This window comes from Acidaminococcus sp. AM33-14BH (genome assembly GCF_003603525.1).
GTDB classification, from domain to species: domain Bacteria; phylum Bacillota; class Negativicutes; order Acidaminococcales; family Acidaminococcaceae; genus Acidaminococcus; species Acidaminococcus intestini.
Genome location: NZ_QTNG01000001.1, coordinates 171,606 through 229,276 on the forward strand (window position 1 = coordinate 171,606; position 57,671 = coordinate 229,276).

At 49.3% G+C, this 57,671-nt stretch carries 51 protein-coding genes and 1 other RNA gene (2 of these 52 cut by a window edge); 47 read left to right on the top strand and 5 right to left on the bottom strand.

Translation table 11 applies throughout. The features are described 5' to 3' along the window. Window positions 1-45 carry the 3' end of a lactate oxidase gene (locus DW817_RS00855; protein ID WP_021736451.1) on the top strand. 1,062 nt of this gene lie to the left of the window's left edge, so the window shows 45 of its 1,107 coding nt (coding positions 1,063-1,107); the start codon falls outside the window, past its left edge; it ends in the stop codon at window positions 43-45. Between the two features lie 14 nt (window positions 46-59). After that, window positions 60-653 carry a DUF6803 family protein gene (locus tag DW817_RS00860; RefSeq protein ID WP_120110405.1) on the top strand — a complete coding sequence of 198 codons (594 nt, stop codon included), beginning with the start codon at window positions 60-62 and terminating at the stop codon, window positions 651-653. A 78-nt stretch (window positions 654-731) separates the two neighbouring features. Here the strand turns inward: DW817_RS00860 and DW817_RS00865 are convergent, their stop codons facing one another. Both DW817_RS00865 and DW817_RS00870 read right to left on the bottom strand, forming a co-directional pair. Further along, on the bottom strand, window positions 732-1,991 hold the full coding sequence (locus DW817_RS00865) for a YjiH family protein (protein ID WP_243634028.1): 1,260 nt from the start codon (window positions 1,989-1,991) through the stop codon (window positions 732-734). A 173-nt stretch (window positions 1,992-2,164) separates the two neighbouring features. Next, a complete protein-coding gene (locus DW817_RS00870; RefSeq protein WP_014128239.1) occupies window positions 2,165-2,956 on the bottom strand; it encodes an IclR family transcriptional regulator in 792 nt (263 codons plus the stop codon). A gap of 194 nt (window positions 2,957-3,150) precedes the next feature. Here DW817_RS00870 and DW817_RS00875 point away from each other — a divergent pair, with 194 nt between their 5' ends. The 8 genes from DW817_RS00875 to DW817_RS00910 all read left to right on the top strand — a co-directional run bounded on the left by DW817_RS00875 (window position 3,151) and on the right by DW817_RS00910 (window position 14,549). Next, on the top strand, window positions 3,151-4,479 hold the full coding sequence (locus tag DW817_RS00875; RefSeq protein WP_009015608.1) for a YjiH family protein: 1,329 nt from the start codon (window positions 3,151-3,153) through the stop codon (window positions 4,477-4,479). Window positions 4,480-4,502: 23 nt separating this feature from the next. Then, the gene (locus DW817_RS00880) at window positions 4,503-4,703 is read left to right on the top strand and encodes a ferredoxin family protein (protein ID WP_016459687.1); all 201 of its coding nucleotides are present in this window, start codon (window positions 4,503-4,505) and stop codon (window positions 4,701-4,703) included. Between the two features lie 16 nt (window positions 4,704-4,719). Continuing rightward, window positions 4,720-5,775 (top strand): 3-methyl-2-oxobutanoate dehydrogenase subunit VorB, encoded by a 1,056-nt coding sequence (gene vorB / locus DW817_RS00885; RefSeq protein WP_009015606.1) that lies wholly within the window; start codon window positions 4,720-4,722, stop codon window positions 5,773-5,775. A gap of 12 nt (window positions 5,776-5,787) precedes the next feature. Then, entirely contained in the window at window positions 5,788-6,528 is a 741-nt protein-coding gene (locus tag DW817_RS00890; protein WP_009015605.1) for a thiamine pyrophosphate-dependent enzyme, read from the top strand. Then, on the top strand, window positions 6,528-7,073 hold the full coding sequence (locus DW817_RS00895; protein ID WP_009015604.1) for a 2-oxoacid:acceptor oxidoreductase family protein: 546 nt from the start codon (window positions 6,528-6,530) through the stop codon (window positions 7,071-7,073). Before DW817_RS00890 ends, DW817_RS00895 begins: the two co-directional genes overlap by 1 nt. 74 nt (window positions 7,074-7,147) lie before the next feature. Then, the gene (locus DW817_RS00900) at window positions 7,148-8,374 is read left to right on the top strand and encodes a CaiB/BaiF CoA-transferase family protein (RefSeq protein ID WP_009015603.1); all 1,227 of its coding nucleotides are present in this window, start codon (window positions 7,148-7,150) and stop codon (window positions 8,372-8,374) included. A gap of 801 nt (window positions 8,375-9,175) precedes the next feature. Continuing rightward, complete coding sequence (locus tag DW817_RS00905; RefSeq protein ID WP_120110413.1) at window positions 9,176-11,188, top strand: Eco57I restriction-modification methylase domain-containing protein; 2,013 nt, start codon at window positions 9,176-9,178, stop codon at window positions 11,186-11,188. A 40-nt stretch (window positions 11,189-11,228) separates the two neighbouring features. Continuing rightward, on the top strand, window positions 11,229-14,549 hold the full coding sequence (locus tag DW817_RS00910; protein ID WP_120110657.1) for a DEAD/DEAH box helicase family protein: 3,321 nt from the start codon (window positions 11,229-11,231) through the stop codon (window positions 14,547-14,549). 453 nt (window positions 14,550-15,002) lie between these two features. Here the strand turns inward: DW817_RS00910 and DW817_RS00915 are convergent, their stop codons facing one another. The 3 genes from DW817_RS00915 to DW817_RS10995 all read right to left on the bottom strand — a co-directional run bounded on the left by DW817_RS00915 (window position 15,003) and on the right by DW817_RS10995 (window position 17,237). Continuing rightward, on the bottom strand, window positions 15,003-16,379 hold the full coding sequence (locus tag DW817_RS00915) for a phage replisome organizer N-terminal domain-containing protein (RefSeq protein ID WP_021736433.1): 1,377 nt from the start codon (window positions 16,377-16,379) through the stop codon (window positions 15,003-15,005). Window positions 16,380-16,461: 82 nt separating this feature from the next. Then, window positions 16,462-17,004, bottom strand: coding sequence for a sigma-70 family RNA polymerase sigma factor (locus DW817_RS00920; RefSeq protein ID WP_035224079.1), 543 nt, complete (start codon window positions 17,002-17,004; stop codon window positions 16,462-16,464). Continuing rightward, window positions 17,001-17,237, bottom strand: a complete 237-nt coding sequence (locus DW817_RS10995) for a helix-turn-helix transcriptional regulator (protein WP_035224076.1) — start codon at window positions 17,235-17,237, stop codon at window positions 17,001-17,003. The genes DW817_RS00920 and DW817_RS10995 overlap by 4 nt, the downstream gene beginning before the upstream one ends. Window positions 17,238-17,662: 425 nt before the next feature. Between DW817_RS10995 and DW817_RS00935 the strand changes: the two genes are divergently transcribed. The 37 genes from DW817_RS00935 to DW817_RS10745 all read left to right on the top strand — a co-directional run. Then, window positions 17,663-18,232, top strand: coding sequence for an N-acetylmuramoyl-L-alanine amidase (locus tag DW817_RS00935; RefSeq protein ID WP_120110417.1), 570 nt, complete (start codon window positions 17,663-17,665; stop codon window positions 18,230-18,232). Window positions 18,233-18,310: 78 nt separating this feature from the next. Further along, window positions 18,311-18,517 (top strand): hypothetical protein, encoded by a 207-nt coding sequence (locus DW817_RS00940; RefSeq protein ID WP_021736447.1) that lies wholly within the window; start codon window positions 18,311-18,313, stop codon window positions 18,515-18,517. Between the two features lie 98 nt (window positions 18,518-18,615). Continuing rightward, window positions 18,616-18,861 carry a DUF2922 domain-containing protein gene (locus tag DW817_RS00945; RefSeq protein ID WP_021736452.1) on the top strand — a complete coding sequence of 82 codons (246 nt, stop codon included), beginning with the start codon at window positions 18,616-18,618 and terminating at the stop codon, window positions 18,859-18,861. A gap of 8 nt (window positions 18,862-18,869) precedes the next feature. Next, on the top strand, window positions 18,870-19,016 hold the full coding sequence (locus DW817_RS00950) for a YvrJ family protein (RefSeq protein WP_081690358.1): 147 nt from the start codon (window positions 18,870-18,872) through the stop codon (window positions 19,014-19,016). Between the two features lie 900 nt (window positions 19,017-19,916). Beyond that, window positions 19,917-21,050, top strand: coding sequence for a lipid-A-disaccharide synthase (gene lpxB / locus DW817_RS00960; RefSeq protein WP_009015602.1), 1,134 nt, complete (start codon window positions 19,917-19,919; stop codon window positions 21,048-21,050). Then, on the top strand, window positions 21,047-22,816 hold the full coding sequence (locus tag DW817_RS00965; protein WP_009015601.1) for an ABC transporter ATP-binding protein: 1,770 nt from the start codon (window positions 21,047-21,049) through the stop codon (window positions 22,814-22,816). Before lpxB ends, DW817_RS00965 begins: the two co-directional genes overlap by 4 nt. A 47-nt stretch (window positions 22,817-22,863) precedes the next feature. Next, the gene (lpxK, locus tag DW817_RS00970) at window positions 22,864-25,395 is read left to right on the top strand and encodes a tetraacyldisaccharide 4'-kinase (RefSeq protein WP_021736443.1); all 2,532 of its coding nucleotides are present in this window, start codon (window positions 22,864-22,866) and stop codon (window positions 25,393-25,395) included. Then, window positions 25,392-26,171 (top strand): 3-deoxy-manno-octulosonate cytidylyltransferase, encoded by a 780-nt coding sequence (gene kdsB / locus DW817_RS00975; RefSeq protein WP_009015599.1) that lies wholly within the window; start codon window positions 25,392-25,394, stop codon window positions 26,169-26,171. Before lpxK ends, kdsB begins: the two co-directional genes overlap by 4 nt. A 1-nt stretch (window position 26,172) precedes the next feature. Next, on the top strand, window positions 26,173-26,994 hold the full coding sequence (kdsA, locus tag DW817_RS00980) for a 3-deoxy-8-phosphooctulonate synthase (RefSeq protein ID WP_009015598.1): 822 nt from the start codon (window positions 26,173-26,175) through the stop codon (window positions 26,992-26,994). Between the two features lie 4 nt (window positions 26,995-26,998). Beyond that, the gene (locus tag DW817_RS00985) at window positions 26,999-27,964 is read left to right on the top strand and encodes an SIS domain-containing protein (protein ID WP_021736439.1); all 966 of its coding nucleotides are present in this window, start codon (window positions 26,999-27,001) and stop codon (window positions 27,962-27,964) included. Beyond that, window positions 27,965-28,507 carry an HAD family hydrolase gene (locus DW817_RS00990; RefSeq protein WP_009015596.1) on the top strand — a complete coding sequence of 181 codons (543 nt, stop codon included), beginning with the start codon at window positions 27,965-27,967 and terminating at the stop codon, window positions 28,505-28,507. It begins immediately after the preceding gene. Then, window positions 28,507-29,376: a lysophospholipid acyltransferase family protein gene (locus DW817_RS00995; protein WP_009015595.1), complete on the top strand. Its 870-nt coding sequence runs from the start codon at window positions 28,507-28,509 to the stop codon at window positions 29,374-29,376. The genes DW817_RS00990 and DW817_RS00995 overlap by 1 nt, the downstream gene beginning before the upstream one ends. 16 nt (window positions 29,377-29,392) lie before the next feature. Next, on the top strand, window positions 29,393-29,941 hold the full coding sequence (gene lptC / locus DW817_RS01000) for an LPS export ABC transporter periplasmic protein LptC (protein ID WP_014128243.1): 549 nt from the start codon (window positions 29,393-29,395) through the stop codon (window positions 29,939-29,941). After that, the gene (locus tag DW817_RS01005; protein ID WP_014128244.1) at window positions 29,942-30,790 is read left to right on the top strand and encodes an LptA/OstA family protein; all 849 of its coding nucleotides are present in this window, start codon (window positions 29,942-29,944) and stop codon (window positions 30,788-30,790) included. A gap of 14 nt (window positions 30,791-30,804) precedes the next feature. After that, entirely contained in the window at window positions 30,805-31,524 is a 720-nt protein-coding gene (gene lptB / locus DW817_RS01010; protein ID WP_009015592.1) for an LPS export ABC transporter ATP-binding protein, read from the top strand. An 8-nt stretch (window positions 31,525-31,532) separates the two neighbouring features. Further along, a complete protein-coding gene (locus DW817_RS01015) occupies window positions 31,533-32,621 on the top strand; it encodes an LptF/LptG family permease (protein WP_009015591.1) in 1,089 nt (362 codons plus the stop codon). A gap of 400 nt (window positions 32,622-33,021) precedes the next feature. Next, complete coding sequence (locus DW817_RS01025) at window positions 33,022-33,294, top strand: YdbC family protein (protein WP_120110424.1); 273 nt, start codon at window positions 33,022-33,024, stop codon at window positions 33,292-33,294. A 359-nt stretch (window positions 33,295-33,653) separates the two neighbouring features. After that, on the top strand, window positions 33,654-34,595 hold the full coding sequence (locus DW817_RS01030) for a D-2-hydroxyacid dehydrogenase (RefSeq protein ID WP_120110428.1): 942 nt from the start codon (window positions 33,654-33,656) through the stop codon (window positions 34,593-34,595). A 91-nt stretch (window positions 34,596-34,686) separates the two neighbouring features. After that, complete coding sequence (locus DW817_RS01035; protein ID WP_009015588.1) at window positions 34,687-35,049, top strand: lipopolysaccharide assembly LapA domain-containing protein; 363 nt, start codon at window positions 34,687-34,689, stop codon at window positions 35,047-35,049. 11 nt (window positions 35,050-35,060) lie between these two features. After that, entirely contained in the window at window positions 35,061-37,397 is a 2,337-nt protein-coding gene (recJ, locus tag DW817_RS01040) for a single-stranded-DNA-specific exonuclease RecJ (RefSeq protein ID WP_120110431.1), read from the top strand. Between the two features lie 13 nt (window positions 37,398-37,410). Further along, window positions 37,411-39,633: a bifunctional (p)ppGpp synthetase/guanosine-3',5'-bis(diphosphate) 3'-pyrophosphohydrolase gene (locus DW817_RS01045; protein ID WP_016459683.1), complete on the top strand. Its 2,223-nt coding sequence runs from the start codon at window positions 37,411-37,413 to the stop codon at window positions 39,631-39,633. 9 nt (window positions 39,634-39,642) lie between these two features. After that, window positions 39,643-40,092 (top strand): D-aminoacyl-tRNA deacylase, encoded by a 450-nt coding sequence (gene dtd / locus DW817_RS01050; RefSeq protein ID WP_120110435.1) that lies wholly within the window; start codon window positions 39,643-39,645, stop codon window positions 40,090-40,092. 13 nt (window positions 40,093-40,105) lie between these two features. Beyond that, on the top strand, window positions 40,106-40,729 hold the full coding sequence (locus DW817_RS01055) for an MBL fold metallo-hydrolase (RefSeq protein WP_021736455.1): 624 nt from the start codon (window positions 40,106-40,108) through the stop codon (window positions 40,727-40,729). A gap of 11 nt (window positions 40,730-40,740) precedes the next feature. Then, a complete protein-coding gene (locus DW817_RS01060) occupies window positions 40,741-41,811 on the top strand; it encodes an AI-2E family transporter (protein WP_021736425.1) in 1,071 nt (356 codons plus the stop codon). 90 nt (window positions 41,812-41,901) lie between these two features. Then, entirely contained in the window at window positions 41,902-43,164 is a 1,263-nt protein-coding gene (hisS, locus tag DW817_RS01065; protein WP_035224067.1) for a histidine--tRNA ligase, read from the top strand. A 6-nt stretch (window positions 43,165-43,170) separates the two neighbouring features. Next, window positions 43,171-44,961, top strand: a complete 1,791-nt coding sequence (aspS, locus tag DW817_RS01070) for an aspartate--tRNA ligase (RefSeq protein ID WP_009015581.1) — start codon at window positions 43,171-43,173, stop codon at window positions 44,959-44,961. Between the two features lie 310 nt (window positions 44,962-45,271). After that, window positions 45,272-45,453, top strand: a non-coding RNA gene (gene ssrS, locus DW817_RS01075) — 6S RNA. Between the two features lie 46 nt (window positions 45,454-45,499). Further along, window positions 45,500-45,955 (top strand): signal peptidase II, encoded by a 456-nt coding sequence (gene lspA / locus DW817_RS01080; RefSeq protein ID WP_009015580.1) that lies wholly within the window; start codon window positions 45,500-45,502, stop codon window positions 45,953-45,955. Beyond that, the gene (locus DW817_RS01085) at window positions 45,907-46,863 is read left to right on the top strand and encodes an RluA family pseudouridine synthase (RefSeq protein ID WP_120110439.1); all 957 of its coding nucleotides are present in this window, start codon (window positions 45,907-45,909) and stop codon (window positions 46,861-46,863) included. The genes lspA and DW817_RS01085 overlap by 49 nt, the downstream gene beginning before the upstream one ends. Before the next feature lie 12 nt (window positions 46,864-46,875). Next, entirely contained in the window at window positions 46,876-47,430 is a 555-nt protein-coding gene (gene pyrR / locus DW817_RS01090; protein ID WP_021736426.1) for a bifunctional pyr operon transcriptional regulator/uracil phosphoribosyltransferase PyrR, read from the top strand. Window positions 47,431-47,445: 15 nt separating this feature from the next. Further along, complete coding sequence (gene smc / locus DW817_RS01095; protein ID WP_120110443.1) at window positions 47,446-51,006, top strand: chromosome segregation protein SMC; 3,561 nt, start codon at window positions 47,446-47,448, stop codon at window positions 51,004-51,006. Continuing rightward, on the top strand, window positions 51,003-51,917 hold the full coding sequence (ftsY, locus tag DW817_RS01100) for a signal recognition particle-docking protein FtsY (protein ID WP_009015576.1): 915 nt from the start codon (window positions 51,003-51,005) through the stop codon (window positions 51,915-51,917). Before smc ends, ftsY begins: the two co-directional genes overlap by 4 nt. Window positions 51,918-52,318: 401 nt before the next feature. Further along, on the top strand, window positions 52,319-52,645 hold the full coding sequence (locus tag DW817_RS01110) for a co-chaperone YbbN (protein WP_009015575.1): 327 nt from the start codon (window positions 52,319-52,321) through the stop codon (window positions 52,643-52,645). Between the two features lie 91 nt (window positions 52,646-52,736). Then, window positions 52,737-53,237, top strand: a complete 501-nt coding sequence (locus DW817_RS01115; protein ID WP_021736450.1) for an Rrf2 family transcriptional regulator — start codon at window positions 52,737-52,739, stop codon at window positions 53,235-53,237. Window positions 53,238-53,466: 229 nt separating this feature from the next. After that, window positions 53,467-54,189, top strand: coding sequence for an SIMPL domain-containing protein (locus DW817_RS01120; RefSeq protein ID WP_009015573.1), 723 nt, complete (start codon window positions 53,467-53,469; stop codon window positions 54,187-54,189). Window positions 54,190-54,192: 3 nt separating this feature from the next. Further along, complete coding sequence (locus DW817_RS01125; RefSeq protein ID WP_120110449.1) at window positions 54,193-54,939, top strand: 5'-methylthioadenosine/S-adenosylhomocysteine nucleosidase; 747 nt, start codon at window positions 54,193-54,195, stop codon at window positions 54,937-54,939. A 646-nt stretch (window positions 54,940-55,585) separates the two neighbouring features. Next, on the top strand, window positions 55,586-57,671 hold the 5' portion of the coding sequence (locus DW817_RS10745) for an autotransporter outer membrane beta-barrel domain-containing protein (RefSeq protein ID WP_243634029.1). It continues 1,391 nt past the right edge of the window; the window shows 2,086 of its 3,477 coding nt (coding positions 1-2,086); the start codon lies at window positions 55,586-55,588; the stop codon falls past the right edge of the window.

The window sequence follows — 57,671 nt, forward strand, 5'->3', positions numbered from 1 at the left end:
ATCAAGCGTACCCCTTTGCTGCATAAAGCAGCGCCTCTTGTGTGAAAGGAGCCATTCTCATGGTCATGACCCATTACATGGAGCTTTTAAGTCTTCATTCCCCCTGGTTTTTGATTCTCTTTATGGCTGTCCCCGTGGTTTTCATCGAAACCATTTTTATGGCGGAAGCCTTCAGCCTTTTAGGAAGCGGCAAAGAAAGGGAAAAATGGCAGACCCTCTCCCATCGAGGCGGTCTCTTCTTTAGCCTCTATTTCATCGTGGCCGCCCTCTACCTAGTTACGCGCTACATCCCCACCATTGAGTGGCGGGGCCCCATCGACCTTATCGCGGTCTGGGCCTATGTCCTTGGCATCATCCCCGCCTTCCTGCTTCTTTTCACGGAGCTCGGCTTTATTGGTAACGGCCCGGACGCCAAGAAAAATGCCAAATGCCATATCTTCATCCTGCTGCTCTTTGTCTTTTTCACCCATGTTGCCATGGTCTTTGGCATGGTCGATCCCCGTCTTGGCGGCTATGAAGTTTCTGCTCCCATGCATCAAGACATGCAGATGAATCCCGCTTTCCAGCATGGCGCCATGATGGACGGCGCGCGGCAGGGCGGCCCCCAACAGGACCCCATGAACGGCTCTTACGGCTGCGGGCAAAATCCCTGACGGGTCAGCATAAAACCCCTTCCGGTCTAAGCGGAAGGGGTTTATTTAATATTTGACAAATTTTATCAAAAAAACTCATTATTCTTGAAATTTTACAAATAAATCAGTGAAGAAAACAATCATGGGAATGGCAATGATTGTTTTTTCAAGAAAAATGATAGCAAGATCCATGATGGTTATGGGCAACTTGGAATTTAGCATAATGGAACCGACTTCTGTCATATAAATGATTTGGACTAAAGAAAGGATACAGATGACAAACCGTGTCTTCATGGAAGTGATTCCTGCACAGATCATGGCAGGAATGAACATATCAACAAAACCGACAACAGCCCCGGGAGCTGCGGCTGCATATTCTTTCAGACCACAGAGTTTGAAATACCACTGAAACGGCAGGGCAATCCATTGGAAGAGTGGAGTATAGGATGACAGACAGCAGGCCAGTGTTCCGATGCACATGGTAACTGGTACCAGTGTGAAAATGATATTGAGGAATAGCTGTATTCCATTTGAAACCAGCTGGAAGAAGGTGGGCCCTTTTTCAGCTCTTTTTATAGCCTGATGAAGTGCCCAGCGGGAGCGGCTGATTCCCGCCGGATGAACTTCCTGGACTTTACGGCCGACAGGAGGATAGTACTCGTCCTTCCATTTCCCTTCAAGAGGCCAGATACGGCTCATGATCATAGCGGACAGGGTTCCAACCAAACTGAGAATAAAGTATAGTTGGATAAAGTATTGGTCAACGCCCATAATAGCCGCAATGACAAGGCAGAAGGGGAGGGAAGTCGCGGAAAAACAACTGGCAATCAAGATGGCTTCACGGTCTGTATAGTATCCAGATTCATATTGCTTTGTTGTGAGGACAACCCCTACGTTGCAGTTACCAACCCAAGAGGCTAGAAGATCGATGGCGGCTCGCCCTGGCAAGTGGAAAAGCGGCTTCAATATATTTCTCAGCAAGGTTCCAGTAAAATCCATGATTCCATATTCTGTAAGCAGAGGAATCAAAAAAGAGGCTGCTAAGAACCAGGCAATGAGAATCCCCATAAGCTGGATGATGGATCCGCCTGTTTCTTCAGAAATAAGCCAATCAGGACCGGTTTGGGTGGCCACGAGAATCGTGATGACAGCGCCTATCGTCCGAATAAAAAGATAAGGATGGGAAACGTAAAAAAGCTCATTCCATAGACTATTCGTGCGTGACCAATTAGGTCTCCAGATAGTGCAAATCCATGAAAAAATTGCAGAGATTCCTACGCAGATCATGAGAATTGCATTGGAAAAAGGATGAATCCATTGAGCGATGGCATTGGAAATGAGCCCAAGTGGAATGTTCATATTCCCATCAACCCAAACGGGAAACAGGAAGAGAAACAGCCCCATAAAGGATGGAACAAAAAATCGCAAGAAGGAAGATTTACGTAAATGGGAAGAATCTTTCTGAACAGAATCCACGATTATGCCACCTCTCTTTTATTCATCACGGTGATGAGCTGATAAGAACGCTGTTCTTAGCTAAGGTCGGGCAAAACAACCTTTTTGAGGGTTGCTTCCTTTGAAAGGGCTTCTGCTGTTGCTTTAAGTTCCTTTTCGAGGAAAGCATATCCCTTATATTGGAGTCGGCTGGTCGGACCGGAAAGACTGATTCCTGCGGCTAGATTTTCTCCGAGGAAGATAGGAGCAGCAATGCAGGAAAGCCCATAGTCATATTCCTCATGATCATGAGCAATGCCGTCACGGCGAATCTTCTCACTTTCCTGAAGGAGAGCTTCCTTTGTAGTTCGTGTATTGATTGTTCGTTTAATGGGGTGGTGAACTTTAAAATAGTGCTCCAATTCTTTATTTGTCTGATAGGCAAGGAAGATTTTTCCAACTGAGCAACAGTAAAGTGGTGTAACGGGAGGCAGGGAAGCCACTAGGGAGCGCTGCTCTGCAAGTTCCGTGTGGATAAAAAGTACATAATCCTGAAACATGATTCCAAGATTGACTGTTTCCTCACAAGTCTTTGATAATTTTTGGAGGTAAGGTTTGGCAACCAACATAAATTCATCATTATGTTTGGCTCCAGCGCCCAGCTCGATCATTTTACTTCCTAGAATGTAGCCGTCTTCTTTGGGACTGACAGCTTTTAATTCTTCCAGAGTCTTCATGATTCTAAATGTATTTGCTTTTGGAATGCCCGTTAAGCGTGCCAATTCGGAAACGCCGAGCGGCTTGTCACTTTTTAGGAGTTCCTCCATGATTGTGAAGGCTCGGCCAAGAATGGTGATGAAAGAGGGTTCTTTGGGTTCAGATGTATTCATAGTAGACTCCATTTCTTATGATGAACCGATTCTTTTCTCTTTTCGAAAAAAGGAAAGGGAACTTGACAAGGATAATTGAACATGCTATTTTAAAAAAAGAGAAACGCGTTTCATAATTTGATTCTAGTACAGTCATCTTTATTTGTCAAGCTGAATCCCCTTCCTAACAAGACGAGTAAGAAAGCAGGTGGAACATGGATACGGTATCGCTGAAAAATTTATTGAAGTTTGTGGTTGGTACACTGCTCGGTCTTTTCTTAGTTGTTATTCCGTTAAACTTTGGTAAAAATGTGGATACGTTCACTTTTTACTACTTGAAGAAGTTTGTTTCCTGGATGGGGCATCCGCTCGAGATTCTTATGACCACCATCATCGTACTAAGCGCCTTCATCGCTTGGATTGATGTGCTAGCCAAACCAAAGTGGATTGAGGATCATCCTATGTGCAGAAGCCTCTTTTCCTGCACAAAGTTTGAGGCTTTTGTAAGATTGCTGGGTGCTGTTTTTGCCGTGTGTTCGTGTTTTACGCTTGGCCCTGAATTTATGACATCCATCGATACCGGAGGAACGATGCTGCCGCTCGCAACGCAACTTTCCATCCTCATTCCACCTATGATTCTGTTTCAGACCTTCATCCTGGAATTTGGTCTTATGGAATTTTTGGGAACCATCATCGGTTTTATCATGAAACCCCTTTTCAAAGTTACGGAAATGGCCTCTGTTTCCATCATCAGTGCTTGGTTGGGACCTGTTTCAGCCGGTGCAATGGCAGCTAAGCAGTTTTTTGACGAGGGATATTTTACTGTGAAAGAAGCGGCTACGGTAGCAGCTTGCTTTGCTGTTTCCAGTATTGGGTGGTGTTCCCTCGTAGCAAACGTCTTAGGTGTAATGGATTATTTTTCCTACTTCTATCTGACCATCGTTGTGGTTGGCATTATCTTGGCGATTGCTACGGTTCGGATTCCTCCTTTGAGCCTGTATCCAGAAAGTTATAAACCAGGCGTCGAAAGAAAGGAATATCGGGCCATTGATGGATCTCGCCTGACAAGAGCTACGGTGCTGGCCTGTGAACGTGCAGAAACTGCGGGCATAAAAAACTTTACTGATAAAATTTCATCCATGGTCAGCTATGTTGTATCTCTTCAACCAATCGTCATGTGCTATGGGATGGTGGCTCTGATTTTATGCACTTATACGCCTATCCTGACTTATCTATCGTATCCGATTGGTTGGTTTATGGATCTGACAGGCGTTCCCGAAGCCTATACAGCGGCTCCAGCTATCATTTCCGGTTTTGCTGATAACTATCTTCCCATTATCCTGGGGAAAGCTGTTGCGTCACCTCAAACAAAGTTTATTGTCGGTACCATGAGTATCCTCGAATTGATCTACATGAGTGAAATCGGGGCCCTGCTTATTTCCACCAAACTTGTCAAGAACATGGGGCATGTCGCGCTGATCTTTATTGAACGAACCGTGATTGCACTCCCCTTTGTTGTCTTGATAAGTACAATAATTTTCTGAATAATATGAAAGAAGGGAAAAGAATGAGCAAAATAAGTGTGGATTATACGCGCTGCAAAGGCTGTTTCCTGTGTGTCAGCGTCTGTCCGAAGCAAGCGCTCACACCATCCACGGAACTGGGTGAGAAAGGCTATGAAATTGTTCATTTAGACGAAGAAAAATGTATTGGCTGCGGTTCCTGTTATAGGATGTGCCCCGATTATTGCATCGAAATCACGAATTAAAGAGGGGGAAGGAAATATGTCGAAAGTATTGATGAAAGGAAATGAAGCGTTTGCCGAATCCTGTTTGCGGGCTGGCTGCCGTTTCTTTAGCGGTTATCCAATTACCCCACAAACTGAAATCCTGGAATATTTATCTTGGCGTATGGAAGAAGTCGGTGGTCAGTTTATTCAAACCGAATCAGAAATTGCTGGAATCAATATGGTCTTTGGTGCAGCATCAGGGGGGGCTCGCGCCTTGACGACCTCTTCGGGTCCTGGTTTCTCACTGAAACAGGAAGGTATCTCTTATCTATGCAGTGGTGATATTCCCGCTGTCATTGCCGATGTGATGAGGATTGGCTCAGGATTGGGGGATATTTTCCAAGGGCAGGGGGATTACTGGCAGCTTACCCGTGGCGGTGGGCATGGAGATTACCATACCATTGTCCTTGCTCCATCGAGCGTACAAGAAAATGCTGACCTTGCTTATATCTCCTTTGATCTTGCTGAAAAATACCGCCATCCTGTTCTCGTGGCATCAGATGCGGCGATTGGACAGATGGTGGAACCAGTTGAACTCCCAGCTATGAAAGAACATGATATCAATCAGTATGATTGGGTCATCAGACCTCGCAGAAAGGGAGAAAAACAGCGGATTGTCTGGAATCGTTATTGGGATATCGGAGCAGAAGAATATGTAGATTATCTGTGCAGTAAATATGCCGAGATGGAAAAACATGAGCAGCGTTGGGAATCGGTCATGACAGACGATGCAGAGATTGTCCTTGTTGCTTATGGCATCAGTTCCCGTGTCGCTAAAGCAGCCGTTTATCAAGGCCGTGAGGAAGGTCTTCGCCTTGGTCTCATTCGACCCATCACGCTGTGGCCTTTCCCTAAAAAGGCATTTGAAGCACTGGGACCCCAAGTCAAAGCGTTCCTTGATATCGAAATGAGCATCTTGGGACAGATGAAGGACGATGTGATCCTTGCCTGCGGAAATAGCCGACCTGTGGAATATTATGGGGAGTTTTCGAATGTACCAGAAGAAAAGAAAATTCTTTCCAAAGTACGGGATATGCTGAAAAGATTGTAAGGAGGGATTTTCATGGAATGCAAAATTCCTAATGGAATCGATATGACGCAGCAGGCGAGCTGGTGCCCTGGATGTGGACATGGAATCATCGTACGGCTTTTGGCTGAAGCGGCGGAAGCACTGGGAATCGAAGACCGTATGCTTACCGTCGAGGACGTAGCCTGCGGTGAATTTGCTCAATTCGCACTGAAATATAATACCATCATGAGTGCTCATGGCCGACCCATCATTGCGGCGGCTGGATTGAAACGAGTTCGTCCCGATGCCATTGTTGTAGCTCATCCTGGTGACGGATCGGCCTATAGTATCGGGATTGAAAGCACCCTTCATTGCGCTCTTCGCAATGAAAACATCCTAGCCCTCGTGGTAAATAACAGTGTATTTGGAATGACAGGTGGGCAGATGTCGCCGACTTCCATTGTCAACATGAAGACAACTTCTTCTCCTCATGGCAGAACAGTAAAAAAAGATGGGAACCCTATTGATATCACAAAAATCCTTGGCGGACTTGATATCGCTTATATGGCTCGGGGCGCCTTGGATACGCCGGCTGATATCATGAAGACCGGAAAGATGATTAAGAAAGCTCTGCAAAAACAAATGAATGGAGAAGGGTTCTGCCTTGTCGAAGTGCTCAGCCCTTGTCCTACGAACTGGCATATGACACCTGTTGCCGCTATGGACTTCATCAAATCGAAACAGAGCGCAACGTATCCGACGGGTGAGTTCATCGATAAAGGAGGTGCAGTCTGATGGTAGAAATCATTTGCTCTGGATTTGGTGGTCAGGGCGTCCTCGTTGCAGGTATGATCCTTGCCGATGCCGGCATGGAAGAGGGAAAACATGTGACCTGGTATCCTTCCTATGGTTCAGAAATGCGTGGCGGTACAGCAAACTGCAACATCAAGATGGATGATAAAGAAATCCCCAGTCCCTACTGCCATGACATTGACATCTTATACACGCTGAACGACGCGGCCATTGATAAATTTGAAAGTCAGATCAAACCAGGCGGTATCCTTTTGGTCAACAGTAGTCTTGTGCGACCGGAACGGAAGTTCCGTCATGACGTGACTGTCATCAAAGTTCCCGCTAGTGATATTGCCAATGAATTGGACAATCCGAAGGGAACCAATATCGTTATGCTGGGTGCTTTGTCCTATGCATCACACCATTTTGATGTAGCGTATATGAGGGGGGCCGTCGATCATTTCTTTGCAAAGAAAGGGAAAAATAATCCTAAAAATGGGGTATGCTTTGACCGAGGCGTTGAAGCTGCTAAAAAACAAATGGAATGACCCGTAGAGGAGTGCCATATACCCAGCCCGGGCAGAGGGACTCCTCATCTTAAGGATGAATGGAGCTTACGCGTATGGAACCGAAAACTTTGCCACTATCAGGAATCAAGGTCGTAGAACTTGCAACTGTTGTAGCCGCTCCCACTTGTGCACGCATGCTTTGTGCCTATGGGGCTGAAGTTATTAAGGTGGAGGCCTTGCAGGGAGACGTGATGCGTTCGGGGGGCGTTCATGAATTTGTGCCTTACGAAGATGACTTGAATCCTCTTTTTACCATCCACAACAGCAATAAAAAATTTCTTTCCCTTGACCTGAAAAAAGAAAAGGGGAAGACCATCCTTCTGGATCTGCTTAGCCATGCAGATGTATTCATCACAAATATTCGAGAACAATCGCTCCGACGTAATGGATTGGATTATGAAACCTTGAAGGACATGTTTCCGGCCCTTATCTATGCCCATTTTTCAGGCTATGGTCCCAAAGGCCCGGCTGCCCAAAACCCAGGGTTTGACATCACGGCTTTTTGGCTTCGTGCCGGCGCTGTTGCTGATTGGCAGACCAAAGATTCATTTCCTTTTGTCCCCACGTATGCTTTCGGGGATATGGCAACAAGTTCTGTCTTTCTTTCAGGAATCTTGATGGCTCTATATGCAAAAGAAAAGACGGGAAAGGGAACAAAAGTCATGACATCCCTTTTTGCTAATGGAATCTGGTGCAACGCTATCGGTGTTGTCCAGACCCAATTTGAAAGAAAACACCTGAACCCAGATCCACTTCGCCCGTGTGACCCCTTTAGTCAGACCTATCGTTGTAAGGATGGCCGCTGGATTGGAATCTACTGCAATGAATATATAAAAGACAAAGAAAAATTTGCAAAACTTCTGGGACTGGAGGATATCATCGATGACCCGCGCTACAAGGATGTGGAGACCTTGCAGCGCACCGGTTCCATTGTAGAGATAACGGAACGCTGCAACCGGATTTTCTTGACGCGTACCAGTAAGCAGTGGCGTGAATATCTAAGTGAGCACAGCATTTCCTGTGAAATCATGATGGAATCGCAGGAAGTCAGCCAAGATAGGCAGGCGATAGAAAATCGCTATATGGTTCCTGTGGAGTTCCCGGATAAGGGACATACAACGGTCATGATGCCAACCCCGCCGTTGGCGTTTAGCCGATATGCATGCCGCACTTACAAACCGACTCGCGGAATTGGGGATAATACAGAGGAAATCCTGAAAGAGATGGGATATTCGAAAGAAGAAATCAAGGCATTGACCGAGGCGAACGTGGTCCGTTAGCGTGGCCTTGCCCTCGTCAGTACAAACGGAAAAAGTCTCCCGCAGCTATGTGATGGCTGCGGGATTTTTGTGTATTTAAGCGGTTAAGAGGACCCATCAGGAAGAGTTATGGCTAAACGACTAGGCATGGATGATGTGCGGAAGAAATGGGGCTGGACGCTCATAGTTTTCTTTAGTTTGGTCAACGGGGATAAGAACGAAATAGCTTAGTCTGTCACCCTCACGATAAATGGATTGCCGTGCGCAATCATCTTCCTTCCCTTCGTGATAAGAAATGTAAGCCTGACAACCCCCTTTGAGGTTTTTCCGTCAGGGTACCTGTCTCAAGGCGGCGAATGCCGCTCCGCCTTACCAAGGCGGGGGACCCTCAAGTGGGTCATTTTATGACCTCCTTGATGGTGGTGGATGAGGCCCCCCGTTTTTGGGGGCAACGTCTCCACACGAACGGGAGTGAGGAATATTCGCCCAGGTTTCGAAGGCCGCTTTTGGAGCGAAGCGGAAGTCCGAGAAACATGTTTTCGGGCGAATCAATTCGGCCCCCTCCCGTAGGGCGGTTTGGGGCCGGCCGCACAGTCTTTCCCCTGCTTATTTTTTATCTCAATCCTGTCCCATTTATTCTACTGCATATTGCTAAAGAAACATGTATAATAGAGACTGGTGTGAAGGGTGCATACAGTGGTTTTTACCTATTTTGGTGGTTCTTACGATCATGATTTTATGGCATCACCCTTGGATTGTGGTCCCCCGCACAATATGCAGAATCGGTATGCTATTTCCCTGTAGCTGAGGAGGATAAATTACGTGGAAAGACTGATTGATGTGGCAAGTTACCCTGTACTTCCCGTACTGGACAAACTGCTTCAAAATAAATCCACAAAAAAGAATATCATTTGGGCCACGGACACGTATGCGTCCTTTGGAAATGGCTTCCAGGATACGGACCAAATCGACCGGACCCTGCTGCTCCAGCATGCAGACGTCATTCGTCCCCGCATCCGAAAAAGTATGGAAGATCAGGCCCAGCGGACGCGCAAAAAGGCAGAGGTCTTTACGCCGGCTTGGGTCTGCAACGAAATGAATAACGTCTGTGATGAAGACTGGTTTCATCGCAAGAACGTTTTCAATACGCCTCAGGAGGACCATTCGTGGGTTCCTACGGAAGGAAAGATTGAGCTTCCCAAACGGAAACGGTGGCAGTGCTATGTTGATTCAAGACGGCTTGAAATCACTTGTGGGGAAGCCCCATATCTTTGCTCTCGTTATGATGCGTCGACGGGTGAAAGGATCGAACCCCTGAACCGCCGTATTGGCATTGTGGACCGGAAACTCCGCGTTGTGAATGAAAATACACAAACCCGCGAAGAATGGGTCAAATGGGCCGTGCGAGCCCTTGATGCATCTTATGGGTATGAATATCAAGGCGATAACGTCCTTATTGCCCGCGTCAATCTGTACCTTACGTTCATCGATTATTACAAGGAGCGGTGGGGCGAGATCCCGCCCGGAAAACTGCTTCGGAAAATCGCAAACCGCATTGCCTGGAACATCTGGCAAATGGATGGCCTTAAAGATATCGTGCCAACAGGAAAACCCTACGAAGAGTTTCACCAAATGACGTTCGGCGAGCTTTTCTCCTCTGATTGGGAGGAAGCAGAGCGAAAGATGGAAGAAGCCGTTGCGATACCGGCTGTTACATACAATTGGCGTTCCAAACTCTCAGTTCTATTCAGGAAGGTGAAGGAAAAGACCATGGGAAAGAAGTTGTTTGATTTTGTAATTGGAAATCCTCCGTATCAAGGACAACAAAATTCAGAAGACACTGCTGAATCGAAAAAGAATTTTGCTCCTCCAATCTATAACTTCTTTATGGATGAAACATACAAGATTTCAAGTAAAGTAGAACTTATTCATCCTGCCAGATTCTTGTTTAATGCTGGTAGCACTAAAAAGAATTGGAATGAAAAAATGCTTAATGATCCTCATCTAAAAGTCTTGCGGTATGAGGCCGAAAGCAGCAAAATATTTCCCGGTCTTTCAACACCTATCAAAGGTGGTATCGCAATAACTTATCATGATGAGACAAAAGATTTTGGCGCTATAAAAATTTTTGTGAAGTATGAGACCGTTAATTCAGTTGTGCATAAAGTTCTAAATTCTAAAGATTTTGTGTCTCTTATGGATATTGTCTATTCAAGAACCGCTTACAGAATGAATGACAAAATGCACCTTGATTTTCCAAATGCAATTGGGAAATTAAGTAAAGGTCATGCATATGATGTATCCTCCAACATATTTGACCGAATTCCTGAGGTCTTCTATGACGAGTGTCCTTCTGATGGCTCTAAGTATGTAAAGATTGTAGGGCGTTCTGAGAATAAGAGAATTTATAAATATATTAAGCGAGAATATCTAAATGATGTTGAAAATTTAGAGTCATACAAAATACTTATTTCCCAAGCTAACGGCGATGGATCTTTTGGAGAAACCCTTTCAAAACCTCTAGTTGAAGGGCCTTACTGTGGAAGTACTGAAACTTTTATAAGTATCGGGAACTTTAAAACTCAAAAAGAAGCTGAAAATTTGAGCAAATATATTTCTACCAAATTTTTAAGAACCTTATTGGGGATTTTAAAAGTTACGCAGAATGGAAACAAGCCTGTTTGGAAATATGTTCCCATGCAAGACTTTACTCCTTCTTCCGATATCGACTGGTCTCAGTCTATTCATGACATCGATTTGCAGCTTTATCAGAAATACGGACTTGACGAAACGGAGATCGAATTCATCGAAAGCCATGTAAAGGAGATGAAGTGACGTGACGCCTCAAATTAGATCCTTTGAACGAGTTGTTCCCATGATTTATGCCTATACGACGCCGACTGTCACGTCAAACGAGGGTTGGATCAAGATTGGTTACACGGAAAAGCAAACTGTAGAGCAACGAATCAATCAGCAGACGCACACGGCCTCCATCCCTTATACGGTAGAATGGCAGGATAATGCCCTATATAAAGATGGTTCAGGAAAATCCTTTACGGACCATGATTTCCATCAATATCTGGAAGTCCAGAAGAGCATTGAACGGCGTCCTAAGACGGAGTGGTTCCATACGGATGCGGCAACTTCCTATCTGTATTTTGGACAATTTGCAAGCCGCAAGGATGAGCCAACGCAGCAGGGCAGCACCTACGAACTGCGTCAGGAACAGCAGGATGCCGTAGCAAAGACCAAGGCCTATTTCGAAAAAGGGGGGACGGAATTCCTTTGGAATGCAAAACCTCGTTTTGGGAAGACTCTTACTTGCTATGATTTGATTCGGCAGATGGGATTCCAAAAGGTCCTCATCGTTACAAATCGGCCGGCCATTGCAAACTCCTGGGCAGAAGACTTTAATAAATTCATCGGTTGGCGCGGAAAGCTTCGCTTCGTTTCGGATACGGATGCTCTCAAAGGCAAGAAGGGAGTCTATACGCGGGAAGCTTATCTTGACGCGGAAAGCCGCCTTCCGGAAGGAAAATCCCATGGTATGGTTGCCTTTGAATCCCTCCAAGGGTTAAAAGGGTCCGTTTATTTTGGTGGTAACTACCAGAAGCTCGAATGGATGGCCAAATCCTATAATGACTTAAAGGGTATAACGCATCATGGCATCGATTTCGACCTTCTTGTCATTGACGAGGCACAGGAAGGCATTGATACAATCCGTACGGAACATGCCTTTGAAAATATCAGCCGAAAACATACGCTTTATCTATCAGGCACGCCGTTTAAGGCTCTTGCTTCCGGACAGTTTTCAGAAGAACAGATTTATAACTGGTCCTATGCGGATGAGCAGGAACGAAAAGCATCCTGGCAAAGCGATGACTATAATCCCTATGAAGTTTTGCCGCAGCTTTCCATGTACACGTACCAGATTTCTGGTATGATCCAGGAAAAACTTGAACGAGGCGTTGACCTTGAAAATGAGGATGGTGCCGTCGATTACGCCTTTGACCTCAATGAATTTTTCCTCACGAAAGGAACGGGGGAGAGTACACACTTTGTTCACGAAGAAGAGGTCAAGAAATTTCTTCGCTCTCTTACATCCAATGAAAAATATCCTTTCTCTACGACGACACTGCGCAAGGAACTGGCTCATACCCTTTGGATGCTGAACCGCGTCGACAGCTGCAAGGCTCTTGCCCGTATGATGAAGAGTGATGAGTTCAAGGATATCTTTGGCGAATATGAAATTATCGTCGCTGCCGGTGATGGCAAACTTTCAGAAGATGAGGAAACAGAAAAAGCCTTTGACCGCGTGAAAAAAGCCATTGCGGAGCACGAAAAGACGATTACCCTCTCTGTGGGGCAGCTTACGGTCGGCGTGACCATCCCGGAATGGTCAGGCGTTCTTATGCTGTGCAACCTGAAGAGCCCTTCAAGTTATATGCAGGCTGCGTTCCGCGCGCAAAATCCCTGCATGATTCGGGTGGGGGCAGAACAGTTCCGTAAGGAACGAGCTTATATCTTTGACTTTGATCCGGCTCGTACGCTTATCATTTTTGACGAATTTGCCAATAACCTTCTTTCCAGTACGACCAATGGGGGCGGAACGGCGGAAGAGCGCAAAGAAAATATTCAAAAACTTCTTAATTTCTTCCCTGTCCTTGGTGAAGATGCAGAAGGAAAGATGGTCGAACTTGACGCTGCTGCTGTCCTTACCATTCCGAGGCGGCTTAAGAGCCTCGAAGTTGTGCGCCGTGGTTTCATGTCTAACTTCCTTTTTCAAAATATCAGCAATGTCTTTGGTGCGCCGGGCACAGTTCGGGAAATCTTGGAAAAACTGACGCCGGCCAAAGAGGAAAATCCGAAAAAGGAAAGGGCCGCTCTGGATCCTGCCGAAGATATTTCTCTTGACGATACGGGAAATGTTGTTGTTCCGGAGGAAATTGTTATCGGAAAGAGCAATGAACTTTTTGGAAATAAGATCTATGCAGCTCCGGAAGCGGTGGAAGAAGTAACGAGCGGTCTCAGCAAAGATCCTTTCCACATCGAAAATACGTTCCATAAAGTGCAGGATGCGGTGCAAAAGCAGATCAAGAAGGAAGTCATCGATGTAGCAAACAAAAATTATCAGCTCAAACCGAGAGCGGCGAAACAGGTCGAAAAGGCGGTCAATGAGCATATTTCTCGAGAAATTGAGCGTATTAAAACGGATACTCATCAGAAAATTGCCATTGCAAACGCTGAGTTTGAAAAGCGCAAAGCAGAAAGCACAACGTCTGAAGAGATAGAATCAGCGAGTAATGACTACCATAATACGCTGGATGAACTTGTGGCCAGTGCTGGTGACTCCTTAAAGTCTGCAACAGAAACCATATTTAAAGAAAATCAGAAAAATGTGGTTGAACAGATGGAAAAATTAAAGGCCGAAGAGAAAAAATCTGATTCTGAAGATTGGTCAAGAGCTCGGCTGAGGGGATTCTGCCGCAGTATTCCAAGCTTTGTCATGGCTTACGGTGATGAAGACTTAACCCTTGCCAATTTTGATGATTACACGGAAGATGATGTATTTAAAGAAGTAACGGGCATGCCGGAAGAAGACTTCCGTTATCTCCGTGATGGCGGAGAGCGAATCAGTGAAGCTACCGGTAAATTAGAACACTTTGAAGGACATTTGTTTAACGAAGTCGTTTTCAATGACTCCATCCAGGAATTCCTGAAGAAGAAAAAGGAACTTGCCAACTACTTCGACGAAAGTAAGAATGAAGATATTTTTGATTACATTCCGCCACAAAAGACGAACCAGATCTTTACGCCCAAAAAGGTCGTGCAGGACATGGTAGACCGCCTGGAAAAAGAAAATCCCGGATGCTTTGATGATCCAAATAAAACTTTTGCGGATCTTTACATGAAGTCCGGTCTTTTCATTACAGAAATTGTAAAGCGACTTTTCCGGTCGCCGAAGATGAAGCAGCTCTATCCGGACGATAAAGCGCGCATCGAGCATATCCTACGCAAACAGGTCTATGGCATGGCGCCGACGCGCATCATCTATCTCATTGCAACCAACTATATCCTTGGGTTTGATGAAACGCTGAAATTGGAAACGAAGAATTTTGTCCAAGCCGATGCTGCGGAAGCATCGAAAGATGGCACGCTGGAAGAACTGTGCCGAGAGTCGTTTAATTTGAAGTAAAAGTATGTGTCCTCACCCAAAAGGGGTGAGGACATGTTTAATGTGGGGAAAATTTCCCGTTTTAAGCGTAATATGTTTCTTTGTAGGGTATAAATAATCCATGCAAAATAAAGGAAGGTCTCCCCTGAAATAGCGTGATCTGTCATCAAAATAATAAGGGAGGCTAAGAACGAATTCGAGATGAAAAAGGTCCTCTGGAGCTTTCTCCTTAAGGCGGCAGAACCTATTGTAGGAAACAATGGGTTCTGCCGCCTTAGCGGTTAGTTAAAGAGGAATTGGGACAGGCTAAAAGCCCCACGCCATGCATAAGGGGCTGGAAAAATCAGGGAGGTGCTATGGGACGGGCAAGAGCAGCCATAGGAAATGTAAGCTCCATTTTCCGCATGTAATGAGGCTGCAAGACAATCTTATGGGGGGACTTTCGAGAAAATGCCGACACATATGCGTGCCTCATCAACCGATTCGCTTTCTTTTTCCGTGGCATATACTGCATGGCGTTGCTCTGCCATTTTTTCTGTCTAGAATGTATCCGTCCTCGCAGCCATTGGGACAGGAGTATCTGGTTCCCTTTGGCGGTTCACCGACGCCTTTTTTCAAAAGCCCAATAAGATAGGCGGACTCATTACGAATTTGCCCATAAGGCATGTATTTACTCATGACGCGCATAGCGCCTTTGATTGTTTCCGTGTTCCACTTGCGCAAAACTGCATTGGCAATGGCGGCATTCATACCGAGCTCCTCAATGAGTGTTTTACGAAGGCCATCTTTTTGTGCTTTTTCTTCGGGAGAATCGACCTTTTTCGCTTTTCCATTAAGTCCCGTTTCTTTTACTTCTTCCCCGAACACAGCGAAGAGATGATCTGCCCTTTTCATATTTTTTTGGGAAGGTGTTGCTTCACAAATTTCCAGTTCAAGCGGCGGCACAAAAAAGTCATGATCACTCGTTTGCTTTTTCCCCTGTTCTACATTTACAGACGTTACTTGTTTAGAAAAACATGTTTTGTTGTTTTTATTATGTTTATGTAAATATAAAGATGAATAGTCTATATTCGCGCGCGAGGCTTCTTTTTGAGTGGATGTCACGGTTAACGCATTTTTATCCGAATCCGTTGTAACCCGCATAGAATCTGCATCTTCCTCATATGTCACGGTTATGTCACGGTCACTTTTATTGTGACATGTCACACCCTCATTTTCTTCAAAATCGTGACATGTCACGTTTACCTGCTGGAAATCCGTGACAAAAGATTCTTCTTTGCCTTGTATTTTTTCATTTATGTCACGGATATTTTTGTATCCTTGAGGGAGCACTTCTGTCCCTGATACATAAATTTCTTGAATTTCATTTTTGGTTTGAGAAGATTTCTTAGCTTCTTTTTTTGTTTTTTCCTCTTGCTCGCAGCGCAGTTTTTCTTCTCGTAGTTTTTTGTTTAAACGGCAACGACGCTGACGAATGGCGTCATTAGACAGGCCTTTTTCCTCTTTAGACGCGTTTTTAATGGTTCCGCCGATTGCAAGATAGTGTTTCCAATTTTTGATGCGAATAACGCCATGATTGCACTTTAGAAGACCGCAATGATCAAAGTAGCGGATGCCTTCCATGATTTTAAATGTTCCATCGGAAAGGTGCAGTTTCTGCAGGAGGATATCCTTATCAAAGGGCGCACCATTTGGGGCGGAAATTTCGCCGTTTTTATCGAGTTCGGCTGCAAGCGTAAGAAGACGCAGCCAAAGCATGTTGTATGTGTATTGTCTGTCCGCCATGAGGGGCGTAATCATTTTCATGCTGTCGTCGTTTAATAATTCAATCAGAGATTTTAGATTTGTCATGGTGAAAGTTCCCTTCTTTGATGACGTGATTTACTCATTTGGGCAAAAAATATAGGACCGCAGGAGCGGTCCTATATGCATGTTAAAGGCAGTTTACGCTGCCTTTTCGTAAGTTCCTCGTCTTTTGAAGGAGTCTATGGTACCGGCTGTAGAGTGTCTTTGGTGGAATATGATGTTTTTGGGCGAGCATTTTAAAAGAGCCATTCTTTGTTGCCGATTCAATCAGTAAGTTTCTTTCTTCGGTTGTAAGTTGATTGAGCACCTCTTTTACGGTCTTGATTTTTTCTTTCATGTCAAGATGATGATCCATTTCATAAGTATCTTCTTTAAAAATTTGGTCTAAGCTAACTTCTGACTGTCGGTATCTTGCTTCTTTGCGCTGATAATTACGGAGCGTGTTTAGAAGGAAAGTTTTGGCATAACCAGGAAATTTCTCTTCAGGTCCTTCGTAGCGAAGCGCTGCTTCTAGAAGGGCAATGGATAAAATGGAATGAAGATCTTCTCGTTTTAAAAGATTTCTTTCCTTTTTCTCGAAATGTTTCAAAAGAGGCTGAAATTTTTTTAGAAGGTTCACCATTTCGCACTTTCCTTCGTTTGTCCCCGCGAGTTTGCGCAGCTGATTCATGGTAGCTTTACCTCTACAAGCTTAATCAATTCATCAATACGGTGGCAATGGAGGCATTTGCACAGACGAACTAAAACCGTAAGCGTTGGACGATAGGAATCGTCATTTGCCTTATAACTTGCATAAATCCGATTTAAGGTGGCTCTGCTGATTCCTGCCATGCGTGCGACTTGGCCGATTGAGAGATGTCGTTGTTTGATAAGGGTAAACATTGGATTATACTCAATTCTCATTGTTATAATCTCCTTTTCTACTTGGAATTGGAATGATCCGGAGCAGATCGCAGTGCGTCATTGTGTTTCATCATTACAAAAAATAGTACAAATTCATGGCCATGTAGATGTGCATATTGCAATGATTCAAATAATAAGAATGCTAAAAAATAAGAAAATATCAAATTTTTCAACAAACACGACTTTTTTATAATATCATAAATAATCAAGATTACAATAAGCATTTTTATTATAATAGAGAGAAATGTATCACCCATGATACACTTTTAATCCTGAAATGCGCACCATTCCTTTATTCTTTAAAATTCAAAATATTTTTTAAAAATTTTGAAGAAATCCATAAAGTGCAGACACTTATATAGTGTAAGGCGAAATGGGGAAGATGAGCTTCCTACCGCCAAAAATGATGAGGAGTGTGGAAACATATGAAAAGACTATCGCGTTGGGACGTTTGCCGAAGGGCGGAAAAGGACTATGGGAAACTATCCCATATCTATCTTCACTGGACAGCCGGATTTTATGATCAGACCTTTCCTGATTATCATCTTAATGTCACGGGAACAGGGGATGTCCTCAGCGCATCGGATTGCTTTACCGAGCTTTTATCCCACACCTATCTCCGCAATAGCGGCGCCATCGGGATTGCCATGTGCTGCGCTAAGGACGCCGTCATGTACGCCGACCGATCTTTTGACTTGGGTGTTTTTCCGCCCTCCCCGGTGCAGGTGGAAGAAACGGCGGCCCTCGTGGCACTCCTGACCCTTACCCTTGATATTCCGCTTGACAAAGCGCATGTCATGACTCATGCGGAAGCAGCTGACCTCGACGGATACGGACCAGCCCTGGCGGGAACGAACCGATTCGAACGCTGGGATCTGTACGAAATCAAAGATGGAGATGGAAAGTGGAAATATGGGGGAGACGTCCTCCGCGGAAAAGCTCATTGGTACCGACATCATTTGGCATCGCTCTTACCCTTTCAGTTAGCTTACTGATTGAAATCGTAAGCGTCTGCCTCATGTTCCACATTCCTTTATCGCTCAATCGTCAAAATACTAAGGAGGAAACACAGAATGGAAAACATCAAAGAAGTCACTCTGCAGCTCGAAAACGTGAACGAAGTCAACGGTAAGATGAAGACGACCCGCGTCACTTATAAGGGTATGAACCCTGACGCCGAGGATGCAAAGCTGCTGGAAGCTGGAAAGGCCATTGGCAGCCTCATGGAAGACACGCCGGAAACCATCTATGCCGTTAAACGTGTCGAACTGAAGGCGTAAGCCTAAAACCCACCATCGACTAGGACGTCCCCTAAAAGCGCTCTCGCCGCTTTTTAGGGCCACTTAAGCGAGAACTTAGACCCCAAAGGAGAATCATTATGTCTCAATCTCTCGAAATGATCTTTAAACTTGGTGACAACAAAAGCAAGACCATCCGTATTGCAGCTCCTATTGCTGATATCAGCAGAGCCAATGTGGAACCGGTCATGCAGAAACTTATTGACCTCAACGTCATTGGCGACAGCGTAAGTAAGCAGCTTTCCGCCATTAAGGGCGCAACGCTGAAAGAAACCACAAAGGTTTTTGAAGTGCTGGAAGCAGCTGAAGACGAACCCGTTGCCTAAGCTTTATCATGGATAGCATGTCCGTTCTGCTCGGTCAGGCCGCCCAGTACGGCTTTCCCATGGTAATCAGCTGGTATCTGCTTGTTCGCATGGAAAGTAAACTTGACGCTCTGACCGTCAGCATCAATATGTTGCGTGAAATCGTGACGAAATAAGAAAATCCCGCAGCCCGAAAAGGCTGCGGGATTTTTGCATATTTGAATGTTCGATAGGCGATATCAGAATATAGTATAATAAGATATATAGACATAATATATATTTTTTGCTATAATTTACGCGCAATGGAAAACATTGTTTTCAAAAAGAGATCGTGAGAGATGGATTGGAGACCCATTTCTCACGGTCTTTTTTGTGTTTATCTATATGTAAAATGAGATAGCTGGAAGGAGTAAATCATTTCCCTCAAATGAAGCTAAAGAAGAATCATACTTTAGCAGAATTGTTGAAGAGAAGGAAATAATAATCCCAATTGAGTATAGATTTTATATTTAAATTTAAATTTAAATTTAAATATAAAATCAAAGATGCCTAAGTAAAAAATATTTCTTGGTAGGGAAAAATAGTCCTTGTAAAATAAAAGGGAGACCCCTATTGCTGAAATCGTGTTGTCTAGACAATGCCTATCAAAATAAGGGAAGGTCTCCCCTGAAATAGCGTGATCTGTCATCAAAATAATAAGGGAGGCTAAGAACGAATTTTAGATGAAAAAGGTCCTCTGGAGCTTTCTCCTTAAGGCGGCAGAACCTATTGTAGGAAACAATGGGTTCTGCCGCCTTAGCGGTTAGTTAAAGAGGAATTGGGACAGGCTAAAAGCCCCACGCCATGCATAAGGGGCTGGAAAAATCAGGGAGGTGCTATGGGACGGGCAAGAGCAGCCATAGGCCACGTAGGATCCATTTTCCGCATGTAATGAGGCTGCAGCACAATCTTATAGGGGGCTTTCAAGAACATGTCGACACATACCAGGAACCCAAAGCTACAGCAAAATTTCCTCCGATATGATATAATAAACTGTCAAACTGTCATTTAATCCTACGTGAGGAGGGTTCCATAGGATGCGTATCTTCATCTCGGCCGGTGAAGCTTCCGGCGACCTGCATGCCGCGGCCCTGACGAGGGAAATTCTTTCCCTTGCACCTGATGCCGAAGTGTTTGGCATGGGCGGCGACGCGCTCCGGTCTGCTGGCGGAGAGGTTATTTTTGATTATAAAGACAACAGCGTCATGGGCTTTGTTGAGGTCCTCCGGAAACTACCAGACCTGTTTCGGCTCCGGGATGCTTTTCGCCAGGTTATGGTGGAACGGAAACCGGATATTTTTGTGACTGTCGATTATCCAGATTTTAATATGCGTGTGGCCAAGGTCGCAAAGCAGTTAGGTATTCCCGTTTTTTCCTTCATTCCGCCTTCGGCGTGGGCCTGGCGGCGGGGGCGGGCCAAGATGGTAGCCCGTCTGGCAGCCCGTGTGGCCTGCATCTATCCTTTTGCTTATGAGGTCTATAAGGAAGCCGGCGCGCCTGTTGAATTTGTGGGCAATCCTCTTGTTGATATCGTAAAACCTACGATGAGCCAATTAGAAGCCCAAAAGGCGGTCGGTAAAAGGCCAGGCCATCCGCTCATCCTGTTGCTCCCAGGAAGCCGTCAGGGTGAACTTCGAGGCGTCCTTCCCGTGATGCTTGAAGCATTGCCGCTTATCAAAAAGGACCAGCCTGATGCGGATTTCATTCTCCAAAAGGCGCCCAATGTGGATCGTCGGGAGCTCGAAGCAGCCCTTGATACGTCCAAGATTCCCGTCCGCATTGTCGAAGGGCATCCCTATGACACTATGGGTGCCTGCGACGCGGCCCTTGCTACGAGCGGGACCGTCGTCCTGGAAGCGGCCCTCATGGATCTTCCCAGCGTCATCTGTTACAAGGCAAGTCCCATCAGCATGGCCATTGCTAAAGCCCTCGTCAAAGTGAAATATGCAGGCCTGCCCAATCTGTTAGCAGGCCGGGAAATCCTGCCCGAACTCATTCAGGAAAAGATGACGCCGGAAAATATGGCCCGTCATGTCCTGCGCTTTTTGGATCCTGCCGAAGGGGCCAAGGTCCATCAGGATCTTCGGGAGGCCATTTATAAGCTCGGAGCTCCGGGCGCCGTCAAGCGGACGGCTGCCCTTATACTTGAAACTGCCAAGGAGAAGAAATGAACCTATATCTTAGAATCCTCAAATTCATTCGTCCCTATTTGGGACGCCTCATTGCAGCCGGTTTCTGTACGGTCATGACGGCCGCTGCCAACCTTTATGTGCCGTGGATTGTCCGCGATGTCATTGATAAGGTCTTCCAGAACAAGGATAGTGATCTCCTTAATTTGATTTCCCTTGGAATCGTAGTCATTTTCTTTGCCCGCGGCATTTTCTACTATGGTCAGAGCTATCTCATGAACTATGTCGGCGAGAGCATTGTCATCGATGTACGAGGAATTGTCTACCGCAAGCTCATGACTCTGTCGACTCATTTTTTTGACACGAATAAGCTGGGTACCATCATGAGCTATGTCACAAACGATGTGGCAGCCCTCCAAGGCGCCATGGTGGCCAATTCCATTGAAATCATCACGGAAACGAGTGTCCTTATCGGGAGCGTCGGCGCCATGGTCTACCTTGACTGGAAGCTGACCCTTTTTACGTTCTGTACTTTCCCAGTGGTTCTTTTCTTCATGGATTTCTTTGGCAAGAAGATTCGCAAGAGCGGCCACCGTATCCAGCAGGCAACGGCGGATATTACGTCGATCCTGCAGGAAACCTTGGCTGCTACGCGTGTTGTGAAGAGTTTTGTCCGTGAACCCTATGAAATTGCCCGCTTCGATCAGCAGAACAAGGCCAATTTCTACGCCAATATGAAAAGTGCCAAGCTCATGGGAACCCTGTCTCCTGTCATTGAGTTCATTGCGGCCCTTGGGGTCACGGCCATCATTTGGTTTGGCGGCCGTTCCGTCATCGGCGGTGACATTACGGCGGGGTCCCTTGTGGCTTTCCTCGTCTATGCCATCAATATTTCCAATCCGATCAAGCGGATTGCCCGCGTATTGGGAAGCATCCAAAAGGCGCTTGCCGCGGCTGAACGTGTCTTTTACATCATGGACCTGACGGATACGATTCCGCAGAAGCCTGATGCCATCACGCTGCCCAGTGTTGAGGGAAATGTGGAATTCCGTCATGTATCCTTTGCCTACAATAAAGGGGAGACCATTCTTCACGATGTGAGTTTTTCTGCAAAGCCCGGTCAAGCCATTGCCCTTGTGGGGCCTTCCGGTGCCGGTAAGTCAACGGTGGCAAGCCTTTTGCCCCGTTTTTATGACGTGACGGAAGGGGCCATCTTTGTTGACGGCCACGATGTTCGGGATGTGACGCTTGCCAGCTTGCGCGAACAGGTCGGCATTGTGCCTCAGGAAACCAACCTCTTTAACGACACGGTCTATAACAACATCCTTTATGGACGGCTGGATGCAACGCGGGATGAGGTCATTGCAGCGGCTAAAGCCGCAAATGCCGATGAGTTTATCCAGCAGCTGCCTAAGGGCTATGATACACAGCTTGGTGACCGGGGCGTCAATATTTCCGGCGGCCAGCGCCAGCGCATTTCCATTGCCCGGGCCATCCTCAAGAACCCCCGTATCCTGATCCTTGACGAAGCAACAAGTGCCCTTGACACGGAAAGTGAACGTATCGTCCAGGAGGCCTTGGACCGCCTGATGGTGGGGCGCACGAGCTTTGTTATTGCTCACCGGCTGTCGACGATCCAAAACGCTGCCAAAATCATTGTCCTTGATAAGGGCTCCATCGTAGAAGAAGGTACCCATCAGCAGCTCATGGCAAAACATGGTCTTTATGCCCATCTGCACGATATCCAGTTCAAGGAGAACCAGACGGCATCCGGCACTTTTGGGGATGACGCAAGTGAAGACGCCTAAAAGGTACGGGAGATAGGCTTCCCGATAAAGTGAAACGAGGGTGACTCATGTATTATCTGTATAACTTCCTGGCAGTGATGCTGCTGATCTTTTTTGTACTGCCTTATTTCATCTGGCGCTATTTCCGGGAAAAAGGATTTCCCCGCCGCTTCCGCCAGAGCATGGGCTTTATTCGTGACGATGAAATCGCAGCTGTTGCACACCAGAATTGTATCTGGATCCACGGGGCCAGCGTAGGTGAAATTGTGGCCACAAGCCCCCTTGTGAAGGAAATCCGCAAGGCTATGCCTGATGCCAAGATCCTGGTTTCTGCCGTGACGACGGGGGGCTATAACATGGCCCACCAAATCATTCCCGAGGCGGACGCCATCATCTATTTCCCGCTTGATATGCCGTTTGTATCCGAATCCTTTGTCAAGCGCATCATGCCGCGTATCTTCATGCCTGTGGAAACGGAGCTGTGGCCGAATTTCCTGCGTGCCATCAAGCGCCGCCGCATTCCCGTCATGATGGTAAACGGCCGTATTTCCGATAAATCCGTCAAAAGTTACCGGTACCTTTACGGCATCCTTGATGATATGATGGGAAGCGTGACCCGTTTTTGCATGCAAAGTTCCATTGATGCCGAATACATTGAGCATCTGGGCGCGGAAAAGCGCCGCATCTATATAACGGGCAATACGAAATTTGATCAGACCTATGCAGAAGTGACGCCCGAAGACCTCAAGACCTACAAGGAAGAACTCGGTCTTTACGATGATTATCCAGTCATCGTCGCGGGGAGCACCCATCCGACGGAAGAAGAAAAGCTTTTTGAAGCCTTTACAGAAGTCCAAAAGGAATTTCCTAGGGCACGGCTCCTCATTGCCCCGAGAAAGCCGGGACGGACCCATGAAATCACGCGTCTTGCCGAACGTTTCGGTCTCACGGTAGGCCTGCGCTCCGTCCTTCGCGACGAAAAAGGGCAGCGGCCGCGTTACCCTGTCATCCTCATTGATACGATCGGGGAATTGGGCCGCATCTATGCCGTGGGTGATGTCGTTTTTGTCGGCGGCAGCCTTATCAACCATGGCGGGCACAATGTCCTTGAACCGGCGGCTCATGCCAAACCCATCATTGTGGGTCCGAGCATGTCAAACTTCAAGGATTCCTTCTCTCTTTTGAGCAAGGTGGGAGCCTGTGTCCAAATTCGGGATACAAAGGAACTGACGGCTATGTTCCTTACAATCCTGCGTGATGACGCACTCCGTAAAAAGATGGGCGACGCGTCCATCCAGGTTATCCGCGAAAACCGCGGAGCCGCGGTCCGCACCATTGGCTATCTTAAGGAACTCCTGCGGCTTACAGCCACAGAGAGCATGGTCAACACCCACTATAAGATCAGCACGCGCAACATCAACGATGAAGTATCGCCCCGCATGCGCCCTGGGGATGCAGTGACACAATATTTGATCCAGCTTTCCCATGGTGAGGACAACAATGTGCTGGACTGGTTGGTCCTTTCCTTGCTCCGCGTCCTATCCGTACTTTATGAAGTGGGGGTTCGCCTCAAACTGAGCTGCTACAATCACCATCTCCTGCCGACAACAAAGCTGGACTGCTGCGTCATCAGCATTGGCAATATTACGGTTGGCGGTACCGGAAAGACCCCAACCGCCCAGAAAGTGGCTCTTATGATCCGCGACATGGGGTACCGTGTCGTTATTTTGAACCGCGGCTATCGGTCCCACTGGCAGGAAAAGATCGGTGTTGTTTCCGACGGCAAAAAGATCTACATGACTGCCTATGAAGCCGGTGACGAAGCGTTCCTCATGGCAAAACAGCTGCCTGGGATCCCCGTTGTCATTGGGAAGGAACGCGCCATTACAGGTCAGTATGCTGTCGACAAATTCAAGGCTGAAGTCATTATCCTCGATGATGGCTACCAGCATTGGCAGCTCCACCGGGACCTGGATGTGGTCCTTGTGGATACGCTCAATATGTTTGGCAATGGCAGCATCCTTCCCCGAGGCACCCTGCGCGAACCGCTGAAGAACCTCAGCCGCGCCGACCTCTTCCTGCTCACCAAATGCGACCAGAGTTCACCCATTTCCCGGGCCACGCTCTGCGACCAATTGCATCGCTACAAACCCAATGCGCCCATTGTGGAGAGTATCCACAACCCCTGTGCGTTCATTGAGATTGCCGATTGGTATAAAAATGATGGCTCCAAGGCACTTCCCCTTGAGGCACTCAAGGGACAGGAAGTCATGGTCTTTTCGGCCATTGGCAACCCGTCAAGCTTTGAACAGACCATGGCTGGTGAAGGGCTTCAGATTGCAGAAGCCATCCGTTACCCGGACCATCATGATTATGGCATGGTGGAAATGCAGTACATCATGGAACGGGCCATCAGCAAACGGGTCACGGCCCTTGTCACAACAGGCAAGGACGCCGTTAAGATCCCGACAGAATTCATCTACCTCCATCGTGAGGTCCCCCTCTATGTCCTAGACATGGAAATCCAGATCACCAGTGGGGAAGAGGCGTTTGTGAAAACGATTACCACTGCCATCGAAAAGGAGAACAAAAGACAATGAAAGTTTTATGTGTGATTCCGGCGCGTTATGCTTCTACCCGTCTGCCGGGGAAACCTCTTGCAAATCTGGCCGGTAAGCCCATGATTCAGCGTGTCTACGAACGGGCAGCCCAAGCCAAGATTCCTGATGAGATCATTGTTGCTACCGATGATGAACGCATCAAGGAAACCGTGGAAGGCTTTGGCGGCAAGGCCATGATGACGGCGGCTACGCACCCGTCCGGTACGGACCGTCTTGCTGAGGTCGCCTTGAGCTATGATAAGGTCGATGTCATCATCAATGTCCAAGGGGATGAACCGATGATTCCGCCAGAACTGATTGATTCCCTCTGTGAAGCTTTCGAAAATAACGACCAGCTCCAGATGGCGACGGCAAAGACCCTTATGGATGCGTCAGAATATGACGATCCCAACGCGGTCAAAGTGGTTACGGACCAAAGTGGTTATGCCATCTATTTCTCTCGCAGCTTGATTCCGTATCCCCGTCACAAGACACCGGAGTTCAAAGTGTATAAGCATATTGGTATCTATGCATACCGTCGTGACTTTCTATTGAAGTTTGCGGCACTGCTTCCTACGCCTCTTGAACAGATTGAAGGTCTGGAACAGCTGCGTGCCCTGGAAACGGGAGCCAAGATCAAGGTTCTCACGACGGATTTCAAAGGCATTGGCATTGATACGCAGGAAGATCTGGATCGGGCCAACAAGGTCTTTGAACTGGAAGAAGAAAAGAAACGTCAGGAAGAAGCGGCACGAGCTGCCGAGGAAGGAAAGTAACATGAAGACCGTAGCGATTGGTAATTACAAAGTCGGTGCCGGCCATCCGCTCCTTGTCATGGCTGGTCCCTGCGTCCTGGAAGGCTATGAACGGAGTCTCATGATCGGAAGACGGGCCAAGGCCATCTGTGAAAAGGTGGGCCTGCCCTATGTTTTCAAAGCTTCCTTCGATAAAGCAAATCGTTCGAGCCTTACGGCTTTCCGCGGCCCGGGTCTGGAAGAAGGGCTTGAAATCTTGAAGCAGATCAAAAAGGACCTGGGCGTCCCTGTTGTATCTGATGTCCATGAAACCTATCAAGTGGAAAAAGCAGCGGAAGTCCTCGATATCATCCAGATCCCGGCTTTTCTCTGCCGCCAGACGGACCTGCTCGTGGCAGCTGCCCATACAGGCCGCGTGGTGAACGTCAAGAAGGGCCAGTTCCTGGCTCCGTGGGACATGAAAAATGTCATCAATAAGCTCGTCGGGTCTGGAACCGAAAAGATCATGCTGACTGAGCGCGGGGCCAGTTTTGGCTACAACACGCTGGTAACGGACATGCGGAGCCTTCCCATCATGCGTGACTTCGGCTATCCGGTCATCATGGATGTGACGCACAGCGTACAGATTCCTGGCGGCAAGGGCACAAGTTCCGGCGGCCAGAGCCAGTATGCGCCCCATATGGCCCGCGCGGCTGCAGCAGTCGGTGTCGATGGTCTTTTTATGGAAGTCCATGACAATCCGGCAGAAGCCCTTTCCGACGGGCCCAACATGATTGCCCTTGACAAGATGGAACAGGTCCTTTTGGACGCTAAAGCCATTGATGCCATTGGGCGTAGGGAGTGATACCATGTTTGAACGCGCAAAAGAAGCTCTCCAGATCGAGGCGGATTCCATATTGGAACTGATTCCCCGTGTCGATGAACATTTTGGAGCGGCTCTGGAAATGATCCTTCACTGCCCCGGCCGCATCATCGTAACGGGGATGGGAAAAAGCGGCATCATTGGCCGCAAGATTGCAGCAACCCTTGCCAGCACGGGGACACCGTCCTTTTTCCTGCATCCTGCCGAAGCCATTCACGGCGATCTCGGCATGGTGACACAAGGTGACGTGGTCCTTGCCATTTCAAATAGTGGGGAAACGGGCGAGGTGCTTCATATCCTGCCCAGTATCCGCCGCATTGGGGCCCGCATCATTGCCATGGTGGGCAAGCCGGAGTCGACCCTTGCCAAGAACGCGGATATTGTCCTTGATGTCGGGGTCAAGAAGGAAGCCTGTCCTTTGGGCCTTGCGCCTACGAGCAGTACGACGGCAACCCTCGCTTTTGGCGATGCCCTTGCCATGGAGCTGCTGTCGGCCCGCCATTTTACGGAAAATCAGTTTGCCATCTACCATCCCGGCGGAAGCCTGGGCAGGAAGCTGCTCCTTACGGTTGGGGATATCATGCACAAAGGGGATGAAAATCCGCTGGTGCCGTCTGACATGACGGTAAAGGATGCGCTTTTTGTCATTACCGATAAAGGTCTTGGTGCTGTATCCGTTGTCGATGGACAGGGCCGGCTGAAGGGACTTCTCACGGACGGCGATATCCGCCGCGGCTTTGCAAAGAGCCTTGATTCCCTCAATAAACCGGTTTCTGAACTCATGACAAAGTCGCCGAAAACCATTACAGCAAGAAAACTGGCTGCAGAAGCCCTTCATCTCATGGAATCGAATAAACCCCATCCGATCACGGTCCTGCCCGTTGTGGATGAAGAAAAGAAAGTCGTCGGCCTGCTCCATATGACCGATCTTGTGCATCAGGGAGTGGTATAAATGATGAAAGACGAAGAGTTTGCCAAGATCCGTCTCCTTGCCCTCGATGTGGACGGTGTCATGACCGATGGATCCATCATCATTGGTCAGGAAGATGAACTCAGCAAACATTTCAATGTACGCGATGGCCTGGGCATCAGCCTTGCCATGAGAAATGGTATCCAAGTGGCCCTGATAACGGGGCGTCACAGCGAGATTGTACTGCATCGCGCCATGGAACTTGGCGTCAGCAATGTCTATGAAAATGTAATCTATAAAGGAAAGACCCTCGTTGAAGCGGCCCAGCGTCTGGGTATCCCGATGGAAGCCGTGGCTTTCATGGGGGATGACCTCAATGACCTGCCGGCCTTTAGCCGCGCGGCCTATTCCTTTGCCCCCAAGGACGCGGCGCCTGAGGTAGCAGCCCGTGCCGATTATGTCTGCGAAAAAAAAGGGGGAGAAGGCGCTGTCCGTGAAGTCTGCGAGAAGATCCTCAAGGCCAAGGGGCTTTGGGATGGCATCGTGGAAGGGTATCTGGTAAAAGGGTATGGTGACAGACAGTAATGCTTTATGCGATTCTCAAAGGGATGAGCACCTTCGTTTCCTGGCTTCCTTATAAATTTGTGGTCCGCCTGGGACGAAATTGTGGTAAACTATACTATCATATTGCCAAAAAGCAACGCGTCCGTGCGGAAAAGACCATCATGGAGCGAATGGGCATGGAGGAAAAAGAGGCCAAGGAAACCATTTACCGCCTTTTCCTCAATCTAGGCATGACCTTTATGGAAATGCTCTACATGCCTGCCCTCAATAAGGACAACATCCGCGGCCTTGTGACCTTTGATCGGCCCGATGTCCTTTGGGAAGCCCTCAGTAAGAAAAAAGGGGTTGTCATGCTCGCCTGCCACATGGATAACTGGGAATGGCTCGGAGCGGCCTTGGCTCTTAATGGATTTCCCCTCAGTGCTGTGGAAAAACCTCAGCCCAATCCGGTCTACAGTGATTTCATGAATGAGCTGCGCCGCGGTGTCGGGCAGGAAATCTTTGCCCGTGGGACCAATGAGATCCTCGGCTGTGCCCGGGCGATGAAAAAAGGCCGGATGCTGGGCCTGATTGCCGACCAGGACGGGGGCTATAACGGCATCTTTGTGCCGTTTTTTGGGAAGATGGCTTCGACACCGGAAGGTCCGGCGTATTTTGCCCGCAAGTTCAAGGCTCCTATCATTCCCATCTTCATCATCCGCAAGAAAAATGGCTGCGGCCACCGCGTGTTTGTGAAGGATCCCATTTATTACGAAGATACGGGAGACCGCAAAAAGGATGATTACAACGTGACGCTCAAGATGACCCAAGAAGTGGAAGCCATTATCCGCGAATATCCGGACAACTGGATCTGGTTCCAGCACCGGTGGAATACACCTTATGAAGGATAAGAAAGGAAAGCGATTCATGCGCTCTGATAAACGGACAATCATGATGGTCATTGGGGCCGTGCTGCTCATGGGCGGCGTCATTGCTTGGCTTCTGTCAAGCAAACCCACGGCAGGAACGGTCAAGAAGGCCAAGGAAACAGATCCTCATCAGGTCATTGGATCCACTATCGAAGAAAACAAGGATGGCCGTAAGGTGTGGTCCCTGACGGTGGAATCCATGGTCTACGATAGGAAGGCGCAGATTGATCATATGAAGGGCATCAAAGGGACCTTCTATGATGAAGATGGTTCAACCATGACCGTCACAGCTGATGAAGGGGACGTGGATGTAAAAACAAAGAGCGTCATCCTTACAAAGAACCCCAAAGGCACGACCAGTACCAATGGGACCGTGACGGCCGATAAGATTACCTGGAACAACGAAAAGCAGATTGTCATTGCCGAAGGCCATGCGCGGCTGACCAAGGATGACGTTGTTGCCACGGGAGGCAAGGCAACCTTCAATGTGCCTATGGAGCACGCCACGCTGGAACAGGATGCACATGTACAGAAGGGAGATTTTTAAATGAAAATGAAAGCACTTTTCCTCACTTGTCTCATGACAGGCCTTCTGTCCATGGGCGCTGTGGCTTTTGCCGCTTCAAGCGTCAGCGGTGACAAGGTGGAGTATGATTTTAAGAGCGGCCAGGCTGTGGCCGAAGGTAACGTGGAAATCCGCCACGATAAAGGACGCGCCACGGCTAGAAAAGCAGAATACAACACCAAGACCGGGGAAGGCAGCCTTGAAGGGTCCGTCGTTGCCGATCAGGAAGACGCTCATCTGACGAGTGCGTCCCTCATCATCAAGAATAAGGGCGATTATCTTTCCGCCATTGGCAATGCCGTCCTTAAAAAGGCGGACAAGACCCTGCGCGCGGAGCAGGTCAACTACGACTCGGCGGCCAAATACGCTGAAACTGTCGGCAGCTGGGCCCAGCTCACCATGGATGATGGGTCAAGCCTTGACGCGGCATCGCTTACGTATAACATGGAAACAAACAAGGCTTTTGCTGACGGGAATGTACGCCTGATCAGCCCGCCTCGGGATCTTACGGCCCGCGCTGATTCGGCTGAATATGACCTCAACGAATCCGATGGGACCATCCATCTGAACGGCCACGCGACAGCGACACAGGAAGGCAATACGGTCAGCGGCGATACGCTTACGATCCGCGGTGCCGGCGGCAAGATTGCCCAAGGCGATGGTGATGTGCGCATGGTCATCATTCCGCGCAAGAAGGAAGAGGCTCCCCGTGAGGAAGTCCCGACCTTCCAGATTGCAGGGCGCGAAGGTGTGCCCGATTCGGTCTATAAATTTTACAACTGGCCCGGTGAGCCTGTAACCATCGGTTCTGTTGATACGGAGCTTGCTTAAAGGAGAAAGAACCTGTGAAAATTCGTGCAAATGATCTGGTAAAGGAATATGGGGGACGCATCGTTGTTGACCATGTCAGCCTCGAAGTGGCCCAGGGGAGCATTGTTGGCCTGCTCGGTAAAAATGGCGCCGGCAAGACAACAACCTTTTATATGATCGTCGGTCTGGAACATCCAGATCGGGGCACGGTCCATTTGGATGAGCTTGAGGTGACGCACCTGCCCATGTATAAACGGGCGCTCGCGGGGATTGGATATTTGCCGCAGGAAGCGTCCATCTTTCGAAAATTGACGGTGGAAGAAAATCTCCTTGCCATCCTTGAGGACGTGGAGCCGGATGGAAAGAAACGCCAAGAAAAAATGGAGGCCCTTATTGAAGAGTTCCATATTGGGCATATCCGTAAGAGTCTGGGAACGGCCCTTTCCGGCGGTGAGCGCCGTCGTGTGGAGATTGCCCGTGCCCTTGCAACGGAACCGGCCTTCATCCTTCTTGATGAACCTTTTGCAGGCATTGACCCCATTGCCGTGGCCGATATCCAGGTCCTTGTCAAACATCTGGCCAAACGCGGCATTGGCGTCCTCATTACGGATCATAACGTGCGGGAAACGCTCAGCATCGTTGACAAGGCCTACATCCTGAACGAAGGCAAGATCATGGTCGAAGGCCCCAGTGAGAAGGTCGCTGCCGACCCGATTGCCCGGAAGTACTACCTTGGAAAAGACTTTAAGATGTGAGGCGTACCATGAGGATACTTGATAAATATATTTTAAAACAGATGCTGCAGCCCTTTGCTTTCGGGGTAGCTGCCTTTTCAACCATCTTTGTGGCAAGCTCCTTTCTTTTCCGCGTAACCCAGTACATTACGCAGTATGGGGCGTCCTATTCATCGCTTTTTCGTCTGTTCCTGTGCCTCATGCCGGAAGTCATCAACTACACTTTCCCCATGAGTATGCTGCTCGCCTCGCTTTTAACCATGGGACAGCTGTCTGGAAACAGCGAAATTACGGCTATGCGCAGTGGGGGAATGAGCTTCCGCCGTATTGCCATGCCAATCCTTGCCGCTGGATTCGTCGTCAGCCTTTTTTCCGTGGTCTGGGCTGAAAAAGTTGTGCCGCCGGCGAAAGCCGAGTATGAACGCATCATCCAGCAGGAAATCAAGAACAACACGAAACCCCGTACGCAGGACCATATCCTGCTGAAAAACATCTCCAAGGGCCAGCTGACGCGTCTTACTTATGCTCGGACCTTTGATGAAAAAGCTGGCGTCATGAAGGACATCACCATCGAGGATTGGGATAAGGGCCGCGTCGTCCGCATCCAGCGCACGCCTGAAGCCAAATGGCAGAATGGGACGTGGATCATGGAAAAGGGAACCATCACGGAAATCACAAACGAGGAAGGGCTCACGCGGACCATGACCTTTGATAAGCAGGTCCTTCCCATTACGGAAACGCCAAAGACCATCACCCTTGATCAGAAAGACCCTGATGAAATGACCATCGGTGAATTGAAGATGTACATTGGTATCTTGGAGCGGCAGTACCAGCCAACGAGCAAATACGTCATGGAAATCTACAGCCGCTTTACCGTGCCCCTTGCCAGCTTCTTCTTTGCTCTCATCGGCGTGCCGCTGGGTGTTCAGAGTCAGCGGGCAGGAACCAGTATGGGCCTTGGCTTTTCTGTGGTCATCATCTTTATTTACTACTCCATCATGACTTTTATGACCGGTCTTGGTCAGGGCGGCGTGATTCCGCCTTTTATCGCGGCGGCCGTGCCAAACTTCCTGTGCGGATGTGCAGGGGCCTACCTGATTTGGCAGAAGGATCACTAACTGTAACGTAATGCAGGAACCCTTCCGATTTCTTGCAGCCGCAAGCCTCCATGGCTTCCTTGCTTTTAAGGAAGCCATGGAGGCTTTTTTGATTTGCACGAAGATTCCTTTCTCATGGGGACTTCTTACGCCTCGGCGCTCCCTTTTTGAAGGACTGTTTGGATGCTCCCTTTGGGTCCGCCGTGTTGCGGAAAAGCCTGTAGATGGTGTTTTTTCAAACGCTTATTATTCTTAAAAGGGACTTTTTTACCAATGACCCCTTTCCCGTGCTGAAAGGCGGTTTTTACGCGATAATCGGGAAACATGTTTTTTTCAATTTACGGTATAATAAGAGTAGGCCTACAACGCTGCAGCAAGATCTGGATCCAGCACTAGAAATCGACAAAAAGGAGTATGCATCATGCAACAGAAACCAAACGGTTCCGACAGCGATTTTTCCTTTGATATCAAGCGTCATATCGGTGTTCTTTCGACGACGCCCCGAGGGTGGACAAAAGAACTCAATCTTGTTTCCTATAATGGCGGCCGCAGCAAGCTTGATATCCGCCTGTGGAGCGAGGATCACCAGAAGATGGGGAAGGGAATCACCCTGGTACGGGAAGAAGCCGATATCCTTTACGCCCTTTTGACGAATATGCGGAATAAAGAGGCCCCAATGCGGGGGCAGCGGTAAGAAATCCTAAGCGATAGTTTCATAGAGAAAAAGGAGCTTCAGTCCCTTGATCCGGAAAAGGGCTGAAGTTCCTTTTTGTGTTTGGAAATGGCGGTTTGGCCTTTTTCCCTGACAGCGCGAAGGCCTTTGACAGGATAACCATACTGCTTCAGGATGATCCAAAGGCTTCTTTAACGCAGGGCCTTTTCAACTAAGAAAATCCAGCAGCATGCTTTAGGCCTTGTTTCATCATCCTGACGAGTTGACGAGTCCGGATGAATGGCTGACAATCAGCCAATTCCCATTGCTCAAACCTCTTTTTTTCGCTACAATAAAGGTGTAACAAAGAGTCTGAAAAGACGTCAGAGGAGGTTCATATTGTGAAGGTTTCTGTTGTTATGCCTGTAACAGATGCACATAAAATGGCCCTTAAAAAGGCCGCTCCAAGCGCTGAATTTACGTTTGGAAAGGACGAGACTGCGCTCAAGGAGGCAGATGTCATCATTGGAAATATTGCGCCCCAGAAGGTCAAGACCTTGACCAAGCTGCGGTTCCTGCAGCTGAATTCAGCAGGAGCCAATACCTACTGCGAGCCTGGTATCCTGCCAGACGGTGTGGCTCTTACCAATGCTACAGGGGCCTATGGGATTGCCATCAGTGAACATATCCTGGCGACGGTCCTTTTTCTCATGAAGCGCCTTCCGACTTATTATGATCAGGGTAAGGCGCATCGCTGGGAAGACGCCGGTCCGGTGAATACGCTCTGCGGATCTACGGTCGCTGTCATTGGTTTTGGCGATATTGGCCGCCATTTCGGCCGCATTGCAAAAGCCATGGGAGCTCACGTCATTGGTGTCAGACGGCGCTCGTCCGACCTTGTTCCAGAAGCGGATGAAATGGGAACTTTTGCTTTGCTGGGGGATATCCTTTCCCGGGCTGATGTGGTCGTCTCCTGTCTTCCTGACACGCCGGCTACGCAGGGATTGTATACGGAAAAACGTTTCCTTGAAATGAAGGAAGGGGCTCTTTTTGTCAACATCGGCCGCGGCAATGCCGTCGACCAGGACGCGCTTAAGAAAGCTCTTCAAAGCGGACATCTTGCCGGCGCTGCTATTGATGTGGCAACGCCTGAACCGCTTCCTGAATCAGATCCCTTGTGGGAAGCACCGAACCTTCTTGTGACGCCGCACGTAAGCGGCGGGTACCATGCCCAATCGACGTGGGATGCAATCATTGCCATAAGCTGCCGCAACCTTGCGCATTTCATCAAGGGGGAACCCCTCGAAAATATTGTCGACAGGGAGACGGGTTATCGCAAATAGATGCCATTTTTTGGGATTTTCCTGCAAAATTGCGGACCAATCCATGATATAATACTTTATTCACTATGATGAGTTGAGAGGAGGCAGTACCATGTTTTATATGATTATCATGGGAATCCTTTCCCTGTGTGTAGCCATCTTTGCTGTTCAAAATGCCGTGAGCGTGGAAGTTTCCTTCCTCTTCTGGCATTTTTCCATGAGTCTTGCCTTGATTATCATTGGCTCCCTTCTCATTGGCCTTGTCCTGTCAGGTCTCATTGCCCTTAAAGTAAAGGCCGGTCACTTCATGAAGGAACGCCGCCTCAAAGGGCAGATCAAGGCCCTTGAAGAGGAAAATGCCGAGAATCGGCGCAAGATGGGGACGGTTCCCCATTTTAAAGCAAGACCTAAGGCCTCTGACGCGCCCCAAACGGATGATGATCCCATCATCAAACCATTTGACCCAGGAAAGTAGGAATTTCGTTCATGATTTGCAGTAAAATCAGTCACAAGGCAGGGCCCCTTGACCCTGACCTTTTGGAAACGGGAAAGGCCCTGGGCCTTTCTCCTGTTCTTATGGGGATCCTCAAGCGAAGGAACCTGACGGACCCTGAAGCCATCCGGACCTTTCTTGACGGCAGCCCCGAACCTTTTCATGACCCCTATGGACTGCTCCATATGGAGCGGGCCGTCACGAGGATCTGTGAAGCCCTCAGCAAGGAGGAGAAGATAACGATCTACGGGGACTATGACGTAGACGGGACTTCTGCCAGCTCCTTGCTCTTTCTCTTTTTAACAAAAAATTTGGGCGCCAAGGCTGCCGTTTATATTCCTCGACGCGATACAGAAGGGTACGGACTCAACCTAGAGGCCCTTGAAAAGATTTACGCTGGTGGATCGACCCTTGTTATTACTGTCGACACGGGAATCAGCGGAGCGGATGTGATCAAGAAAGCCCCCACCGGTCTTGACGTCATCATAACGGACCACCACCTGGCTCCGCAGGAGCTTCCGCCGGCCTACACGGTCGTAAATCCCAATCAGCCTGGTGATTCATACCCAGAAAAGGGCATCTGCGGCTGTGGGGTGGCTTTTAAGCTCTGTCAGGCCCTGTGGCAGCATTTTCATCCCGAAAGTGCGCTTTGGACAGATCTGATCGAACTTGCTGCCGTGGCAACGGTAGCGGATGTGGTGCCCCTTGTAGGGGAAAACCGGGAGATTGTTCGCAGGGGACTCAAGAAAATCGCCAATACGTCTCTTGTGGGACTGCGCGCCTTGATCCAGTCGGCGACGCGGGAAGGTTCCCCCATTACGAGTGACACCATTGGGTTTGGCATCGGGCCTCGCATCAATGCCGCTGGACGCCTGGACGACGCCATGCTTGCCGTAAAGCTGCTGATAACAAGTGACAGCGAGGAAGCCAAGAACCTTTCCCGTGAACTCAATGACCTCAACGCCAAGCGCCAGGAAATCAGTCAGCGCATCTTTGAAGAGGCAGAAGCCATGCTGACCGCGTCGGGCAGGGTCCCGACCTGGGGCATTGTCCTTGCCAAAGAAGGCTGGCATCCTGGTGTCATTGGTATTGTGGCGTCCCGACTGACCGAAAAATACCATGAACCGACAATCCTGATGTCCATCAAGGACGGCATTGCCAAGGGGTCATGCCGCAGTATTCCTCCGGTCCATCTTTATCATGCCCTGGAAGCCTGCCGCCCCGCCCTGATCCAGTTTGGCGGCCATGCCCAGGCAGCGGGCCTGACCATGGAAGCAGATCAGGTGGACGAATTGCGGCATCTTTTTACAGAGGCCGTGAAAACGGCCCTCCATGGCGAAATTTATGAACCGGAAGTGGAACCGGATTATTTCATTCCCGAAGGGGAGGCTGTGACGGAAAAAATTGTCCACGAACTTGAACGGCTCCAACCCTTTGGCCAGAACAATCCGGCTCCGATCTTGGGATTTGAAAGGGCCGTCATCACGGGCGTGCGCACTATGGGAAAGGACGGCAGTCATTTGCGGCTGGACCTTTCAAGCGGCGGCTATGGCTATAAGGGACTTTTGTGGCAGGAAGGCCCGCGGAGCCATTACTTCTACGAGGGAGAAGAGGCAGCCGTGGCCTTTGTGCCCCGCCTCAACACCTTCCGCGGCGTAACCACGGTGGACCTCGAGGTCAAGGCTGTCGATACGGCACAGACCATCGTTGATTGGCGTCACAGCAACCTGAGCAAGGAAGCTATTTTAAATACTATTTTACAAAAAGAAGAAAAAACAGTACTATATAAGCAGGAAAGTGAAACAGAACTGTCCTTTCCTCCCGGGGTCGATGTCCTTCCTTACGGGGCGCCTCTTCCCAGCGGGGTCAAAACGGTTATTTTCTATGATGCCGGTGCCTTTGCCCTTATGGATGAGGCTCATTTTCCCCTGAAAGGAGCGGGTGCGCTCCATCTCCTGTATCATCGCGACGAGATGGTGGCTGCCCGGCAGGCACTTCATGCTTCCTATCCGGATGTGATGGGCTTACGCCACTGCTATGCCCATATTCGGAGCGTCCTTAACTCGCGTCCTTATGCCACGAAACAGGACCTTTTGGGATCGACACGGGAAGGGTACCGCATTACGGAACGTGTCTTGAAGCTCTTTTTTGATCTGCACTTTTTCCTGGAAAAGGATGGCACCATTGTGCCGCGGCAGGTACAGCCTATTGACATGGCGGAAAACCCTGCTTATCAGGAATTTTGTGCTGAGCGGGACCGTAAGGAAAAACGCCTGACCGCCGCTTGGCAGATGAAGGCCGCGGCAATTGCAGCCTTATGGAATAATTAGAGGGGGTGAGAAGATGGAACAGTTAGATGCAACACCAATCAGTGCAGAGGAATTTTATGTGAGAATCGGGAAATATCTGACCCCTCGCCAAGTGGAGTTCGTTCGGGAGGCCTATAATTTTGCGGCGGAGCAGCATGCCAGCCAGAAACGGGCCAGCGGTGAACCCTACATCATCCATCCGCTGGGGGTAGCAAGCATCCTGGCCCAGCTTCATATGGATGATACGACCCTTGCTGCCGCCTTCCTCCATGATGTGGTGGAAGATACGGATGTGACCCTCGACCAGCTGACCGATATTTTTGGCCTTGAAGTGGCAGGACTCGTCGATGGCGTCACCAAACTCGGCAAGATTGAATATATTTCCCGCGAGGAGCAGCAAGTCGAAAACTATCGGAAGATGTTCCTTGCCATGGCAAAGGATATCCGCGTGGTCCTGATCAAGCTTGCGGACCGTCTGCATAATATGCGGACCATGAAATACATGCCGCCCAATAAACAAAAACGGATTTCCAGCGAGACCCTTGAAATCTATGCGCCCTTGGCGCATCGCCTAGGAATCTATGCCATCAAATGGGAACTGGAAGATCTGTCTTTCCGCTACATGGAGCCGCAGCATTACTATGAGCTTGTGGAGCAGGTCAAGGTCAAACGGCACGAACGGGAAGCCATGGTCCAGGAAGCCATGGACGAATTGAGCCATCTGTGCAGTGATAGTGGGATCAAATGTGAAATCCAGGGCCGTCCCAAGAGCTTTTACAGCATCTACAAGAAGATGCAGAAAGACAACAAAAGCATCAATGAAATCTATGACCTTTTGGCAGTCCGTGTCCTGGTTGACAGCGTAAAGGACTGCTACGGCGTCCTGGGGATTGTCCACGGAAAGTGGCGCCCGATTCCGGGTCGTTTCAAGGATTATATTGCGGTCCCCAAATCAAATGGCTATCAGTCCCTTCATACGACCGTCGTTTCCTCGAGCGGGCAGCCGCTTGAAATCCAGATCCGCACCTTTGAAATGCACCGCATTTCCGAATATGGTGTTGCCGCCCATTGGCGTTATAAGGAGTCCGGCGGGTCCAATATGCCGAGCTCATCGGACAAGTCGGCCGATGAAAAGATGGCCTGGCTGCGGCAGCTCCTTGATTGGCACCGTGACATGCGCGATCCCCACGAATTTGTTGATACGGTCAAGATGGACGTTTTTTCTGATGAAGTCTTTGTCTTTACGCCCCAAGGTGACGTCATTGACCTGCCTTTTGGCAGCGTTCCCATTGATTTTGCCTATCGCATCCATACGGGCGTGGGCAATCGCTGCGTCGGTGCCAAGATCAATGGTAAGATCGTTCCTCTCGACTATAAGCTCAAAAACGGCGATATCGTGGAAATCATCACGTCCAAGACGAGTCCTGGACCGAGCCGCGACTGGATCAACATCGTTGGGTCAAGTCAGACCAAAAATAAGATCCGTCAGTTTTTCAAGAAGGAACGGCGGGAAGAAAATATTGTCAATGGACGGGATATGCTTGAACATGAATGCCGGCGCCTGGGCTATGATACGGCAAAGCTCCTGACGAGCGAAAACCTCAAGGAAGTGGCCACACGTTCCCACTTTGACGGCAGTGAGGAAAATCTGCTGGCTGCCATCGGCTATGGCGGCGTCCTTGTGAGCACGGTCATGGTAAAGCTCATTGAGCTTTACAAAAATGCCCAGAAAAAGAATCAGACCAAGAATCTGTCCCAGCTTCTTAAGGAACTTAAACCGCGGGTATCCAAACCCCATAAAGGAAGTCATGGCATCCTCGTCAAGGGTGAAGATGATATCATGGTGAAGCTTGCCCGCTGCTGCAACCCCATTCCAGGCGACCCTATCGTAGGCTATGTTACCCGCGGCCATGGCGTGTCTGTCCATCGCGTCGACTGTCCCAATGTCCTTGCCAATAAAGAGGAATCGGACCGTATGATTGAAGTGTCGTGGAACATCGACACGGATGAAGCCTACAAGGTTGTCCTGCGCATGAGCTGTATCGACCAGACGGGTGTCATGGCCAACATCATGACCGTAGCCAGTGAGACAAAGGTCAATATCAATTCCCTCAATGCCCATACGAATCCAGATAAAACGGCTTATGTGGACCTGGGACTTGACATTACAAGCCTTGAACAGCTAAACTACATCATTGGCCGCATGCGCCGCATCAAAGGCGTCTATAAAGTCGAACGCAAGACCAGTGGTCTGTAAAGGAGCATTATGAGAGCAGTCGTCCAGCGCGTATCAAGCGCCAGTGTCAGTGTCAATCACGAATCCATCGGCATGATCCAAAAGGGTTTTCTTGTCCTTTTGGGCGTTGAAAGAGGGGACACGGATAAAGACCTTCACTACATTGTGGAGAAGGTTGCCGGTCTCCGTGTCTTTGACGATGAAGAAGGCCGCATGAACCGGTCCCTTGTGGATACCCAAGGCGAGCTCCTTGTCGTCAGCCAGTTCACCCTCTTGGGGGACGCGCGCCATGGCAAACGGCCTTCCTTTACCCAGTCGGCCCCGCCTGATGAGGCGAAACGGCTTTATGAAAGGGCAGTGGTCCTTTTTCGGGAAAAGGGCATCAAGACCGAAACGGGACAGTTCCAGGCTCATATGGAAGTGTCCCTGATCAATGACGGCCCGGTGACGATCCTCATCGACAGCCGCAAAACATTTTAGGAGAAACCCATCTATGAAACTCTATCGCATCGTTGTAGGCCCCATTCAGGAAAACTGTTACCTCATCAAAAATGAGGAGACAGGGGAGGGCATCATCATCGATCCCGGTGATGAAGCGCTCAAGATTATGGAGGCTGTTAAAAAAGCCGGAATCAAAAAAATTACGGCCATCTTTATCACCCACGGTCATGGTGACCATATTTCAGCTTTGGACGAAGTCAAGAAGCTGACCGGGGCCAAGGTCTATATGAGCCGAGAAGACGCGCCTATGCTTCGCGTTTGGAACAGCAGCCTGTCGTATTCGACAGACCGGGATAAGACTTTTGATCCGCCGGACGTCTATTTTGAAGACGGCATGACTGTTACAGAAGCCGGTCTGACCTTTACCATTGCCGCAACCCCGGGCCATACGCGCGGCGGTGTGTGCATCATTGGCGACGGCGTTGTGTTTGTCGGGGATACGATTTTTCTTGAATCCATCGGCCGTACGGATCTTCCCGGCGGTTCCTATGATGATATCCTCACTTCCATCAAGACAAAACTCTTGACCCTTCCCGATGACTATCGGCTGTTTCCCGGTCATGGACCGGATACGACCGTGGGCTGGGAAAGACGGAGAAATCCGTTTCTGCAGTAAGAGGCGGCCCTATGATGACACAAAAACCTCGGGGAATGCTTGTAAAGTCGGCTTTTGCACTTCTTGCTTTTGCGGCTTTTTGCCTTGTCGCCGATTTTCTGCTTCCCGTCCTGATTTCCATTGCTTTTTCTTATTTGCTTTATCCCATTGTCCGGGCGCTTGAAAAGATTACGTGGGGACGGGACCGCCGCATGCCGAGTGCGGTGGCCGTCCTCCTGTCATTTGTCATCTTTCTTCTGTTTATGAGCGCTGCCCTCCAGATCCTCATGGTCCCTTTGGTGACACAGGTCAATACCCTCACCAAGGCCCTGCCGGGTTTTGCTGCCCAGGTGTCAGCGACCATGAACTGGTTTTTTGGCCCGGAGGCCCGTGCTGCGCTTCCTGCCAATGTGCAGGCCCTCATCAATGAAGCCCTGACGACGGCGGGCCGTAACGTCATGGCCCTTTTCCAGGACCTCATTTCGTCGACTTTTCGCGTGGCCCGTTCCATGGCGAGTATGGTCCTTGTTCCTTTCTTGACTTTTTATTTCCTGAAGGATTGGCGGACCCTAAAGGCCATGGCTGTCAAAGTCTTTCCCTATGACCGGCAGGCACTTGCCGAAAAGGTTCTCGAAGACATTGGCAGCATGCTCTGCACCTATGTGGACAATATGCTGAAGCTTTGTCTTGTGGCCGCAGGCTGCCTGACCGTTGGCAATTATGTCCTTGGCGTGCAGTATACCTTGGTCCTTGGTCTTCTTGCCATGCTGACAGAGCTTATTCCCCTCGTTGGTTCTGTTGTGGGGACCCTTGTCGCTGTTTTTGTCGCTCTCTTGCAGCGGCCCGCCTTGGCGCTCCAGGTCCTCATTTTTTACCTTGTCTACTACCAGGTCGACTCTCAGGTCATCATGCCCACCCTTGTGGGAAAAGCCATTACCCTGCATCCGGTCCTCATTATCCTATCCGTCATCATCGGAGGGAAACTGGCCGGTGTCATTGGCTTGATCTTTGCTGTGCCAGTACTGGCCATCATCAAGATCCTTTATGGCTATTTCTGGCACTGGGGTGAGCCTCTTCCCAAAGAGGAGGAAAAGGCAATTTAGGCCGCTTTATATTGAAATCATCCAGTATCTTGTGGTAAACTAAAGTGGTTTACATGAAGTTTTTTATTGAAGGAAACGGAGGGGATTATTATGTTAACAACGGCACCCCGTGGTACCAAGGACATCCTGCCCGGCGCGGTCAATGGCTGGCGGTATGTCGAATCCGTCTTGCGCGACGTTTGCCGCGAATTCAACTATCAGGAAATCCGCACGCCAATCTTCGAGCATACGGAACTCTTCCAAAGAGGCATCGGTGACGGTACGGACGTTGTTGATAAGGAAATGTATACGTTCAACGACCGCAGTGGCAGAAGCATTACGCTTCGTCCCGAAAATACGGCTGCTGTCGTACGTTCCTTCGTCGAAAATAAACTCTATGCTGAACCCATGCCGCTGAAGGTCTTCTATATCGGACCCATGTTCCGGTACGACCGTCCCCAGGCTGGCCGCATGAGACAGTTCCATCAGTTTGGCGTCGAGGCGATGGGCTCCCCGTCCCCGGTGGTGGATGCGGAGACCATCCTGCTTGCCATTACGGTCCTCAAACGGCTTGGCCTCAAGGACCTTAAACTCAAGATCAATTCCGTCGGCTGCCCAAAATGCCGCCCGCAGCACCGCACCCTCCTGCAGGACTATTTCCGTCCGCATCTGAGCGAACTGTGCGAGGACTGCCAGAGCCGCTTTGACCGCAGCCCCCTGCGTATCCTTGACTGCAAGGTCGACCATGATAAACCCTTCATGGCTGGGGCTCCAAAGATCACGGATTCCCTGTGCGAAGAGTGTCATGATCATTTTGAAATGGTCAAGAAACTTCTTGATGAAGCAGGCGTGGACTACGAAGTCGACAGCACTCTCGTCCGTGGCCTTGACTACTATACGAAGACGGCTTACGAAGTCCAGTATTCCCCGCTTGGGGCGCAGAGCGCCATTGGCGGCGGCGGCCGTTACGATGGCCTTGTTGAGGAACTGGGCGGACCTTCCACACCGGGCGTTGGCTTTGCTATGGGCCTTGAACGCATCATCCTGGCCCTCGAAAAGCAGGGACTCCTCAAGTCCGAAAAAGAAGCCATCGATGTCTTTGCTGTTGTGCCTGATGAAGGCGGCACGGCAGACGCGTTCAAAGCCGTCATGACCCTGCGTGAAGCCGGTTATTCCTGCGACATGAACCAGATTGGACGCAGCATGAAAGCCCAGATGAAACAGGCTGACCGCACGGGTGCCCGCTTTGCCCTCATCTTCGGGGAAGAAGAACGCAGCCGCGGTGCCGTGACGGTCCGTAACATGGCTGACAGCAGCCAGGAAGAAATCAAACGATCCGAGATTGTATCCTATATGAAAAAGGCAGAGGTGTAAAACAACATGAGTTTTGAACGCAGTCACCACTGTGGTGAGCTTAGAAAACAAGACGCCGGCAAGGAAGTTACCTTGTGCGGTTGGGTCAGCAAACGGCGTGACCATGGTGGAATTATCTTCATTGATCTACGTGACCGGTCCGGTCTGGTCCAGGTCGTTATTGACCCGGCCCATGATGACAAGGATTTCCATAAGGCGGAAACGGTCCGCAGTGAATTTGTCCTGCAAGTCAAAGGTATGGTCCGCAACCGTACGGAAGAAACGGTAAACCCGAACCTTCCGACCGGTGAAGTGGAAGTCGTAGTCGAAGGCCTCAATATCCTGAACCCGGCCAAGACGCCTCCTTTCTATATCCAGGACGGTGTGGACGTCGATGAAAATGTAAGACTGCGCTATCGTTATCTTGACCTGCGCAGACCAGAAATGCAGCGCAACCTCATCCTCCGTCATAAAGTGACGAAGCTCGTCCGTGACTTCATGGATAACCAGGGCTTCCTTGAAATCGAAACGCCGATGCTCTGCAAGAGCACTCCGGAAGGCGCCCGTGACTATCTTGTCCCGAGCCGTGTCAACCCTGGCAAGTTCTATGCCCTGCCGCAGTCTCCGCAGCTGTTTAAGCAGATTCTCATGGTAGCCGGCATGGAAAAATACTTCCAGATTGCCCGCTGCTTCCGTGATGAAGACCTGCGCGCCGACCGTCAGCCTGAATTTACCCAGCTTGATATGGAAATGTCCTTCATCGACGAAGACGACATTATGACGCTGACAGAAAACCTCATTGCCTATGTCTTTAAAAATGCTCTTGGAAAGGAACTGCAGGTTCCTTTCGGCCGCATGACCTGGGATGATGCCATGGATCAGTACGGTTCGGATAAGCCGGACCTGCGCTTTGGCATGAAGCTTGTCAACATGAACCAAGCCCTTGAAGGGACCCAGTTCAAGGTCTTTAAGGACATCATCGAAAAAGGCGGTCTTGTCAAAGCCATCAACGTCAAGGGCTACAGCGCCATCCCGCGCCGTGAACTCGACGGCCTTGTAGACTTTGTCGGTATCTATGGTGCCAAGGGCCTTGCTTGGATCATTGTCAACGAAGACGGTTCCATCAAGAGCCCGATTGCCAAATTCTTCAGCGAAGAAGAAATGAAGCGCATCCTGGAAACGGGCAAAGCTGAAAAAGGCGACGTCCTGCTCTTTGTGGCTGATAAGAATCCCCTTGTCGTGGCAGCCGCGTTGGGGGCCCTTCGTCTTGAAATGGGCAAACGCCTGAACCTCATCGATCCCGATAAGCTTGCCTTTACGTGGGTTGTGAAATTCCCTATGTTCGAATACAGCGAAGAAGAACACCGTTATGTCGCTATGCACCATCCGTTTACGTCTCCCTGCGATGAAGATGTGGATAAGCTTCTCACCGATCCAGGTCATGTCTATGCCAAAGCCTATGACATGGTCCTTAACGGCGTAGAAATTGGCGGCGGTTCCATTCGTATCCATGACCGCACTGTTCAGAACAAGGTCTTTGAAGCCATTGGGCTTACAGATGAACAGGCTCAGGAAAAATTTGGCTTCCTCCTGAATGCCTTCGAATTTGGCGCGCCTCCTCATGGCGGCCTTGCCTTTGGCCTTGACCGTCTCATCATGCTCATGGCGAAACGTCCGTCCATCCGTGATGTCATTGCTTTCCCGAAGACGCAGAGTGCTGTGGACGTCATGAGCCAAGCTCCGAACATCGTCGACGAAAAACAGATGCGCGAACTGCATATCAGGAGCACGGTCGTAAAGAAGGAAAAAGAAGAATAACCCCATTGACTGCGAGCTGAGGAGAAATCCTTGGCTCGTTTTTGTATGACGGGGAAGTCTCAAAGGTAAGGGTAAAAAGTCGGAAAGTTGAGCTGCGAAGGTGCGAGCCAGCAAGCGGGCACGTAAGGCGAAAAGTCAAGAGGGCAGCAAAATAAGCCCCATGCGGGAAGCCGTCATGCATTTTCTTGTTCCTTCTGTTTTTGCGCAGCGGGGAATCGTTCATTTTGCCAATCAGTCCGCTTTTTGAACTGGCTGATTCTCCCTCAAACCTTGCACCCATCCCCATTTCTTGCTATAATACAGGTAAAGAGCAACCCTCCGATGTACGAAAAAGTCCTATAGGTTTTGAGCCAACACTCTTTATAAGGGAGCCCGAAAACTCCGGCCGCTCATGGTATGCCCCCCTGAGGGGACATCAGCAGTGACAGGGAGGGCACCCACCTGCTCATGCAGGTTCAAAACAAGGGACGGAAACGGCATTGTAGGGCTCTTTCTTTTTTATATCAATTCATTCACGTTCGAAGGAGTCCGAAGCGTTATGCCTCTTGTTCTCATCAGTTTAGCCGTCATTATCCTGGACCGCGTGACGAAAATCCTGGTTCAATCCCATCTGGCAGAGGGAGAGAGCATTCCCGTCGTGCCAGGGGTCATGAGCCTGACTTATATTCTTAACCCCGGTGCTGCTTTTGGAATGCTGGAGCACCAGCGGCTGTTTTTCATCTTGATGACGGTTGCCGTCATTGCCGTCCTGATTTATTTCTGGCGCAGGATCAAAGAAGAAGCGATTGTCGTCCAATTGGGTGCAGCCTTTTTCCTGGGCGGGGCCGTGGGAAACCTCATCGACCGCATCGAAACGGGCTTTGTCATTGACTTTTTTGACTTTTATTTTTGGCCCATCTTCAATGTGGCCGATATCTTTATTTGTGTAGGAGTGGGGCTGATTGTATGGAATATTGTCATGGACGAATGCCGGAAGACGGAACCACAAAAGTAACTGAGCCCGCTGCAGAAAAGGATCAAGGGCTTCGCGCGGACTGCTATCTTGCTGACGTCCTGGATCTTTCGCGTTCAAGCCTGCAGCACGATATGGAAAAAGGACTTGTCACCAAAGAAGGAAAGCCGGTCAAGGCAAGTTATAAGGTCAAGTTGGGGGATGTCTTTACGGTTGTCATTCCGCCTGCTGTGAGCCTTGAGGCAGAACCTGAGCCCATTCCTTTAGCTATCCTCTACGAAGATGAGGATGTGATTGTCGTCAATAAGCCGCGGGGCATGGTTGTCCATCCCGCGGCGGGAAACTATACAGGGACCCTTGTAAACGCCCTTTTATATCACTGCAAGGATTTATCAGGAATCAACGGCGTTGTCCGGCCCGGCATTGTGCATCGCCTCGATAAGGATACTAGCGGCGTCATGGTCTGTGCAAAAAACGATAGGGCTCATCTGTCGCTTTCCCAACAGATCAAGGACAAGGAAGCCAAACGTACATACATTGCTGTTGTGCGGGGCAATATCAAGGACGACCGGGGCCATATTGAGACCCTCATCGACCGAGACCCCAAGGACCGCATGCGTATGGCTGTTGTGTCTTCCGGCGGCCGCCTTGCCGTGACCGATTATGAGGTTCTTGAACGTTACGGCCGCTTTACGGTCGTGCGCTGCCGCCTCCAGACTGGAAGGACGCATCAAATCCGCGTCCATATGACTTATCTGGGACATCCCCTGGTGGGAGATCCCAAATATCAACCGCAAAAGACCTGTTTTTCCATTGACGGACAGGCCCTTCATTCTGAGACATTGACGTTCCGTCATCCCCGGACGGGAAAGATCATGTCCTTTACGGCACCCCTTCCCAGCGATATGGAAACGATCCTGACGCGTCTGCGCCATGGCCAATTTCATTAAGGAGAATCCATCATGAGCATTTCAGTGAAAAAGAAAACGATAATGGATGAAGATGCAATGCGCCGCGCCCTTGTGCGGATTTCCCACGAAATTGTGGAACGCAACAAAGGTGTGGAGCACGTAGCCCTTGTAGGCATTACGACCCGCGGTGTACCGCTTGCCAGACGCGTTGCAAAGACCATTGAGGAAATCGAGGGCGTCAAGGTTCCTGTTGGCTCCCTGGATATTACGATGTACCGGGATGACCTGTCTACCTTGGGGTATAATCCTGTCATGGGAGAAACAGATATCCATTTTGACCTTAACGGTCGGACCATCGTTCTCATTGACGATGTTCTTTTTACTGGCCGGACCATTCGCTGCGCTCTTGATGCACTCATCGATATGGGGCGCCCTAAAGCCATCCAACTGGCGGTTATGGTCGATCGGGGACATAAGGAACTGCCAATCAGGGCGGACTATGTTGGAAAGAATGTCCCGACGAGCACCCATGAAACGGTGAACGTCACAATCAAGGAAATCGACGGGACAGATGAAGTCGCTTTGGCAGATGTCAAATCAAATTAAGAAGGATGGACCTACGTGCGATTAAAGTCATTTGAAGCCCATGGCTTCAAGTCCTTTGCCGATAAGGTCAATGTCAATTTCGAAAATGGGATCACGGCCATTGTTGGGCCAAATGGCAGCGGCAAGAGCAATATTTCCGATGCCATCCGCTGGGTCATGGGTGAACAGAGCATCAAGTACCTGCGCGGGACCAAGATGGAAGATGTCATCTTTGCCGGCAGCAGTGCCCGCCGGCCCTTGGGCATGGCCGATGTGACCCTTGTTTTTGACAATCGTGATCATGATCTTCCGGTGGACTTTGATGAAGTCAGTATCCGCCGCCGCGTATATCGCAGCGGTGAAAGTGAATATGCCATCAACGGCAAGAACTGTCGGTTAAAGGATATTGTAAATCTCCTTGCCGATACGGGGTTGGGGCGCGGGTCGCTTTCCATCATCGGCCAGAACAAGATTGATGAGATCCTAAACAGCCGTCCCGAAGACCGGCGTACCATTTTTGAGGAAACGGCAGGCATTGCCAAATATCGTCTCCGTAAAAAAGAGGCCCTGCGAAAGCTCGATGATACGGCAGGAAACCTCCTGCGGATCCACGATATCCAGACGGAAATTTCCAGCCAGCTGAAGCCCCTTGAAAAGGCAGCGGAAAAGGTTCGTACCTATAAGGAACTGGATGCTCGCTATGAATTGGTGCGTGTAACGCAGCTTGTGCGCAGGCTGGACCACCTGGAAAAGGAAAAGGGCGATATTGAAGCGCGTCTTGAAGGGTGGGGGAAAGAGGAAAGACGCCTTGACGAAGAGGCGGCTAAGCTCCAATCTGAAATCGATGCCAAAAATAAGGAGCTCCAGGCTCATGAGGCTTCTTTTGGCGCCTATCAGGTAGGTGTGCGCAAAAAACAGGAAGCGCGCAGCCAGTGCGTCAGTGAAGCGAGCGTTTATCGTGAGCGGATGCGTCAAGGAAAGATCCAAATCGAGCAGATGCAGGGCGTCGTGGCGCGTCTTGAAAAGGACATCGAAGCAAATCAGGAAAACCTGGCCCTCCTCACGGGCACCTATGATGAGGAAGAGGCAAAGTATCAGGCAGTGAAGGCGTCCCTTTCCCGTACGGAAAAGGAAAAGGATGAACTGACGCGCCTTGTGGCAGCAAGTGAAAAGCGTAGGGAAGATGCCCAAAACGAAAATTTTGAACGTATGCGGGAACTTGTAACGCTGCGCAATGACCTTAACGCCGCCCATCAGGACGAAGAACAGCTCCATCGCCGCCTGGCCCAGATGAAGGAAAAAATGGACCTTGCTGAAGATGAGGTAAAAAGTGCGGCAGAACGCCTGGCAAACGGCAGTACAGCCCTTACAGACGCAAAAAACCAGCAGGAGCGTGTCAAGGAAAAGGGCACGGCTGCCAAAGCCCGTCTTGATGAGCTTGCGGCTCGTTTGGAAGAAGCCAAAAAGGCCGTGGCCGCTAAGGAAAGGCAGCTGAGTGAAAAGAAAGCCCGCATCCAGGTCATCCAAAATATGGAACGGGACCATGATGGCTTCAGCCGCGGGGTCAAGACCATCCTTCAATCAAAAGCAGGCTGGCGCAGCGGAATCTGCGGCGTTGTGGGCGAGCTGCTCCATGTCGAAGGTCGCTATGTAACGGCCATTGAAACGGCGCTTGGCGGGGCTCTGCAGAACATCATTACCCGTGATGCCCAAACGGCCAAGGAGGCCATCCGTCACCTTAAGAGCCAAAAAGGAGGGCGGGCGACTTTTCTGCCCCTTGATACCATCCGGCCCCGCAGCCTTTCCCCTAAGGAAAAAGAAGCCCTCAAGGCACCTGGTATCATCGGCCTTGCCTCAAGTCTCGTTTCGGTCGATGCGGACCTTATGCCGGCTGTGGATTTTCTTCTGGGACAGGTCCTTGTGGCTGAAACCCTGGATCAGGCCCTAGATGCGGCTAAACGGGCCGATATGCGCGTTCGCGTCGTAACCCTTGAAGGGGACGTCATCTATTCCGGTGGGTCCCTTGCAGGCGGTGAAAAAGAAAATCGCAGGAGTTTCCTTTCCCGCCATCAGGAACTTGAAACGCACCAAAAGGAACGGGCCCAATTGGAAAAAGAGTTGGCAGGACTTAACCAAGCCCTCCAGGAAGTCCTTCATCAGGAACAGGATGCAGTCATTGACCGCAATCAGTGTGCCGATACCTACCAGAAACTGGCTGTTTCCATGGCAACCCTGTCCGCCCAAGTGGAACAGGCCCAAAAGGAATTGGGTGAAAAGAATGAAAGTCTCCTCCTTCTTTCCGATGAAAAAACGGAAGCAGCGAAGGCCTATCTTGCCATAACTGAAAAAATCAAGAGCCTTGAACCCCAGGTAAAGACCCTTGAGGAGGCAGATTCACAGAAGCGGGAAGAAGCCCGCAGCCAGGAAGAAACCCTCCAAAAGGACAAGCTTCGCCTTGAGACGTTGAACCAAAAATATCAGGATGTCATCATTTCCTATAACACCCTCAAAACGCAGATCACATCCCTTGAAAGCCGCATGGCAGAAATCGACGAGCGCAGTGCCAAAGCCGAAAAGGATCGCCTGAACGAAGTGGCTGAAATCGAAAAGACCGAAGCCATGCTGAAAAAATCAGAAGGGACCATTGCGGCCCTTGAGGAAAAAATCAAGGCCTTTGACAAGAGCCTTGAAGGGACGGATGAAAAGACCCAGGCCTTTATAAAGACGCGAAAGGGCTATGAAGAGGGCCGTGACATCCTTCTTGAAAATGCCCGCAAGCTTCAGGAACGCCTGGAAGGCCTCAAGGAAAAGCGGCATCAAGTCGAGATGGACAGCGTAAGAAAAACCTCTGAAATGGAAAGCACGGCAGGAATCTTAGCTGATAATTTCAAGCTGTCCGTGGAGGAAGCCCGGGAAAAAGCCCTGACTGATATCGGGGAAGGAGCCCTCAAGAAAGAAGAAATTCTCCTTGCTCAAAAGATTGAGGACCTGGGGCCTGTGAACCTTGCGGCTGAAGAGGATTACCAAGCGGCAAAGGAACGGTATGAATTCCTCACCAAACAGTACGATGATATGGTGACTGCGAAAAAGCAGCTTGAACTTGTCATCAGTGGAATCAATTCAGATATGACCAAACGATTCCGAGAAGCCTTTGACAAAATCAACGAGTATTTTGGCAAGTGCTATGAGAAGCTCTTTGGCGGTGGGAAGGCACGTCTTGTCATCCAAAATGAAGAGAACCTTCTCGAAACGGGCATCGACATTGAAGCCCAGCCGCCAGGGAAAAAGATGCGGAACCTATCCCTTTTTTCTGGCGGGGAGCGGGCCCTTACCGTCATTGCCTTGCTTTTTGCTCTTCTTTCCTATCATCCGGCGCCTTTTGTCATCCTTGATGAAATCGACGCGCCTCTTGACGAAACCAATATCGATCGTTTTGCTGAGTTCCTTCGGGACTATGGAAAACGGACCCAATTTATCATCATCACCCATCGTAAAGGCACGATGGAAGCTGCGGACACGCTGCACGGCGTCACCATGAGTGAATCCGGCGTCTCCCGTGTCCTATCCGTTAAACTATCGGAGGTGGCCGCTTCATGAGTTTTGTTGAAGAGTTACGTCAGGGCCTTGAAAAGACCCGCAAGAATTTTACAGAGCGCATGGAAGACCTGGTCGGGATCAGTGTTGATCTGGACGAGGACTTCATGGATGAGCTCGAAATGATCCTCGTTGCAGGCGACGTAGGCATCAAGACGACGGAAAAGATCATGCAGGCCCTGAGAAAAGCGGCAGCAACGCGGGAAATCAAGTCGCCCGCTGAAGCCCTGCCTTTTATCAAACAGTACATCGCTGACATGCTCACCGTCAAAGGTCCGCGCATGAATTTCAAGGGCCATCCCACCATCGTCCTTGTTGTAGGAGTAAATGGCGTGGGAAAGACAACGACCATTGGAAAGCTTGCCAACTATTATCGCCTCATGGGCTATAAAGTCATGTGTGCGGCTGCTGACACGTTCCGTGCCGGTGCAGTGGAGCAGCTTAAGATTTGGGGCGAAAAGGCGCAGGTCCCTGTCATCAGCCATGGGGACATCGGGGCAGACCCGGCTGCCGTCGTCTATGATGGGGTAAAAGCAGCCATGGCTCGCCATATAGATGTCCTTTTTGTCGATACGGCAGGCCGTCTCCATAACAAGACGAACCTCATGAAAGAACTTGACAAGATGTACCGTGTCATCCGCAAGGAAGTGCCCGATGGACCCCATGAAACGCTTCTTGTCCTAGATGCAACGACTGGGCAGAACGCCATCACCCAGGCCAAGATTTTCTTGGAGACCGCTCATGTTACGGGGGTTGTCCTGACAAAACTCGACGGTACGGCCAAAGGCGGTGTCGTTGTTGCCATCAAGGAAGAACTGGGCCTTGACGTCAAATGGATTGGTATCGGAGAAGGTATGATGGACTTCCGGCCCTTTGATCCGAAAGTCTTTGTGGATGCACTTTTTGATCGGTGATGAGGACCGTGAGCCGAGCCAGCACAAGAAACCGGATTTGATGCAGGATGTGAGCCCATTGCTTTAGACAAGTACTTGTTAAAGCAATGGGCTCTTGACCTTATTATCCAATGGAAGGTTTCGCCTTAGGGAATAATGGACGTTTGTCTATTTTCGCTTCTTCCTTTCTTTCTGCTTGCTTGATGTAGGTAAGCGGCAAAACCGGAAACGTCAAGCTGGACTTCCTGCTGCATCGAAGCGGCCGCGTTCACTCTGATTGCGGCAAGTGGCTTCAGTCTCTTTTCTGATGCCCCAAAAATGCAATCTTGACAAACCAAACTGTAGTAGATAAAATTACAGTAATCAAAGAAATCATTCTCCATCGGTCCTTATGGATCTCTTGTCATAAAGGAGTGTTTGATATGGCATTTAAAATGATTACTGGTGAAACTTTTGAAAACGAAGTGGTAAAGAGCAAGAAACCTGTAGTCGTAGGATTTTCTGCTCCTTGGTGCAAATACTGTGCAAAATTGAAACCTGCTCTGGGTGAGCTAGCCATGGAAATCGATGATAAAGTCGATTTTGCAGGTGTCAACATCGATGATGACGAAGCCCTGGCCCGTCAGTTCCACATTGAAGTCATTCCGAGCCTGATGCTCGTCAGCAAGGGGACCTATAGTGAACTCCTCGTCAACCCGCCGACGAAAGAAGCTGTCGCTGACTGGCTGAAGGAAAAAGGAGTTCTCTAAGGTATTTCCGTTCTGGTTAAAAAAGCGGCCCAAGCGGCTGCCTGAGGGGATGGAGTGTCCATTTCCTTTTTGTATAAAAGGAGTCATGTGAGTGAAAAGTGATTTCATTGTGGCTGTTCATGCCTTGGTTTATCTGACCCATTTGGGCACTTTGGTCTCCAGTGATGAACTGGCACGCAATATCTGTACGAATCCCGTCAGGGTCCGTAAGATCATGGGAAAATTAAAGAAATTGGGCCTTGTTGAAACCAAGGAAGGTCATGTCGGCGGTTATGCTGCTGTATCGGGCACTGAAAAGGCGACGCTTCTTACCATTGCGGATGGTCTCGGCATTTCCTTTGTCGATACCAAATGGCGGAGCGGGACGGAAGATATGGACTGCTTCATATCAAGCGGGATGTCCCTTGTCTTTGACCGGCTTTATGAAGAGATGAACCGCGCCTGTCGGGAAGAATTGAAGCACATCACCCTCGAATCCATTGCCCAAGAAGTTGTTGAACGTCAGCGAGCCCGTATGGAAAAATGCCATGGCGAGCGCTGTCATGATTGCCCTGCGTGGGATCGATATGAACGAAACCGTTCCAGATCCTGATCCAAGGCAATCGAATTGAATCCGTCAAAACGCCCCTATGAACGATATGGAATCGTTTGTGGGGCTTTTGCTTTTTGGAAAAAGCTGGCAGATCCCAAGAGATTCAAAAGGGAAAATCCATGCTCAGGAATTTTGCCCTTTTGTTTCAACCACGTTGGTTAAAGAGTTCACCCTCTTTTCACTCCCTCATGGTATAATAAGGCCATCAAATGTAATGAGGTGAATCAAAGTGAAAAAATTCTTAGCATCTGCCGCACTTCTTCTCTGTGTTTTCAGTACTGGCCTTCCCACGGTTCATGCCGAGCAGCCTCTTGATACGGTTGCCGTGACGGGAACGGCCCGCAAAATGGTGGCACCCGATATGGCAACGGTCACGTTTTCCTATGAAACTACGGGAGATACGGTTGAAGCCGTCCGCGCCAGCGGCGCTCAAATGTCAACAAAGGTTCTAGCCAAACTTACGGCCCTGGGGATTTCCAGTGCTGATAGGGCAACGACGCGCTACACCGTTGCACCGACTTATACCTATGAAAAAAATGGACGCCAGAAACTGACGGGCTATCGCCTCTATTCCTCTTGGTCTGCCAAGGTCAAGAATCTTAATGACTTGGGAACCGTTGTTGACGGTGTGCTTTCAACTGGTGTGAACCGGGTGGAATCCCTTTCCTATGGTCTCCAGAATGAGTCCGTCTATCGCCGTCAGCTCATGACGGAAGCGGTCACAAATGCCCGCCAGAGTGCCCAGACCATCGCCAATGCGGGGGGACGGGGACTTGGCGTCCTGCGTCAGGCCAGTGTCAGTGAATCGAACTTTACCCTCGGCGCTTCTCCCCGTCTTCTCATGATGGCAAAAACTGCAAGCGACAGCACCGCACCGGAAACGAATATTGCGCCCCAACCTTATGAAGTGAGCGTTACGGTCAATACGGTCTTTGCCATGACCTTGGAGTAACCCATGTCTGATGCCAGACTTACATCTTTGAGAGAAGGGAAGGGACCTATCGTCCTCCAAGGCGCCATGGAAATGGAAGTGGCTCCTTTCATCAAGCGCCTCAAAGGGGCTGAACTTGAAGTGTATGGGGATTTTTTCTTTTGGCGAGGAACCTTTGGCACGCGTCCCCTGATCATTTTGCAGACCGGCATCGGCACGGCCGCGGCTGGTGCAGCAACGGCTCTTGCCTGCGCTCTTTATCAGCCCTCCCTTATCGTGAACCAAGGTACGGCCGGCGGTTACGGCGACCTTGCTGTAGGTGACGTGGTGCTGGCAAGTGCCCTTTATAATGCCAACGCCCGCTATCTGGGGCGTGATGGCCTCCTGCGTTTCATGGAGCTTGGCAGCCTTGAACACGAGTCCGTGGCTGCCATGGACTTCCCCGATGTGCCGCCGCTTCTTGAGACGGATGAAAGGCTCCGATATATACTGGAGGCTTTTCTCAAAAAAAGCGGCGCTTCCTACCGCACGGGCATCATCGCCTCAAGTGATCAATGGAACGAGGCGTCTGAACAGATCAGGCGCATACGGGAAAAAACGGGAGCCCTCTGCGAGGAAATGGAAGCCGCTGCAGTTTGGATGACTGCTAAACGTTTCCGTGTTCCCTGCGCGTTTGTCCGCATCATCTCCAATAATAACGAACGGGGCTTATCCTTTGACCCCTCCGTTTGTGAGACGTTATATCGCTTATTGAAGAATTTCCTCATGTAATCAATGGTTACCTAATCGACAGCCTTTTCCCTTCGAATCGGGAGAGGCTGTTTTTATTATGTGGGCGGCCCCTATGAGGTAAAATGCATCCTACAGGCCTATTTCGACCTTGAAAGGGGCACGGTTCCAACTACGATGAGAAATGGAGCCGGGATGTGGGACTGCGCTGGAGCTTCTGCCCCCTTCGCCTATATTTGCTGTGGCTAGGAAATCATCCTTTTGGGAACTAAAAATCGCAATTTATGTAACAATTATTACATAAATTAAAAATAGTCATCTTGTTTACAAAGAAATCTTATTTTTGATAGGAAAAAATAATCATTATCTGATAAAATGATACCAAATATAGGAATGGATGGGAAGAATAGAGAGATAAATCAAATAATTTATAACGAACCAAACTTGCCATGTCTTCTTATGGAATCGTTCTTTGGGATGTCTGGAAGAGGGGTAGGCATTTTTTCTGGGGTTTCGGTAAAAAAGGCTTTTTCCTGTAGAAACAGATATGAGTTGGAAAGGTGGTGCGCAAAACCCCATTTTCATTCGGTCCCCTTTTCCCTTGGGGGATATGGGCACAGTGTGACAACAGATGGCATTGATTTGAGGACATATTTTTTCTCACTTTGGCAGAAACATTCAAGGAGGAATGATGATGATGTATTTATCCCATAAGAAAAAAGTACTTTTATCGGCGGCCGTCCTCTTCGCGTTAGCGTCGGGAGAAGCTTTTGCAAGTTCCTATCATGGCGGAACATCGGACGTGACTTCGTCCAATGAAACACTGGACGAACTTTATGCAACAAATAAGGCTAAGGTCACCGTGACAGGGAGCGGTACGATTACTTTTACCCCATCAGGAACCACCGATGGTGAGGGAGCCATCGACGCCAGCGGAGGATCTGTCGTGACGATTGGGTCAAGCTCTTTACCTTATGACAGGTTGACGGCAAATGGGGAAATCCTTGCCGAGGACACGAGTAAGGTGAATCTTTATGCAAAAGAAATCACCATCAATAAGGGGGACGATTATGCAGCGGTAACAGCAACCAACGGAGCGACCATTACCATAGGGACTGCAAATACAACTTCCCTTACGACAACGGGAGAAGTGCTGTCAACGGATGGAGATAACGGTGCGGCGTCTTCCGTTACCCTAAATGCAGGCGATGTGACCTTGAACTATAGCCCAAATCCTTCTGCTGATTCGGGAAGCGGGGGAGATGAGGATCACACGCTCTATGCGGACGGTCGCAGCAGCCTTGCTGTAAATGCATCGGGTACGGTTACCATAAAAGGCCCGATTGGAGCTGTTGATTCCGGCAGCAGCATCACTGTCGATGGTTCCACGATTTCCCTGACCCATAATATAGTTGGAGAAGATGGCGTCACTTATAATTATGACCTCGAAACGCGGGGGATTCATGTGGAAGAGGGAGCTTCCGTTCGAATCGGCAGCGATAGTACAACGTCCCTTGCAATCGATGTGGAAAATAGCAGCGATGATTCGTCCATTGTTGTTAGTGGGGGTGCCTCCAAGCTGGAGCTTTATGGAAAGACTATTTCCGTCACGGCAGAAGACGGTATCTATAATGGTAAATTAACAAAAGAAACCTTTGATACTGAATATGAAGGCGGCAGCTTAGTGATTGGTTCGGACAGTACGGATTCCTTAATCGTAAACGGCCCAATCCAGACTGTAGGCAGTGACGCTAGCACGAAGCTTTTGGGATCTTCCATCGCTGTACAATCTCGCATCTATACCTATAGGGGTGGGGCCTTGACGATTGGTTCTAAAAGCACAGAATCTGTCTATGTGGATACTCTTTTTGATTCCGTCAATACAAAGACAACGATACTCGGCAATGACATCACGATTGGCAATAGTAGCTACTATTTAGACGGAATGTTGTACAGTAGTCCATCTATTGATATATACGATGGAAGTATTGTCACGATTGGTGACGATACTACAGCAACTGTTACCATTGGGGGTGATGTTGGGGCTGATATTGATGTGACGGATGCTGACCTCACCCTAAAGGGAAATGAGATTGTCATTGGACTAAATGATGATCAGCATTTTGCGATTTATCACGATTATGGCGGAACCGTTACCATTGGCGATGAGAATACCGAATCAGTCGTCATAAATACTGCGCTGCTTATGCAGACAACACCAAACCACCAAAAAAGCAACTTGACGACTGTCACGGGAGATACGGTGACGTTCAGTGGAATTGTGAGCACATATGGGATAGAATCTTCCCTCGTAGTAGATGGAACAACAATTTTGTTGACGAGAGATACGCCTATTCTAGAAGTGTCTCCGTATCCAATTTCAGCACTCTATGGAAGTGCCATTGCCCTAGGAAGCATCAGGACCGAGTCCCTTACCCTTGCTGGTACGGTTGCTTCTGTTTCATTAGGGGATGGGACCGATACAGAAGTATCCCTTGATGGCTCGGCGATTACCTTGCAGAACGGCGCCGTTGCTACGGGAAATGGGGCTGCACTTACGATTGGCAGCGCCGGGGTGACAAAGACCCTTACAGGTGACCTTACGGCCACGGATAAAGGCGTTGTTACGGCGACGCTCTCCGGAACTTATACGGGAGATGCTTCGGCCACGGATAGCGGCAATTTGACCTTAACTACAGGCTCCCTTACGGGTGACCTTACGACTTCCGATAGCGGTACTCTTGCGGCAACTGTCAGCCATACCTTTACAGGTA

Bases quoted from the DNA above. Each gene is read 5' to 3' on its own strand.
- DW817_RS00860 (WP_120110405.1), top strand. From the start codon at position 60: ATGGTCATGACCCATTACATGGAGCTTTTAAGTCTTCATTCCCCCTGG.
- DW817_RS00865 (WP_243634028.1), bottom strand. From the start codon at position 1,991: ATGAACATTCCACTTGGGCTCATTTCCAATGCCATCGCTCAATGGATT.
- DW817_RS00870 (WP_014128239.1), bottom strand. From the start codon at position 2,956: ATGAATACATCTGAACCCAAAGAACCCTCTTTCATCACCATTCTTGGC.
- DW817_RS00875 (WP_009015608.1), top strand. From the start codon at position 3,151: ATGGATACGGTATCGCTGAAAAATTTATTGAAGTTTGTGGTTGGTACA.
- DW817_RS00880 (WP_016459687.1), top strand. From the start codon at position 4,503: ATGAGCAAAATAAGTGTGGATTATACGCGCTGCAAAGGCTGTTTCCTG.
- vorB (WP_009015606.1), top strand. From the start codon at position 4,720: ATGTCGAAAGTATTGATGAAAGGAAATGAAGCGTTTGCCGAATCCTGT.
- DW817_RS00890 (WP_009015605.1), top strand. From the start codon at position 5,788: ATGGAATGCAAAATTCCTAATGGAATCGATATGACGCAGCAGGCGAGC.
- DW817_RS00895 (WP_009015604.1), top strand. From the start codon at position 6,528: ATGGTAGAAATCATTTGCTCTGGATTTGGTGGTCAGGGCGTCCTCGTT.
- DW817_RS00900 (WP_009015603.1), top strand. From the start codon at position 7,148: ATGGAACCGAAAACTTTGCCACTATCAGGAATCAAGGTCGTAGAACTT.
- DW817_RS00910 (WP_120110657.1), top strand. From the start codon at position 11,229: ATGATTTATGCCTATACGACGCCGACTGTCACGTCAAACGAGGGTTGG.
- DW817_RS00915 (WP_021736433.1), bottom strand. From the start codon at position 16,379: ATGACAAATCTAAAATCTCTGATTGAATTATTAAACGACGACAGCATG.
- DW817_RS00920 (WP_035224079.1), bottom strand. From the start codon at position 17,004: ATGAATCAGCTGCGCAAACTCGCGGGGACAAACGAAGGAAAGTGCGAA.
- DW817_RS10995 (WP_035224076.1), bottom strand. From the start codon at position 17,237: ATGAGAATTGAGTATAATCCAATGTTTACCCTTATCAAACAACGACAT.
- DW817_RS00935 (WP_120110417.1), top strand. From the start codon at position 17,663: ATGAAAAGACTATCGCGTTGGGACGTTTGCCGAAGGGCGGAAAAGGAC.
- DW817_RS00940 (WP_021736447.1), top strand. From the start codon at position 18,311: ATGGAAAACATCAAAGAAGTCACTCTGCAGCTCGAAAACGTGAACGAA.
- DW817_RS00945 (WP_021736452.1), top strand. From the start codon at position 18,616: ATGTCTCAATCTCTCGAAATGATCTTTAAACTTGGTGACAACAAAAGC.
- DW817_RS00950 (WP_081690358.1), top strand. From the start codon at position 18,870: ATGGATAGCATGTCCGTTCTGCTCGGTCAGGCCGCCCAGTACGGCTTT.
- lpxB (WP_009015602.1), top strand. From the start codon at position 19,917: ATGCGTATCTTCATCTCGGCCGGTGAAGCTTCCGGCGACCTGCATGCC.
- DW817_RS00965 (WP_009015601.1), top strand. From the start codon at position 21,047: ATGAACCTATATCTTAGAATCCTCAAATTCATTCGTCCCTATTTGGGA.
- lpxK (WP_021736443.1), top strand. From the start codon at position 22,864: ATGTATTATCTGTATAACTTCCTGGCAGTGATGCTGCTGATCTTTTTT.
- kdsB (WP_009015599.1), top strand. From the start codon at position 25,392: ATGAAAGTTTTATGTGTGATTCCGGCGCGTTATGCTTCTACCCGTCTG.
- kdsA (WP_009015598.1), top strand. From the start codon at position 26,173: ATGAAGACCGTAGCGATTGGTAATTACAAAGTCGGTGCCGGCCATCCG.
- DW817_RS00985 (WP_021736439.1), top strand. From the start codon at position 26,999: ATGTTTGAACGCGCAAAAGAAGCTCTCCAGATCGAGGCGGATTCCATA.
- DW817_RS00990 (WP_009015596.1), top strand. From the start codon at position 27,965: ATGATGAAAGACGAAGAGTTTGCCAAGATCCGTCTCCTTGCCCTCGAT.
- DW817_RS00995 (WP_009015595.1), top strand. From the start codon at position 28,507: ATGCTTTATGCGATTCTCAAAGGGATGAGCACCTTCGTTTCCTGGCTT.
- lptC (WP_014128243.1), top strand. From the start codon at position 29,393: ATGCGCTCTGATAAACGGACAATCATGATGGTCATTGGGGCCGTGCTG.
- DW817_RS01005 (WP_014128244.1), top strand. From the start codon at position 29,942: ATGAAAATGAAAGCACTTTTCCTCACTTGTCTCATGACAGGCCTTCTG.
- DW817_RS01015 (WP_009015591.1), top strand. From the start codon at position 31,533: ATGAGGATACTTGATAAATATATTTTAAAACAGATGCTGCAGCCCTTT.
- DW817_RS01025 (WP_120110424.1), top strand. From the start codon at position 33,022: ATGCAACAGAAACCAAACGGTTCCGACAGCGATTTTTCCTTTGATATC.
- DW817_RS01035 (WP_009015588.1), top strand. From the start codon at position 34,687: ATGTTTTATATGATTATCATGGGAATCCTTTCCCTGTGTGTAGCCATC.
- recJ (WP_120110431.1), top strand. From the start codon at position 35,061: ATGATTTGCAGTAAAATCAGTCACAAGGCAGGGCCCCTTGACCCTGAC.
- DW817_RS01045 (WP_016459683.1), top strand. From the start codon at position 37,411: ATGGAACAGTTAGATGCAACACCAATCAGTGCAGAGGAATTTTATGTG.
- dtd (WP_120110435.1), top strand. From the start codon at position 39,643: ATGAGAGCAGTCGTCCAGCGCGTATCAAGCGCCAGTGTCAGTGTCAAT.
- DW817_RS01055 (WP_021736455.1), top strand. From the start codon at position 40,106: ATGAAACTCTATCGCATCGTTGTAGGCCCCATTCAGGAAAACTGTTAC.
- DW817_RS01060 (WP_021736425.1), top strand. From the start codon at position 40,741: ATGATGACACAAAAACCTCGGGGAATGCTTGTAAAGTCGGCTTTTGCA.
- hisS (WP_035224067.1), top strand. From the start codon at position 41,902: ATGTTAACAACGGCACCCCGTGGTACCAAGGACATCCTGCCCGGCGCG.
- aspS (WP_009015581.1), top strand. From the start codon at position 43,171: ATGAGTTTTGAACGCAGTCACCACTGTGGTGAGCTTAGAAAACAAGAC.
- lspA (WP_009015580.1), top strand. From the start codon at position 45,500: ATGCCTCTTGTTCTCATCAGTTTAGCCGTCATTATCCTGGACCGCGTG.
- DW817_RS01085 (WP_120110439.1), top strand. From the start codon at position 45,907: ATGGAATATTGTCATGGACGAATGCCGGAAGACGGAACCACAAAAGTA.
- pyrR (WP_021736426.1), top strand. From the start codon at position 46,876: ATGAGCATTTCAGTGAAAAAGAAAACGATAATGGATGAAGATGCAATG.
- ftsY (WP_009015576.1), top strand. From the start codon at position 51,003: ATGAGTTTTGTTGAAGAGTTACGTCAGGGCCTTGAAAAGACCCGCAAG.
- DW817_RS01110 (WP_009015575.1), top strand. From the start codon at position 52,319: ATGGCATTTAAAATGATTACTGGTGAAACTTTTGAAAACGAAGTGGTA.
- DW817_RS01125 (WP_120110449.1), top strand. From the start codon at position 54,193: ATGTCTGATGCCAGACTTACATCTTTGAGAGAAGGGAAGGGACCTATC.